The sequence below is a fragment of the Caulobacter endophyticus genome, assembly GCF_029543245.1.
GTDB classification, from domain to species: Bacteria; Pseudomonadota; Alphaproteobacteria; order Caulobacterales; family Caulobacteraceae; genus Caulobacter; species Caulobacter endophyticus_A.
In genome coordinates this window covers 1-55367 of sequence record NZ_JARQWV010000014.1, presented here as the reverse complement: position 1 = coordinate 55367, position 55367 = coordinate 1, and the positions used below count along the sequence as shown (strand labels likewise).

Below are 55367 nucleotides of genomic sequence, written 5' to 3'. Positions count from 1 at the left end.
AGAACGACGGTCGCGATACCCCTGCGTCACCGAATGACCCGGGAGGCCCGCCGTGCTCTACGCCATCCTCTGCTACAACGATCAGGATCTGGTTTCCGGCTGGACCAAGGCCGAGGACGAGGCGGTGATGGCCAACCTCTCTGTTGTCCACAACCGGCTCTATGCCGAGGGCAAGCTGGGGCCGGCCGGGCGCCTGGGCTTCACCGGCTCGGCCAAGACCCTGGTCAAGGGCCAGGAGCCGCCAGTGGTGATGGACGGCCCCTACGCCGAGACCAAGGAAGCCATGCTCGGCTTCTACATCGTCGACTGCGTCTCGATGGACGAGGCGCTCGACGTGGCCCGCGCCCTGGGCGAGGCCAATCCGACCGGCGCCTACGAGATCCGTCCGCTGTCGCTCTACCTGCAAGGCGTGGCCGTGGGCGGCCAGGTCCCGCAAGCGGCGGAGTAGCCCCCATCAGTCGCTTCGCGTCAGTTCCCCCCCGAGGGGGAGGTTGCGCGGAGGACCGGAGGGATAGCGCGAAGCGCCTATCCGTCCCGCTGGGCCTTCTTCCATTCGCGGAACTCGCGCTTTTCGCGGTCCTTCTTGCTTTCGCCCGGGATGATGGCCTTGCCGGTCCCGACGGCGACCTTGCCGGCCGTGCCGACCACGGCTCCGGTCGCGCCGACGACGGCGCCCCCGGCCGCGACGGCCAGGCAGCCCTGGGCGCCGGCGGCGATCGCCAGCAGGAGGGGAACGAGAAGCAGGCGGGAGGCGCGCATGAAGGGAACTCACGGAACGAAGGTTCGTGTGTTGTAACCGATCAAAGGTTTACGATCTCCGCGACCGTAAGACGCTGTCGGCCGGCCGACATTTCTTGTGGCGAAATTGCGTCAGCTTGCCTGCATTAATATTCGTAAACAAAAAAATCAGGAACGAGTTCGAAAGTTCGATGGTTCAGCTGTCGAATGATCGAGACCTGACCGATGCCCCGCCGCGAAGACATGATCAAGCAAGAGGCCCAGGCGCTGTGGCGAGAGCTGCGCGGCGAGCCGGTTCCCGACCTCAGCGGTTCGGAACTGCTGGACATGATCTGCGGCGGCGCGGACATCGCCGACTACGACCGCGTTCAGTCGCCCTTCCTCAGATCATCGATGATCACCCGCCCGGAAGACTGGCGCGAGCGGAGAGGGCGCGGGTAGGGATCCCCCTCAGTCGCTCCGCGACAGCTTCCCCAGAGGAGGAGCATTTCAGGATCCTCCCCCTCTGGGGGAGGTGGCCCAGAGGGCCGGAGGGGGGACGTTTTCAGCTACCGGAGCGTGGGACTGTTATCCTCCACTCCCCCCACCGATCGCTCACGCGATCGCCTCCCCCACGGGGGAGGTTCACAGCTTCGTCCTCAGACCCGCTCGCCGCCGCCGCCCGGCAGGAAGGCGCCGCCGCCTGTCTGGGCGCGATGGCGCAGGAAGGCGTCGGCCAGCACGCAGGCGGTCATGGCTTCCACCACCGGCACGCCGCGAATGCCCACACAGGGGTCGTGGCGGCCCTTGGTGCGCAGGTCGATCTCCTCGCCGGCCTCGTTGAGGGTCTGGCGGGGGATCAGGATCGAGGAGGTGGGCTTGAAGGCCACACGGGCCACGACCGGCTGGCCGGTCGACAGGCCGCCCAGCACGCCGCCGGCGTGGTTGGACAGGAACTCAGGCTCGCCGTTCGGGCCAAGGCGCATCATGTCGGCGTTGTCCTCGCCGGTCAGGGCGGCGCTGTCGAAGCCTTCGCCGATCTCGACGCCCTTGGCGGCGTTGATCGACATCAGGCCCGCGGCCAGTTCCGCGTCGAGCTTGCCGTACAGCGGCGCGCCCCAGCCGGCCGGCACGCCGGTCGCCTCGACCTCGACCACAGCGCCGGTCGAGGAGCCGGCCTTGCGGATCTTCTCCAGGTGCTCTTCCCACACCGGGATGATCGCGGCGTCCGGCGACCAGTAGGGGTTTTCCTCGGTCTGGGCCCAGTCCCAGTTCGCGCGGTCGATCTTGTAGGGCCCGATCTGCACCAGGGCCGCGCGCACGGTGACGCCCGGGATCACCAGCCGCGCCACGGCGCCGGCCGCCACCCGCGCGGCCGTCTCGCGGGCCGAGCTGCGGCCGCCGCCGCGATAGTCGCGCACGCCGTACTTGGCGAAATAGGGATAGTCGGCGTGACCGGGGCGGAAGGCCTGGGCGATCTCGCCATAGTCCTTGGAGCGCTGGTCGGTGTTCTCGATCATCAGACTGATCGGTGTGCCCGTCGTGCGCTGGCCGCCGGTGCGCTCGTCCTCGAACACGCCCGACAGGATGCGCACGGCGTCCGGCTCCTGGCGCTGGGTGACGAACTTGCCGTTGCCCGGACGGCGCTTGTCGAGGAAGCCCTGGATCATCTCGGCCGTCAGCAGGATGCCCGGAGGTACGCCGTCGACGACGCAGCCGAGGGCGGGCCCGTGGCTCTCGCCCCAGGTGGTGACGCGGAACAGGTGACCGAAGGTGTTGTGCGACATGGCGAGGCTTCTAGCCCAAAGGGCGTTTGGGGGCGAGACTTTGCGGGCGGCGAGGCCCAACGGTCTCCAATCGGCAAGAACTTGCCGCCGTGCGTGGTCCTCGTCCTTCGACAGGCTCAGGATGAGGACCAGGGCCGGCGCTGCGGACCAGTAGAAAACCTCACCCTGAGCTTGTCGAAGGACGAGGTTTTCGGATCCGAGATCCTACACCCACTCCGGAATCAGGTCCCGGGCCAGCATCTCGTCATAGGTCGGGCGCTTGCGGATCACGGCGTAGCGGTCGCCATCGACCAGCACCTCGGGGATCAGCGGACGGGTGTTGTACTCGCTGGCCATGGCCGAGCCGTAGGCGCCGGCCGACATGAAGGCCACCAGATCGCCCGGGCCGAACGGCGGCAGGGCGCGGTCGCGGGTGAAGGTGTCGCCGGTCTCGCAGACCGGGCCGACCACGTCGTAGACGCTCTCGCCCGTCTTGGCGTGAACGGGGCGGATGTCGTGGAAGGCGTCGTACATGGCCGGACGCACCAGGTCGTTCATGGCCGCGTCGATGACCAGGAACTTGCGGCCTTCCGGACGCTCGTGGACGTGGATCACTTCGGAAACCATCACGCCGGCGTTGGCGGCGATGACGCGGCCCGGCTCGAAGGCCAGCTTCACCGGCAGGCCCTTGGTCACCTCGGCGACCATGGCGGCGAAGGCGGACGGGGGCGGGGGCTCGGGGTGATTGAAATAGGGCACGCCCAGGCCGCCACCCAGATCCAGGCGCTCGATCGACAGGCCCTCGCCGATCAGTTGCTCGACCAGGCCCCGCATCTTGGTGAAGGCCGCGCGCATGGGCTCGAGGTCGGTGATCTGGCTGCCGATGTGGCAGGCGACGCCGATGGGGTCGAGGGCGGCGTTGTTGCTGGCGTTCGCATACAGGCGGGCGGCCTCGGCGAACGACACGCCGAACTTGTTCTCCGACTTGCCGGTGGCGATCTTGGCGTGACCGCCGGCCGCGACGTCGGGATTGACCCGGAAGGCGATCTTGGCCCGCACGCCCAGTTCGGCGGCGACGGCGGCGATCAGCTCCATCTCCGGCTCGGACTCGACGTTGATCTCGGCGACGCCGGCCTTCAGGGCGAAGGCGATCTCCTCGCGCTTCTTGCCGACGCCCGAGAACACGATGCGCTCGGCCGGGATGCCGGCGGCCAGGGCGCGACGGACCTCGCCTTCGGACACCGTGTCGGCGCCGGCGCCCAGGTCGCCCAGCACCTTCAGCACGGCCACGTTCGAGTTGGCCTTCACCGCGTAGGCCACCAGCGGGTCGACGACCCCGGCCTTGACCAGGGCGTCGCGGAACACGGTGAAGTGCCGCTCCAGGGTGGCGCGGGAATAGACGTAGACGGGCGTGCCGACCTCGGCCGCGATCCTGGCCAGGGGGACGCCTTCGCAGGCCAGGCCCTCGGGGCCGTATTCGAAGTGGTTCACGTTCAGACCTTCCGGGGACCGGCCGCATCGGCGGGTCCGCCCTCGTCCTTCGACAGGCTCAGGATGAGGACTAATGCAATGTGTTCGACACGGGACCCTCACCCTGAGCTTGTCGAAGGGCGAGGGGCCCGCGCTAAGGCTAGTTCGGCGTCGAGGACGGGAAGCCCGCGGCGGACGGGCCGCCGAACGGGTCGGACGGCGCGCTGCGCAGCGGGGCCGCACGGGTGGTGCGGTTGCTCGACGCCGGGTCGATGTTCTCCTGCGTGCCGTTCGGGCGGGCCGGCTGGTTGGCGCGGGCCGAGGCTTCGCGGCGCTTGGAGGCTTCGGCGGCCTTCTTCTCGGGGCCCCACAGCGGCGCGGGGCGCTCCAGCTGAGCCTGCTTGCCGCAGGCGGAGAGGGCGGCGCCGGTCAGGCCCAGGGCGGCGATGGCGATCAGGGTGGCGGGACGGATCATGCCAGGGTTTCCTTCCAACGCGCGATCTGGGCGCGCACCTGGGCGGGGGCGGTCCCGCCATAGCTCATGCGGCTGGCCGCCGAGGCGGCTGGGGTGAGGACGGCGTAGACCCCGTCGGTGATCCGCGGTTCGATGGCCTGGAACTCGGCCAGCGACAGCTCGGCCAGATCCACGCCCTTGGTTTCGGCAGCCTTCACGGCCGAGCCTGTCACGTGGTGAGCGTCACGGAAAGGCATGTTCAGTTCGCGCACCAGCCAGTCGGCCAGATCGGTGGCGGTCGAGAAGCCGGCGCCGGCGGCGGCGGCCATCTTGTCGGTGTTCGGGATCAGGTCGGCGATCATGCCGGCCATGGCCAGAAGGGACAGTTCCAGGGCGTCGAAGGCCTCGAAGGTCGGGACCTTGTCCTCCTGCATGTCCTTCGAATAGGCCAGCGGCAGGCCCTTCATGACCACGGTCAGGGTGGTCAGGCTGCCCAGGATGCGGCCGACCTTGGCGCGGATCAGCTCGGCCGCGTCGGGGTTCTTCTTCTGCGGCATGATCGAGCTGCCGGTCGTGAAGGCGTCGGTCAGCTTGATGAAGCCGAACATCGGCGTCGTCCACAGCACGATCTCTTCGGCTAGGCGCGACAGGTGCGTGGCGGTGATCGAGGCGGCCGACAGGGCTTCCAGGGCGAAGTCGCGCGAGGAGACGCTGTCCAGCGAGTTGGCGGTGGGGCGATCGAAGCCCAGCGAGGCGGCCGTCTGGTGGCGGTCGATCGGGAAGGGCGAACCGGCCAGGGCGGCCGCGCCCAGCGGGCACTCGTTCATGCGGGCGCGGGCGTCGCGGAAGCGGCCGGCGTCGCGGCCGAACATCTCGACATAGGCCATCAGGTGGTGGCCGAAGGTCACCGGCTGGGCCGGCTGCAGGTGGGTGAAGCCCGGCATCAGGGCGTCGGCATAGGTCTCGGCCTGGGCCAGCAGGGCCTTCTGAAGTTCGACCAGCTGGGCGGCCGAGCGGTCGGCGGCGTCGCGCACCCACAGGCGGAAGTCGACGGCCACCTGGTCGTTGCGCGAGCGGGCGGTGTGCAGCCGGCCGGCCGTCGGGCCGATCAGCTCGCGCAGCCGCGCCTCGATGTTCATGTGGATGTCTTCGTATTCGTCGCGGAACGGGAAGGTCCCGGTGGACAGCTCGTCCTCGATCCTGGCCAGGCCTTCGAGGATTTCCTCGCCGTCGCTGCTTGCAATGACGCCCTGGCTGATCAACATCCGCGCGTGGGCGCGGCTGCCCGCCAGGTCTTGCGCCCAAAGGCGCTTGTCGAAGCCGATGGAGACGTTGATCGCCTGCATCAGCTCGGCCGGCTTGGCCGAGAACCTGCCGCCCCACATGGCTTGGCCCTGGCCGTTCGCGGCGGGCGTTTTGGAGGCGTTGTCGGTCATATGAGCGAAGTCCAGTCGGGTGGGCCGCAAAAGCGCGACGGTCTGAAATGGGCGATCGGCGCCGTCATGCTCGTCGGCGTCGTCGCGGTCCTATACGTCATCGCCCAGGCTTCGTTCAAACCCGCAGAGCTCGCCGACCTCAAGGAATTCAAGAAGGGGTCGTTAGCCAAGCTGGACGTGCCGGCCCAGCCGCGCGCCGCGCCGGCCACGGTCTTCACCGACATGGACAACCAGCCCCACACCCTGGCCGACTTCAAGGGCCAGGTCGTGGTCATGAACCTGTGGGCCACCTGGTGCGCGCCCTGCAAGAAGGAGATGCCCACTCTGGCCAAGCTGGCGGCCGCCTACGCGACCCAGCCGGTGAAGGTGCTGCCGATCAGCGTCGACCGCGACAGCGACGTCAACCTGATCCAGGCCGAGATGGCCGCCAACCGGCCGCTCGTCTCGTTCCGCGACAAGTCCTACAAGATGTCGTTCGACCTCCAGCCGCGCGCCGCCGGCTATCCGACCACGGTGATCTACGACAAGCAGGGCCGTGAGCGGGCCCGCATCTCCGGCGAGGCCGACTGGTCCAGCCCCGAGGCCCGCGGCCTGGTCGAAGCCCTGCTGAAAGAGAAATGAGCCCCGACGTCCTCGAGCCTATCGCCGACGTCGCCTGGCCCGCGCGGGAGCGCGAGCGCCTGGGCGGCTGGCGGCTGAACGCCACCGACGGCTTCTCGCTGCGCATCAACGCCTGCTGGCCGCTGGGCGAGCCGGACCGCGACGCCGAGGCGGCCATCGACGCGGTCGAGGCCTTCTATGGCCTGCGCGGGCTGCCGGTGCGCTTCAAGCTGACCGACGGGGCGACGGCGCCGGCCGACCTGGCCGACCGCCTGGCGGGCCGGGGCTATGCGTCGCATGGCGAGACCTTGGTCATGACCGGCCCGGTCGCCGGCCTGGCCGATCCGGAGGTCGAGCTGTCGGCCACGCCCGATCCCGACTTCGAGGCCCTGCTGGTCGCTTCGGCCAAGGGTAACGCCGCCGACGCCAATGAGCGGTTGCAGGCTCTGGGCCGGATCCCGGCGCCGGCCCGGTTCGCCCGCCTGACCGTGGATGGCCGCACGGTCGCCCTCGGCGCCTGCGCCGTCAACGACGGTGCGGTGGGGATCTTCGGCATGCGTACCGATCCGGACTTCCGCCGTCGCGGCCTGGCCCGCCGGGTGCTCGACGCTCTGCTCGCCGAGGCGGACGTTCTGGGCGCGCGCACGGCCTATCTGCAGGTCGAGGCCGCCAACGCCCCGGCCATCGCCCTCTATGCGGCGCGTGGGTTTTCGACGGCCTATCGCTATCGGTACTGGAGCCGGCCCGCCCGCGATTGACGCCGGGGGCGTGATGGCGGCCGCCTAGAAGCCCATTTCAGCCCGCAGCGCATCCGGGGTCATGCCGGCGGCGCGCAGTTCCCGCAGGGTCTGGGCCTTGTCGCGCTTGGCGTAGCGCTTGCCGTCGGGGCCGGTCAGCAGCCGGTGGTGGCGATAGGTCGGCGTCGGCAGGCCCAGCAGCGCCTGAAGCAGCCGCTGGATATGGGCGGCCTCGAACAGGTCGACGCCCCGGATCACGTGGCTGATGCCTTGCAGGGCGTCGTCCAGCACCACGGCCAGGTGATAGGCGACGCCGACGTCCTTGCGGGCCAGGACGATGTCGCCGGCCGTCTCGGGCCGCGCGGCGATCCGGCCGGTCTCGCCGTCGGGGCCCGCGCCCTCTTCGACGAAGGCCAGATCGCCGAAGCCGCCCAGCGCCTGTTCGGCGGCATCGAGCGACAGCCGCCAGGCGAAGGCCTCGCCGCGCGCCAGACGTTCGGCTTCCTCGGCCTGCGGCAGGGGCGCGCCGCGATAGGGGGCGGCCGGCTCGTGCGGGGCGCGGCCGATGTCGAGCTCCTTGCGGGTCTTGAAGCAGCGATAGACGAGACCGCGTTCGCGCAAGGCCTCGATGGCGGCGTGGTAGTCGGCCAGGTGCTCGGACTGGCGGCGGACCGGCTGTTCCCAGGAAAGGCCCAGCCAGGCCAGGTCCTCGAGAATCGCCGAGTCGTATTCGGGGCGGCTGCGGGTGGCGTCGATGTCCTCGATGCGCAGCACGAAACGGCCGCCGGCCTGCCGTGCGGCCTGAAAGGCCGTCAGCGCCGAGAACGCGTGGCCGCGATGCAGGTAGCCGGTCGGGGAGGGGGCGAAGCGGGTGGCGAAAGTCATTCGCGGGGCGAGGTCATCCGCGATCGAACTTGGCGAACATGCCCAGGTGGTCGAACACGGCCTTGAGGAAGGCCTCCTCGCCGCCGAGCAGGGCCTTGAGGCTTTCGAACTGCTTGAAGCCGCTCATTTCCGCCAGGCCGTGACCGGCGCACCAGGCGGCGATCGTGGCCAGTTCGAGGTCGATCTCGGAGACGCCGTCGCCGGCCGCGTGGGCGATGGTGTTGCGCACCTGGCAGTAGGCGCCTTCCTCCTTCATCTGGTCGGGAAGGGCGTCCTTGTCGCGCGAGCAGTCGTACATCACGCGGTAGAGTGCGGGGTTGTCGCGGGCGAAGGTCACGTAGGCCACGCCCAGGCTGGTCATCCGCCGGCGGTCGTCGTCGCTGTCCTGGCGGGCCTTCATCAGGGCCGCGTCGAGCGCCACCCAGCCTTCGTGGGCCACCGCGTCGAGCAGTTGGCCCTTGTCCTTGAAGTGGTGGTAGGGCGCGGCGGGGCTGACGCCGGCCTCGCGCGCCACGGCTCGCAGCGACAGGGCGGCCGGGCCGTCGGTCTCCAGGATCCGGCGGGCGGCCTCGACGAGGGCGCGGCTCAGATCGCCGTGGTGATAGGGGCGGGCTTCGGGCTGGGCGAGAGTCATCGGGGCGCACTCTATCCCTTACGTAGGGAAAATCCATCCAAGCAGCGTCAAGATATCTTGACGTCGCTAAGATCCATGTTATCTAAGCGTTGTTCAGATGGATCGGCCATCAAGAGACCGCCACTGAGCCACGCCGGCCGAGGGGGTCGGCGCGCAACCAACTGCAAGGATGTGTGTCATGACCAACCGTAGCTTCGAAGCCTTCGAAGGCCTCTTCGACCGCGTCGCCATCGGTTACTTCCTGGTCGCCGCCGTCGGCGTCGCCGGCGCCGTGCTGGCCATCGCGCTGTAAGGACGAAGATGTCCGTCGCGGCCGCCCCGGCCTGATCCGGGGGCGGCCGCCGGGGTGGCCTTGTCCATCCCGCTCTTGCGCCAATCTTGATCTGGAGGCCTGGCTCGGCCATAGCCGAGCCGGCGGAACGACCCGCGACATGCCGGGTTTCCGTCCGATGATCTCCCTGTTCCAGTCTTCGCGAGCGCCCCGATGAGCGTGGCCTTCACCAAGGAAGGCGACGCCGAAGCGTTCGCCGCCGACCTTCCCGATCGTCCGATCTCGCAACATCCCAATCTCGTCACGCCGCAGGGCCTGGCGATGATCGAGGACGAGTTCGCCGCCGCCCGCGCCGCCTATGCCGCCGCCCAGGCCGCCGGCGGCGTGGCCGACGACCGCACCGCCATGGCCCGCGCCACCCGCGACCTGCGCTACTGGTCGGCCCGCCGCTCCACGGCCCAGCTGGTCGAGCGCGACGAGGGCCGCACCAGCGTGCAGTTCGGCGACGCCGTGACCTTCGATCGCGAGGACGGCCGTACCCAGACCTTCCGCATCGTGGGCGAGGACGAGGCCGACCCCGCCAAGGGCTCGGTGTCCTATGTCTCGCCCCTGGCCCGCGCACTGATGGGCAAGGGCGTCGGCGACACCGCCACGGTGGCCGGCGGCGAGGTCGAGATCGTCGCCATCGGCTGACCGCGCGGCGGGACCGCAAGTTTCGGGTTGCCGTCGAAGCCCGGCGAGGGCTTCCTCGCCGGCGTGATCTCCGCCTCTGCTCCCACCCCCGACCTGATCGCGGCCGCGCGCGCCCACCTGGCCGCCGCCGATCCGATGTTCGCCCGTCTCGAGGCGGTGACCCCCGTCTTCGAATGGCGCCTGCGCCCGGGCGGTTTTCCGGGTCTGGCCCGCATGATCGTCGAGCAGCAGATCTCGGTGGCCGCCGCTGCCGCCATCTGGGCGCGGGTGCAGGCGGGTCTGCCGGACTTGACGCCGCAGGCGGTCATGGCGCTGGACGATCCGGCGCTTCAGGGGCTTGGCCTGTCGCGGCCCAAGGTGCGCTATCTGCGCGAGATCGCCGGCGCGCACCTGTCGGGCGCCTGCGACTTCGACGCCCTGAAGGCCATGCCGGACGCAGAGGCCGTCGCCGCCCTGGTCGCGATCAAGGGGATAGGACGGTGGACCGCCGAGACCTTCCTGATGTTCTGCGAGGGGCGCATCGACGTCTTCCCCGGCGGCGACATCGCCCTGCAGGAAGCCATGCGCTGGGCCGACGGCCAGGACGCGCGCCCGACCGAGAAGGCGGCCTATGTCCGGGCCGAGGCCTGGAAGCCCTATCGCGGCGTGGCGGCGCACCTTCTTTGGGCCTGCTATGGCGGCGTTCGGCGCGGGGAGATCAGCCTGGGGAATCTCGGCTGAGCGACATGGACTGGTGCGTACCGCCCAGCACCGTCTTTCCCCGCGAAGGCGGGGATCCAAACGGAGTCTGGGTGGATCCCCCGGGCCTCGCCTCATCCTGAAAGTCAGCTTGGGTCCCCGTCTTCGCGGGGATGGTCGGCGGGGAGGTGGGTTTCCGAGCATCGAGGCAGGCGAGGCTGAACTTTCGCAAGCTTCGTCTTGGTTCTGTCGCCGATTGGGATCATCCTTTCTGTGCGTCCGGGAATGAATGGCGATTCCCTGATTTGCGTAGGAAGGAGGCCCGTCTTCAGTCCGACCGCGTACCAGCCCCATAGGGACCTTTTCGGCCCCATGATCGGGAGGTCCTGAATGCAGGTCCTGACCCGTCCCCCGTCCGGCATGCCGGCCCTGGTGCTCAACGCCGACTATCGGCCCTTGAGCTATTATCCGCTGTCCCTCTGGCCCTGGCAGGAGGTGATCAAGGCGGTGTTTCTCGATCGCGTCGACGTTGTTTCGACCTACGACCACGTGGTGCATTCGCCATCCTTCGAGATGAAGCTGCCCAGCGTGGTGTCGCTGAAGCAGTACGTGCCGCAGGAGCGGCCGCCGGCCTTCACCCGCTTCAACCTGTTCCTGCGCGACAGCTTTTCCTGTCAGTACTGCGGTTCGCCCGACGAGCTGACCTTCGACCACGTGATCCCGCGCTCGCAGGGCGGGCGTACGACGTGGGAGAACATCGTCACCGCCTGCGCGCCCTGCAATCTCACCAAGGGCGGGCGCACCCCGCGCGAGGCCGGCATGCATCCCTTCCACACCGCCCGCCGGCCCTCGATGCACGAGCTCCAGGACCGCGGCCGCCGGTTCCCGCCCGGGCACCTGCACGCCAGCTGGCTCGACTATCTCTACTGGGACATCGAGCTGGAGTCGTAGGGGGCTGGCTCAAGATGCTCCCCCTGAAGGGGGAGCTGTCGGCGAAGCCGACTGAGGGGTAAGGGGTTGCTGCCGTTCGGGGCGCGTCGACCTCATCAGACACTTCCCCCTCCGGCCCTTCGGGCCACCTCCCCCTTCAGGGGGAGGATCAGGAATCTAGTCCCTGAAATACCCGCGACGCTTGCCGCGGCCGCGCAGGCGGCGGCGCAGGCGGGGTTCGATGCTGGGCCAGGCCAGCAGCGCCAGCAGGGCCAGGATGACCAAGGTGGGGAACAGCGGCGACATGACCCAAGAACGCGTTCGATGTGTGAAGGCTTCCACCGTTTCGCGATTTTGCGCTGCAAACAAGGACAAAGTTTCGAGCCGGCGATAATCCTTGCAAAGCCTCCCGCTGGTCACGAAAGCGCCTTGTTCGGAAGGCTGGCGGCCTAGTTTCCAGTGAAGCTTGGCGGCGCAGTTTTTAGGCTGATCTTGTGTTGCACCGCAGCGTGGCCTGGGATTCGTCCGTCTTTATGCGGCGCTTATGCCGCCCATACGTCTCCCGAATGGAGCCCTTACGCGGCGCCGTGGTCCCTTCCGCGCGAAACCGGAAGGAGGCCGATATGGCTGACATCGCATTCCTGGCGCTGGGCGGAGGGCTTTTCGTGCTCTTCGGCCTGTTCGCCGTCGCATTGAGGCGCGCATGACCCTGTTCGTGAACGCGCTTTGGGGGGCCGGGGCGATCGTCGTCGCGGCCTACATGGTCACGGCCCTGATGCGGCCGGACCGTTTCTGACGATCCTCGGATAACCTCAAATGAACTGGCAAGGATGGGCGGAGATCGCCCTGACGCTTGGCCTGGCGGTCGGTATCGGCTGGCCGCTGGGCGTGTACATGTCGCGCGTCTGGAACGGCGAGCGCACCTGGCTCGATCCGGTGCTGGCGCCGATCGAGCGGCTCTTCTACGCGGCCGGCGGCATCGATCCGCGCAAGGGCCAGAGCTGGATCGGCTATGCCGGCGCGCTGCTGGCCTTCAACGCCGTGGGCTTCTTTCTCGTCTACGGCGTTCTGCGCCTGCAGGGCGTGCTGCCGCTGAACCCGCAAGGCTTCGCCGGCCTGTCGCCGCACCTGGCGTTCAACACCGCCGTCAGCTTCGTGACCAACACCAACTGGCAGAGCTATGGCGGCGAGACCACCATGTCGACGCTCAGCCAGATGCTGGTGCTGACGGTGCAGAACTTCGTCTCGGCCGCCACCGGCGCCGCGATCGCCGCCGCCCTGGCGCGAGGCTTCATCGCCAACAAGGGCCAGGACGTCGGCAATTTCTGGAGCGACGTCATCCGCACCACGCTGTGGGTGCTGCTGCCGCTGTGCGTGGTCGTGGCCATTGTGCTCGTTGCCCTGGGCGTGCCCCAGACCCTGGCCGCCGGCGTCACGGCTCACACGCTCGAAGGCGGCGAGCAGAAGATCTCCCTCTTCGCGACCGCCAGCCAGCTGGCCGTCAAGCAGCTGGGCATCAACGGCGGCGGGATCTTCAACGTCAATTCGGCCCACCCGTTCGAGAACCCCACGCCGCTGACCAACCTGATCACGGCGGTGTCGATCAACGTGCTGGGCTGGGCGGCGTTCTTCGCCTTCGGGCGCAGCGTGCTGGCCAAGAAGGACGTCCGCGCCCTGGTCGTCGCCGCCGCGGTGCTGCTGAGCGCCGGCGCCGGCGCGATCTACGTCACCGAGACGCAGGCTCCTCCCGCCCAGGTCGCCGCCCATGTCGACGCCTCGGTGAACATGGAGGGCAAGGAGGTCCGCTTCGGCGCCCCCTCGACCGCCGCCTGGGCGGCCATGACCACCGGCGCCTCCAACGGCTCGGTCAACGGCATGCACTCCAGCCTGATGCCGCTGGGCGGCGGGGTGACCATGTTCCTGATGCAGTTGGGCGAGATCCTGCCCGGCGGCATCGGCTCGGGCATCGCCATCATGGTCGTCATGGCCCTGCTGGCGGTGTTCGTCGCCGGCCTGATGGTGGGCCGTACGCCCGAGTACCTGGGCAAGAAGATCGAGGCCCGCGAGATCCAGTTCTCGATGCTGGCCGTGCTGGTGATCCCGCTGTTCATGCTGGGCTTCGCCGCCATCGCCGCCATCCTGCCGGAAGCCCTGAAAGGCCTGATGCACGGCGGCCCGCACGGCCTGTCGGAGATCCTCTACGCCTACGTCTCGACCACGGCCAACAACGGCTCGGCCTTCGGCGGCCTGACCGCCAACGCCCCCTGGTGGAACACCACCCTGGGCCTGGCGATGATGTTCGGGCGCTTTGCACCCATCGTCGCGGTGCTGGCCATCGCCGGGGCCCTGGCGGCCAAGCCCAAGCTCGCCCCCACGGCCGGCGCCATGCCGACCCACGGCGGCCTTTTCGTCGGCCTGCTGATCGGGGTGATCCTGATCCTCGGCGGCCTGCAGTTCTTCCCCGCTCTGGCGCTGGGACCGATCGTCGAGCACTTCCAGGCGCTCGCCTTCGTCGCCCAACGCTGACCGAAAGCGACACTCCCATGACCACCTATGACATCGAGGCGGGCGAGGGCGGACGGCGCAAAGCCGCCAGCCTCGCCGGCGGCCTCTCCACGCCGATCCTGGCCCGCGCGGCCAAGGACGCCTTCCTCAAGCTCGACCCGCGCAAGCTGACCGGCAATCCGGTGATCTTCGCGACCTGGATCGTGGCGCTGCTGTCGACGGTCTCGGCCGTCGCGGCCATCGCCGCCCAGCAGTCGGCCGGCTTCGCCGTGCAGGTCTCGCTGTGGCTCTGGGCCACCGTGCTGTTCGCCAACCTGGCCGAGAGCGTGGCCGAGGGCCGCGGCAAGGCCGCCGCCGACAGCCTGCGGGCCGCCCGCGTCACCACCAAGGCCAAGCTGATCATCGACGAGCAGGCCGGCACCATCATCCCGACCCCGGCCCACAAGCTGGTTCCCGGCGAGCTCGTGCTGGTCGAGGCCGGCGACGTGGTCCCCACCGACGGCGAGATCGTCGAGGGCATGGCCAGCGTCAACGAGGCCGCGATCACCGGCGAAAGCGCGCCGGTGATCCGCGAAAGCGGCGGCGACCGTTCGGCGGTGACCGGCGGCACCACCGTCGTCTCCGACTGGATCAAGGTGCGGGTCACGGCCGCGCCGGGTTCGACCTTCCTCGACCGCATGATCGCGATGGTCGAGGGCGCCGACCGCCGCAAGACGCCCAACGAGATCGCGCTGGCCGTGCTGCTGGCCGGCCTGACCCTGATCTTCCTGATCGCGGTCGTGACGCTGCTGGGCCTGGGCAAGTTCTCGGGCGTCGTGCTCGACCCGCTGGTGCTGGGCGCGCTGTTCATCACGCTCATTCCGACGACCATCGGGGGCCTGCTCTCGGCCGTCGGCATCGCCGGCATGGACCGCCTGCTGAAGGTCAACGTGCTGGCCACTTCGGGCCGCGCGGTGGAAGCCGCCGGCGACGTCGACACCCTGCTGCTCGACAAGACCGGCACCATCACCTTCGGCAACCGCATGGCGACCGAGGTGATCGCCGCCCCGGGCGTGCGCCCCGACGCGGCCCTGCGCGCGGCCGTCATGGCCTCGCTGGCCGACGAGACGCCGGAAGGCCGCTCGATCGTCGAGCTGGGCCGCCAGCAGGGCCTGGCCCTGGAGGCTCCCGAAGGCGCGACCGCCATCCCGTTCAGCGCGACCACGCGCCAGTCGGGCCTGGATGTCGACGGCCGCTCGTGGCGCAAGGGCGCGGTGGACGCGGTCTACCGGAGCCTGGCCATCGATCCCAAGCGCATCCCGGCCGAGGTGATGGCCGCCGTCGACCGTATCGCCCGCTCGGGCGGCACGCCGCTGGCGGTCAGCGAGGACGGCGCCCTGGTCGGCGTCATCCACCTGAAGGACGTAGTCAAGCCCGGTGTGAAGGCCCGCTTCGCCGACCTGCGCCGCATGGGCCTGCGCACGGTGATGATCACCGGCGACAACCCGGTGACCGCCGCGGCCATCGCCTCGGAAGCCGGCGTCGACGACTTCCTGGCCGAGGCCACCCCCGAGGACAAGCTGCGGCTGATCCGGGCCGAGCAGTCCAAGGGGCGGCTGGTGGCCATGTGCGGCGACGGCGCCAACGACGCGCCCGCGCTTGCTCAAGCCGACGTCGGCGTGGCCATGCAGACCGGCGCCCAGGCCGCCCGCGAGGCCGGCAACATGGTCGATCTCGACAGCGACCCGACCAAGGTCATCGAGATCGTCGAAGTGGGTAAGCAGATGCTGATCACCCGCGGCGCGCTGACCACCTTCTCGATCGCCAACGATGTGGCCAAGTACTTCGCCATCATCCCGGCGATGTTCGTGGTCGCCCTGCCGGCGCTGGGCGGGCTGAACATCATGAAGCTAGCCAGCCCGCAAAGCGCGATCCTGTCGGCGGTAATCTTCAACGCCCTGGTGATCGTGGCCCTGATCCCGCTGGCCCTGAAGGGCGTGAAGTACCGCGCCATCGGCGCCGGCAAGCTCCTGTCGCGCAACCTGCTGATCTACGGCGTCGGCGGCCTCGTCGCCCCGTTCGTCGGCATCAAGCTCATCGACATGGTCGTCTCCGCCCTGGGGCTGGCCTGATGAAACCCCCGATCGCCCCGGGCTCGATCGTCAGGGATCTGGTCTTCGGCCTCGTGGCGATCGGGATCGTCTGCCTGGCGGCCAATCTCGGCGGCCAGTGATTTCTCTCTTCCTGAAAGACGAAGAATTCCAATGCGCAAGTTTGCGTTTCTCGTGATCACCGCCTCGACCCTCGCCGCCACCGCCGCCTGGGCGGACGAGGCCCCGATCTGCACCGACCGTCCGACCAAGGCCAACAGCACGTGCTCTGTCCCGAAGGGCGCCTGGCAGGTCGAGGCCGACGGGGTCAACTGGACCCAGGTGAAGGCCGGGGGGATCAAGGCCGAGACGACCGCCGTGGCCGCCACGACCCTGAAGTACGGCCTGACCGACACCAGCGACCTGCAGATCTCGTGGACGCCCTATCTCCAGGCCCGCGTGAAGGGGCCGGGCGTCGACGACAAGACCGACGGCGTCGGCGACGTGTGGATCCGGTACAAGACCCGCGTCCATTCCGGCGACAAGGTCAGTGTCGCCCTGCTGCCCTATGTGAAGATCCCGACGGCGGCCAAGGGCCTGGGCAACGACGAGGTGGAGGGCGGTGTGGCCGTGCCGATCAGCATCGCGCTTGATGGGGCCACCCTGACCTTCGGCCCTCAAGTGGATGTGCTGCTCGACGCCGACGGCGACGGCCGCCACGCGGCGGTGACCAACGTCGTCAACCTTGCCCGCCCGGTCACCGACAAGCTCAGCCTGATCGGCGAGCTGTGGACCAGCACGAACTTCGATCCCGCCGATACGGTGACCCAGGTCTCGGCCGACGTCGCCGCCGCCTATCTCGTCGCGCCGACCCTGCAACTGGACGCCGGCGCCAATTTCGGATTGAACCGCGACACCCCCGACGCGCAACTGTACGTCGGCGTCTCGAAGCGGTTCTAGGAAAGGAGCTGGAAGGTCATGATCTCGCACCTTCGCCCGGCCCTCGTTTCGATGGGCCTCTTCACCATCCTGCTGGGCCTGGCCTATCCGCTGGCCATCACCGGCGTGGCCCAGGCCGCGTTTCCGGCCCAGGCGGGCGGCTCGCTGGTTCGCGACGCCCACGGCAAGGTCGTCGGCTCGGAACTGATCGGCCAGACGTTCACCAAGCCGGCCTACCTGCACGGTCGCCCGTCGGCGGCGGGGAACGGCTATGACGCCTCGGCGTCCAGCGGCTCGAACATGGGTCCTCTGAACGACAAGCTGATCGAGCGCGAGAAGACCGACGCCGACGCGCTGAGGGCGGAGTTTCCCGGCGCGGTCATTCCGGCCGATGCGGTCACGACGTCCGGCTCGGGCCTGGATCCGGACATCTCGCCGGCCTATGCCCGCCTGCAGGCCGGACGCATCGCCGCCGCCCGCAACGCGCCGCGTGGCGAGGTGCTGGCCATGATCGACGCGGCCGTAAAGCCGCCGCTGCTGGGCTTCATCGGCCAGCCGCGGGTCAATGTGCTGGACGTCAATCGGGCGCTCGACGCGCGCTTCCCGATGGTCGGCTAGCCGTTGGCGGGCGACCCCTCTTCATACCCCGAAAGGGGCCGCCCCGACCCCGAGGCGCTTCTGGCGGCCGCCAACAAGGCCCGCCGGGGGCGCCTCAAGGTGTTCCTGGGCATGGCGCCGGGCGTGGGCAAGACCTACGAGATGTTGCGCGCCGCCCGGCGCCGCAAGGCCGAGGGCCAGGACGTGCTGGTCGGCGTGGTCGAGACCCATGGCCGCCGCGAGACCGAGAGCCTGCTGCGCGGCCTCGACGTCTTGCCCCGCCGCCCGGTCGACAGCCGGGGGCGCAGCTATCTGGAATTCGACCTCGACGCGGCGCTGGAGCGGAAGCCCAAGCTGCTGCTGGTCGACGAGTACGCCCATTCCAACGCGCCCGGCTCGCGCCATCCCAAGCGCTGGCAGGATGTCGAGGAGATCCTGGCGGCGGGCATCGACGTCTGGACCACACTGAACGTCCAGCACCTGGAGAGCCTGGTCGACGTCGTCCTGCGCATCACCGGCGCCCGCCAGCGCGAGACCGTGCCCGACAGCGCGCTCGCCCGCGCCGACGACATCGAACTGATCGACATCACCCCCGACGAACTGCGCGAGCGAATGGCGGCGGGCAAGGTCTATGTGCCCGAGACCGCGCGGCTGGCCTCGGAGAACTTCTTCAAGGTCGAAAACCTCACGGCGCTGCGCGAATTGGCCCTGCGCCGCGCGGCCCAGACCGTCGACGACCAGCTGGTCGCGACCATGCGCGAAAAGGGGGTCGAGGGACCGTGGGCGGCGGGCGAGCGGATCCTCGTCCTGGCCGGCGGCGACGGCATGGCGGCGGGCCTGGTGCGCGCTGGCCGGCGGCTGTCGGACATGATGATGGACGCCCCGTGGACCGTGGCCCATGTGGAGCGTCCCGATCGTCCGCCGCCACCCGAGGCCGCCGCCGCCCGCACCCGCGAGGCGCTGAAGCTGGCCGAGCAGCTGGGCGGCTCCACCGTCGTGCTGACCGGAACCGATGTGGTGGCCACGGTGATGGCCTGGGCGCGGCGCAACAACGTCACCCAGATCGTCATCGGCAAATCCAGGGACTCCCGCTGGCGTGAACTGACCGGCCGCTCGCTGGCGGCGGCCCTGCTGCGCGAAGCGCGCGGGCAGGCGATCCACGTGGTCACCGGCGCCGGCGGGGAGGGGGCGGCCGAACCGCCCGCGCCCCGGCCGCGCCGCTTCGACTGGCCGGCCTACCTGACCGGCGGCGGCTTCGTGGCGGCCGCCAGCCTGGTGGCCTGGGCGCTGGACACCGCCTTCGACCGGGTCGAGCTGGGGATGATCTACCTGGCCGCCGTGCTGGCGGCCGGGGTGATGCACGGCCTGCGTCCGGCCCTGGCGGCGGCGACGGCGGCCTTCCTGATCTACAACTACTTCTTCCTGGCCCCGCGCTACAGCCTGGCCATCGGCTCGCCCACCGACGTGCTGACCCTGATCGTGTTCTGGGCCGTGGCCCTGGCCACCGGCGGGCTGGCGGGACGGGTGCGCGACCAAGCCATGGGCTCGCAGCGCCGGGCGGCCAGCGTGACCAGCCTGCTGGCCGCCAGCCGCACCCTGTCGGCCGCCTCGGGCAAGGACGCGGTGGCCCGCGCCCTGGCCGAGCAGGCCGCCGCCGCCTCGGGCGCGCGGGCGGTGGTGTTCCTGCCGGTCGATGGCGAGTTGGTCGCCGTGGCCGGCGCGCCCGAGCTCGTGGATCTGGGGACCGGCCCGATGGCCGCCGCCCGCTGGGCATGGGAGAAGGGCGAGCCGGCCGGCGCCGGCACCGGCACCCTGCCGCAGGCCGCCTGGACCTTCTGGCCGCTGGAGGGCCTGGGCGCCCGCGCCGGGGTGGCCGGGATCGAGGCCGGGGCTCTGGCCAGCGGTTCGGACGAGGAGCGTCTGCTGCTGGCCCTGCTCGACCAGGGCGCCGTCGCCTTGCAGCGCGCCGAGCTGGCCGCCGGCGCGGTCGAGGCCGAAGCCTTGCGCCGCTCCGACCGCTTCCGCAACGCCCTGCTGAACTCCATCAGCCACGACCTGCGCACCCCCCTGACCACGGTGCTGGGCGCGGCCACCACCCTGATCGACTATGGCGACAAGCTGTCGGCCCCGGGCCGCGCCGACCTGGCGCTGGGCATCAAGGAAGAGGCCGAGCGCCTGAACGGCTATGTCGCCAACCTGCTGGACATGACCCGCATCGAGGGCGGTGGCCTGAAGCTGCGCACCGACTGGATCGACGCGCGCGACGTGCTGGCGGCCGCGTGCGAGCGGGTGACCCGCCGCCTCGAGGGCCGGGTGCTGGTGCGCGACTTCCCCGAGACGCTGAGCCTCGTCCAGGCCGACCCCAGCCTGCTGGAGCAGGTGGCGGTCAACATCCTGGAGAACGCCATCGCCTACAGCCCGCCTGGCGCGCGCATCGAGGTCGCCGCCTACGAGGACCGCGCCCACGTGGTGATCAGCATCGAGGACGAGGGGCGGGGCATCCCGCCCGCCGACCTCGTGCGGGTGTTCGAGAAGTTCCGCCGCCTGCAGGACCCCAGCGACCGCTCGCCGAACGCCAGCCAGGGCGTCGGACTGGGCCTGGCCATCGCCAAGGGTTTCGTCGAGGCCATGGGCGGACGGATCGCCGCCGCCAGCCCGATCCACGACGGCAAGGGCACGCGGATGCTGATCAGCCTGCCCAAGGGCGTCGCCACCCCGCACCATCTGCTATGAGCCGGTCATGAGCGCGCTTCGCCCCCGCATCCTGGTCATCGACGACGAGCCGCAGATCCACCGGTTCCTCGGCCCCGCGCTCGACGCGGCCGGCTACGACCCGCTGCGCGCCGACGGCGGCCAGGAGGGCTTGCGCGGCATCGCCTTGTGGTCGCCCGACGCCGTCGTCCTCGACCTTGGTTTGCCCGACATGGACGGCAAGGAGGTGCTGGAAAAGGCCCGCGCCTTCTATGACGGCCCGATCCTGATCCTGTCGGCCCGCGATCGCGAGATCGAGAAGATCGAGGCCCTGGACCGGGGCGCCAACGACTATGTGGAAAAGCCGTTCGGGGTCGGCGAACTGCTGGCCCGGCTGCGCGTGGCCCTACGCCAGAAGGCGGCCACCCAGGCGCCGGTCGGCCCGATCCGGGCCGGGGCGGTTGAGCTGGACCTCGAAAAGCGCCTGGTCACCCGCGATGGGGCGGTGGTGAAGATCTCGCCGCGCGAATACGAGGTGCTGGCCAGGCTCGCCCTGGGGCGCGGCAAGGTGCTGACCCACAAGGAGCTGCTGACTTCGGTCTGGGGCCCCGCGCACATGCACGACACCCAGTACCTGCGTGTGTTCGTCGGCCAGCTGCGCCAGAAGCTGGAGGCCGACCCGGCCCACCCGAAGATCCTGCTGACCGAGCCGGGCGTGGGGTATCGCTTCATCGGGGACTGAGGGGCGATCTCTCAAGCGTCCGCGCGATTTGATCGCTCGAAGTCGGTGCAGGAGCCTACTTCGCGTCACGACCCTTTTTGACCCTCTCTCCATGAGAGAGGGATTTGATGCGCCTAGCCTGTCTGCTTTGGAGAGTTCGCCGCCGCCTCGCGCACCTTGGCCAGCAAGGCCTGGATGTCGATCGGCTTGGCCACGTGGCCGTTCATGCCGGCGGCGCGGAAGGTCTTGAGTTCCGAAGGTGGGGCGTCGGCGGTCATGGCCAGGATCGGCACGGCGCCGGCCGGCGGGGGCAGGGCGCGGATCGCCCGGGTGGCGGCCAGTCCGTCCATGCCGGGCATGCGCACGTCCATCAGAACCAGATCGAAGGTTCCGTCTCGCACGGCCGCCACGCCAGCCGCGCCGTCGGGGACGCCGGTCGTCGTATGGCCGGCGGCGTCGAGCACGGCTTGAGCCAGGATCAGGTTGGCGGGGGTGTCGTCGACGATCAGGATGCGCAGGGCTCCCGTCCGCCGGTTCGGCCTCTTGGGTCGGGCGGCGCCGTCGGTCGCGGGAAGCGGCGTCGGCAGGGCGGGCATCGCAAAACGTCCAGCTTCGCTGTGCGAGACTGGGTCCGGGCGGATCGTGGCGCAAGCATCCTCTGGATGAATCGCCGGTCGTCCGGGGAGGGCTATTCGACGCGGATATGCGTGGCCAGGGCGCGGGCGATGGCCAGGTTGGCCTGGTCGTTCAGGTGCAGGCCGTCGTATTGCAGCGGCGCGCCGATGTCGGCGAGGGCCTCTCCGGCGTCGACGGCCTTGACCCCGGTGCGGGCGGCGACCTGGGCGGCGGCCTCGCGGAACGGATCGAGCCGGGGTTGCGTGTCGCGCGCCGAGGCCGGCGGCGGCAGCAGCACGATGACCTGTCCGCCGTCGTCGAGCCGGCGGCGCACCAGGGCCTCCAGCAGACTGGCATAGACCTTCACATCCAGGGCGCCGGGCTTGCCGCGCACCTTGGCGTCGTTGGCGCCGTACATGATGATCGTCAGGTCGCCGGTCGGCGCGCGGGCCCAGCGGGTCAGGCCGTCCAGCGTCTGGTCGCCGGGCTTGCCGTGATTGACCACAGTGACCCTGTCGCCCAGCAGGCCGCGCAGGGTTTCGGGGTAGGGCGTGGGGCTGCGCGGCGAGGGCGAGCCGTTGATTCCGGGAATCGATTCGCCCCAGCGCTTGAAGCCGTAGGTCAGGCTGTCGCCCTCGCAGACGATGACGGCGCCGCGTTTGAGAACGACCGGCGCCCCCGCCGCGGCCTCCAGTTTGACCACGGTGCGGGCCGCCGCGCTGCCCGTCGGGCGCCATTGGGGCAGGGTGGTCTGGAACCATGCGGCCGACAGGCCAAAGCCCAGCAAGGCCCCGACACCCACCCCCGGCAGGAAGAACCGCGAGCGCTTCAGGTCGCGCAGATAGGCGGCGAGGGAGCTCATGCGACGGGCCTGTTAAGCATGTTCGGTGGGCGGTTCGAATGCGTGTTTGATAAGTCAGGCGGCATTTTCCGCATAGAGCGACGCCGCTACGGTCAAGGTAAGTATAATTATTGCCCGAACCGTGCTCTTTTTGTCATCAAGGTGATTAATTCCCCTTATAGTCAAGTTTGAAGGGTGTTCCGATCCCGGACGGTCGGTCGCGTTTTTCGGCCGCGATGTCGTCGCCAGGCACAAACTTTGGCCACATAAAAATTTCTTTTGAATAGTCATCAGTTGGTGATTGCGCTTCGGCACGGAATGTCGAATTAAAATCACTCGGTGTTTTTGTACCGCCGGCTGGGCGGGGCTCTTATTGAGCAGGGGATGACATGCGCGTAGCGATGATTGGCACGGGCTATGTGGGCCTGGTGTCCGGAGCGTGCTTTGCGGACTTCGGTCACGTGGTGACGTGCATCGACAAGGATCCGCGCAAGATCTCGCGGCTGCTGGCCGGCGAGATCCCGATCTATGAGCCGGGCCTGGACGACCTGGTGGCCCGCAACGTCCGCGAGGGCCGGCTGTCGTTCACCCTGGAAGGCGCCCAGGCGATCAAGGACGCCGACGCGGTGTTCATCGCCGTGGGCACGCCCACCCGCCGCGGCGACGGCCATGCCGACCTGTCCTACGTCTACGCCGCCGCCGAGGAGATCGCCGGCCTGATCGACGGCTTTACTGTCGTCGTCACCAAGTCGACCGTGCCGGTGGGCACCGGCGACGAGGTCGAGGCGATCATCAAGCGGGTCAATCCGGCCGCCCAGTTCGCCGTGGTCTCCAATCCGGAGTTCCTGCGCGAGGGCGCGGCCATCGAGGACTTCAAGCGCCCCGACCGCGTGGTGGTCGGCGCCGAGGACGAGCGGGCCCAGGCGGTGATGCGCGAGCTCTACCGCCCCTTGAGCCTCAACGAGACCCCGATCGTCTTCACCGGCCGCCGCACCAGCGAGCTGATCAAGTACGCCGCCAACGCCTTCCTGGCGATGAAGATCACCTTCATCAACGAGATGGCCGACCTGTGTGAAAAGGTCGGGGCCGACGTGCAGCAGGTGGCCAAGGGCATCGGCCTGGACAAGCGCATCGGGTCGAAGTTCCTCAACGCCGGCCCCGGCTATGGCGGCTCGTGCTTCCCGAAAGACACCATCGCCCGGAATCGAACCGGGGTAAACGGATTTGCAGTCCGGCGCGTAACCACTCCGCCACCGGGCCACCGGGTCGACACGCTTGCGTCGGCGAAGAGGGGGTCTGGCTATCAGAGGTCGGGCGGGCTCGCAATGCCCAACTTCGCTTTATCCAAAGGGATTGCGTCGGGTGTGGTCGACTTGGCGCGATGATCCTTGCGGCGGGTCAGGTGCAGGCCGCCGATCAGGGCGAGGGTGACGACCGCCAGGGCCTGGGCCAGATGCGCCGCGGCGCGCACGTCGTGCTCGCCGACGATCAGGGCGGCCAGCAGCGGCCCGGCCGCGCAGCCCAGCAGGCTGGCGCCGGGGCCGAGCAGGGCGGCCCTCCGGCTGGGGTCGGCCTCGATGGCCAGGGGCGTCAGGAACGGCGAGGCGAACAGCCACGCGAAACCGAACAGGCCCGAGGCGGCCAGGAACAGCGGGACGGTCGGCAGGGCCGCGAAGATCACGAGACAGGCTGCCGCCGCGCAGACCCCGCCGGTCAGCGACACGAACCAAGAGACCCGTCCGGCCAGGGCCGTGGCCGCCGCGCCGCCGGCCACCTGGGCCGCCAGCGAGATCGAGAAGGCCAGGCCCGCCGTGGTCGCCGGGTGTCCCGCCTGGCGCGACAGCGGCTCGGCATAGATCCACAGGGCCAGGATGAAGGCCTGGAAGCAGAACACCGCCAGCAGGGCGACCCAGCCGCGCGGGCTGGGCAGGCCTTTGGGGGCGTCCTCGGTCCGGGGCAGGGCGGCCCAGGCGCGGGGGATCAGGACGCCGGCCAGGGCCATGAAGCCGCCATTGGGGCCGAACTGGCCGATGACGAAGACCGTCAGGCCCGCCACCACGGCCAGCTGGGCCAGGGTCTGGACGGTGAGATAGACCCCCGACCAGCGATCGGGCCGGGGCGAGCGGACGATCATGCCAGTGACGATCCAGATCAGCGCTCCGGCCGGCAGGCCCGCCGCCGCCCGGGTCAGCACCAGCAGCCCGTCATGGGCGAAGGTGGAGGCGAGATTCAGCGCCGCCAGGAAGCAGCCGCAGGCCACCGCCGCCGGCCGCAGCCGCCTAGCCCCGAAAACCGGACCCAGCAGCGCCGCGCCGATCCCCATCGCCGCCAGCTCGGCCATGCCGGCCAGGCCGATCTCGCTCGCGGTCAGCCTTCCGGCCGCTTCCAGCCCGCCCAGCAGCAGCGGCCCGACGCCGGGAAACAACACTCCGACGATGCCGATCCACAGAACGGCCAGCCGCTGCGTCAGGCTGGGCGGCGGGCCGATCCACGACGCGTCCGGGCCGCTCAATAGCGGGCCCGCAGATAGACGCCGTAGGTGCGCGGCGGGCCCATGCTGAAGACGTCGAAGCCCAGGCCCTCGACGGCGGTGATGTCGAGGATGTTGGTCTCGTCGAGCAGGTTCTTGCCCCACACGCCCAGCTCGTAGCGGCCGCCGTCGAGCTTCCAGCCCAGCTGGCCGTTGACGTAGGCCCGGCCCTTGTCGCTGAGCCGTTCGGTGTTGGCGGTGTCGAAGAACACCTTGGAGCGGTAGGTGAAGTCCAGCTGGCCGGCGAAGTCGCCGACCGGCAGCGGGTGCTCGTAGCGGACCACGCCGTTGACGCTGGCCTTGGGGGCCGAGGGCAGGCGGTTGCCCGAATAGTCCTGCCCGACCGAGACGAAGTCCTTGTACTCGGCGTTCAGCAGGGCCGCGCCCAGGGTGAGCGACAGGCCGCGCGCGGGGCGAGCCTCGATCTCGGCCTCGGCGCCGTAGACCCGGGCGGCCGAGGCGTTGGTGAAGTACTGCACCGACAGGGCCCCGCGCTGGATCACGGTGTAAACCTGCAGGTCTTGGTAGTCGTAATAGAAGGCGGCGGCGTTCAGGCGCAGGCGGCGGTCGAGGAACTCGCTCTTGGCCCCGACCTCGAAGGCGTCGACGGTCTCGTCGTCATAGGGGCCCAGGTCTTCCGGCGCGGTGGTCTGGCCGGTGAAGAAGCCGCCGCTCTTGTAGCCGCGATTGTAGGTCGCATAGAGGTTGGCGTCGTCGGTCAGGGCGTAGCGCAGGCCAAGCCTGCCCGACAGCGACTTGAAGGTCTTGTCGCCGTCGTAGGTGAACAGCGTCACCAGGCCGTAGTCGACGTCGCTGACATAGTGGAAGCTCTTGTCGTCGACCGAATAGCGCAGGCCGGCCGTGAAGGTCAGGCGCGAGGTCAGGTCGCGGTCGATCTGGCCGAAGACGGCCCAACTGCGGGTCTTCTGGGTCAGCGGCCAGCCGAACACGCCGATGCTGGCGGCCGGGTCCATGCCGGTGGGGTTGTCGGGCGTGGGGCTGCGCAGGTCGCCCAGCACGTCGTAGCGGCTGTCGTTGGAGAGATCGTCCTTGGCCCAGTAGAGGCCGGTCACCCAGCGGGTGGGACCCGCGCCGTTCGACTGCAGCCGGAACTCCTGGCTCAGCGTCTCCTGCAAGGCGATGTAGCGGGCGCTGATCACCTGCAAGGGGTTGGCGTCGGTGTCCTCCCAGTCGTCGCGGGCGGCGCGCTGGTAGCCGGTGATCGAATACAGCGTCATGTCGCCCAGGTCGTAGGAGACGCTGGCCGTCGCCCCGAACAGCTTGACGATGTCCTTGCCCTCGAACCGGTAGTCGCCCTCGTAGAGGTTGCTGCTGGTGTTGGCGTAGCCCAGCACGTTCGTGCACTGGCCCGAGGTGTAGAAGGCCGGCTTGCAGACGGCGTAGCCGAGGCTGGGATCGAAATCGCCGGCCGCCTCGGGCGTCTGGGCGATCAACGAGCGATGGTAGGTCCAGATCGATCCGCCGCGCGACTGGTTGAGGCTGAGCGAAAGGTCGGCGGTCAGCTTGTCGTCGGGCTGATAGCGCAGCGCCAGGCGCGTGGCCCAGCGGTTGGCGTCGTTGCCCTTGTTCCCCGTCAGGCGATTGGTCGTATAGCCGTCGTTCTTGTCGTAGAGGCCGCTGACCCGGAACGACAGCACGTCACCGGCGATAGGTCCGCTAAAGCCGCCCTGGGCGTTGACGGCGTTGAAGCGGCCGAACTCGATGGCGAAGTCGCCGCTGGGCGTGCTCGACGGCTTCTTGGTGACGACGTTGATCGCCCCGCCGGTGGTGTTGCGACCGTAGAGCGTGCCTTGCGGGCCGCGCAGCACTTCCACCTGCTCCAGGTCGTAGAAGCCGGCCAGCTGGGCCAGCGGCGAGGCCACATAGACCCCGTCGACATAGACGCCGACCGCGCTGGCCGTGCCGGGGTTGAAGTCGTTGACGCCGATGCCGCGGATGAACATGCGCGGGTTGGCGGCGTTGTCGTCGGTCTTGATCTGAAGGCCGGGCGCCAGGCCCGACAGCGCCAGCACGTCGCCGACCCGCTGGTTCTGCAGCTGGGCGCCCGTCATGGCGGTGACAGAGACGGGCACCTCCTGCAGGTTCTCCGCCCGCCGCTGAGCGGTGACGACGATCTCGTCGAGCGCGACGGGCGCGGCTTCACTTGCCGTCTGAGCCCAGGATGAGGTCGCGGACGCCATCAAGGCGACGGCCGCGACCCCGGCGAACACTTGCAGTCTGTACACAGCTACAACCCCCCGCATGTCCGTATGGGGAGGATGCTAGCTATAACTATCGTTTTGGCAAGCGCCGTTCGGCGACTTGCGTTTGCCTATTTCGGGTTTGCCCTGGACAGGGCGGCGGCGACCTCGGCGCGGGCCATCTCTAGGTCGAGGCGGAAGGCGGGCGAGCGGTGCTCGGCGGCGTAGATCACCGCGCCTGCCTGGAGACCCGCCTCGGTGGCGCTGACCGTGTGCGAGCCGCAGATCCAGCGGCTTTCGGCATATTCGCGGCCGCGGGCGTAGAGGGCGTCGGCCCGCGACGGCGCCACCTCGGCCAGGATCATCGCCACGTGCTCGCCGTGGGCCGAGTGGCCGGAGGGATAGTCGGGGTTGCCGGTCAGGTGGGCGGTCTTGGCCTCGCAGGTCGGCGCGCTTTCCTTGCCGACATAGGGGCGGTCCGTGCCCCAGAAGGTCTTGGCGGCGCCCACCACCGAGCGGTCGGCGCCCGAGCGTTCCAGCAGGGCGGTCAGGATCGGCGCCTCCTGCGGCGTCAGGCGAACGCCCAGGGCCGCCGCGTAATGGTCGTAGAAGTGGCCGGTGACGTCCGACGTGGCTAGCGCCCAGCGGGGCGTGTCCTTCAGGGCGCGACTGGCGTCGAAGATGGCCGCGTCGGCCACGGCGCGGGGCGAGCCGGGCTTGGGCGGCGGGGCCAAGACCTTGGTCAGGTCGGGACGCTGGGCCGGGTCGAGATAGCCCTTGGCCGGCGCGCCGGCGGTCATCTCGATGGCGCCGTCGCAGGCTTTGGGCGCGCGCACCGGGTTGCAGGCGGCCGCCTCGCCGCCCGGCAGGCGCACGGTGTAGGTCGTGCCAAAGCGCGGGTCGGCCCACAGATAGTCGGTCGAGACGTACTGCGCGCCGCTGGAGAGGGCGGCGCTGCGCATGGTCACGTCGCCGTCGCGGGCGGCCCAGGTGTCGGCGTCGGCGCGGGTGCGGACGATGAAGCCGGCCTTCACGGCCGCGGTGATGCGGGCCTTGTCGGCGACGGGGTCATTGAGGGTCAGGTAGGCGGCGGCCGGCGAGGCCTCGTCGGTGTTGACGAACATCGCCCGGCCTTCCAGCGACCCGCGCTTGCCGCGATAGATCGCCACCTTCTCGGGGCCCTCGTCGAGGGCGAAGAACACCTTGCCGCGCGAGGCTTCCAGCGTCGGCCAGCCGCCGGCCAGCACCGCCTCGCGCAGGGTCGGCTTCTTGCCCTGGACTAGGTCGGGGGTGATCAGGCGGTCGGGGCCGAAGACGCTCCGGATCTCGGCGTCCAGGGCGTCGAAGGTCTTCTCGTCGAAGGGCGGGGGCGTGGCGCCGCCCGGCAGGCTGGCCTGGCCTTCCTTGGCGTTGAGCATGATCAGGATCGGGGCGTGGTCGCGATGCTGGTCCGACCAGGCGCGGATCTGGGACAGGCACTCGACGAAGGTCACGCACGAACTGCGGAAGTCGACATCGGGCATGTGCAGGGTCTTGAAGCCCGGCCTGGCCAGGGCCTGAATGGTGGCCGGCGGCAGCACGGTCCCGCCGCCCAGGGCCGTGAGAGGCCTGGCGTAGCGGCCGCCCTGCGGGTCGGAAACGACGTCGATCTCCAGCTGGCGGGCGCCGGCGTCGAGCTGTTCGGATAGCGGGCGGTGGGCGTAGTCGAGCCCCAGGACGGGTCGGCCGCGCGCGGCGACCATGGCGGCAAGCTCGGCGTCGGGGATCGCCTGCTTGTAGGAGTTGTGCGTGCCGACGGCCTGAAGGTCGTTCATCCGCAGCGGCGCCTCGCCCCCCGCCGCCATCGCCATAGCCGCCACCAGACCCAGCATCGCACGCTCTCCGAACCGAAAGCCGCCTGTCTAGCGGCGCCGTATGACGGTTCGACGTCAGCGCCGGTTGACCCGGGAGGGTGTATCCATTTATATCCGACCAGTCGGTTATAAATGGAGATGGTGATGGGTCGTAAGCGGATCGTCGATCGTGACGCGGTGCTCGACGCCGCCGAGGCGGTGGTCGCCCGCGACGGGGCCGCGCGCCTGACGCTGGACGCGGTGGCCGAGCAGGCCGGCATCGGTAAGGCCACGGTGCTGTACGACTTCAAGACCAAGGCGGCGCTGATCGACGCCGTGGTCGAGCGGGCCGTGGCGCGCGACAACGCCTTCAACACCGCCATGACCGACAGCCTGGACGGGCAGGGCGACGCGGTGATCCGCGGCCGGATCCTGGCGGCGGCGACGCCCTTGCCGGACGACTTCCGCGCCGTGGCCCTGAACCTTTGCGCCGCCCTGGCCCAGGACGCGGGCCTGCGCGGCCGCATCCAGGAGAACCAGAAGACGGTCATCGCCGCCCTGACCGCCGACGCCGCCAGCCCGCGCGGCGCGCAGCTGGCCTATCTGGCGCTTGAGGGGCTGAAGCTGCTCGAGGCGCTGGACTACCACGCCTGGCCGGTCGAGGAGCGCACCCGGATCCTGCGCGAGATCAACTGGCTGGTGACCGCAAACCCCGACGACGCGGCGCCCCTGCCGTCGCCGAAGACGACCTGAAGACCCCCACCCCAAGGACTTGAGACCATGAGCTTCAACGAACCCGCCGCCGGCGGGCGCGCGCCCGCGCGCCTGTTCCTCACCGGGGGCAGCGGCTATGTCGGCCGCAACCTGATCCGCCGCCTTGTCGCCGACGGCGTGCAGGTAGTGGCGCTGGCCCGCAGCACGGCCGCCGTCGAGACCGTCCGCGACCTGGGCGCCGAACCCTTCGAGGGCGACCTCTTCGATCCGCGCCTGACGCAGGCCATGGCCGGCTGCGACGCCCTGGTCCACGCGGCCGCCGACACCGACCACGGGGCCGGCGTCGAAGCCAGGCTTGCGCGGATCAATGTCGAGGGAACCCGCGCGGTGCTGGTCGCCGCCAGGGCGGCGGGCGTGTCGCGCACGGTGCTGATCAGCACCGAGTCGGTGCTGCTGGACGGCGCGCCTCTGGTCGGGGCGACCGAGGGCCATCCCTATCCCCGCCGTCCGGCCGGGGCCTATTCGAAGAGCAAGGCGCAGGCCGAGCGCCTGGCGCTGGCGATGAGCGAGCCGGGTTTCGAGGTCATGGCCGTGCGACCGCGCTTCGTCTGGGGGCGGGACGACACCACGGCCCTGCCGCAGCTGGCCGACGCCGTGCGCTCGGGCGCCTTCGCCTGGATCGACGGCGGCCGCTACCGTACCTCGACGACCCACGTGGCCAATCTGTGCGAGGGCGTGGTCCTGACGCTGAGGAACGGCGCCGGCGGGCAGGCCTATTTCATCACCGACGGCGAGCCGGTGGAGTTCCGCGCCTTCGCCACGCGCCTGCTGGCCACGCAAGGGCTGACCGCGCCGGACAAGACCGTGCCGCGCGGCCTGCTGAAGACCATCGCCGGCGTCGGCGACGCCCTGGCGGCGATCAGCGGCGGCCGGATCAAGGGGCCGCTGAGCCGTCAAGTCTACGCCACCTCGGCCGTCGAGGTGACGGTGAGCATCGCCAAGGCCCGTGCGGCGCTGGGCTATGCGCCGGTGGTGTCGCGCGAGCAGGGGCTGGCGGAGCTGGCCTTTGCTCCTCCCCCGTAAAACGGGGGAGGTGGCGCGCTGCGGATACGCAGCGTGACGGAGGGGGCGAGTGACGGAGCGCGGCGCCCAGTCTCGCCCCCTCCACCACTTCGTGGTCCCCCTCCCCCGCAGGCGGGGGAGGAACGGGCGCCTCCTACCCGAACAGCGGCACCGGCCCGCGCCCGCCGCCGTTCCAGGTCGCCCAGTTGGGGAAGACGTACGGCATGTCGGCGGGCGAGACGCCGTACCACTGGGCGATGGCGCCGACATATTCCTCGACGGCGATGCTGGGGATCCAGCGGCCGTCGTTATAGGCGTCCTCGGCCCCGCCGTAGGTGGTGTCGGGATAGCGGCCGTGGACCTTGCGCGAGGCCAGGGCCGAGCCCAGCACCAGGTGGTTGGAGCCCCAGGCGTGGTCGGTGCCGGCATTGGCGTTGGGTTTGTAGACCCGGCCGAAGTCCGACATCGTGAAGGCCGTGACGTTGTTGGCCACGCCCAGCGCCTTCATGGCCGCGTAGAAGCCGGCCAGGGCCATGGCGAGGTCGGCGTACAGGCTGTTGTGCGAGGCGGCCTGGCCGTTGTGGGTGTCGTACCCGCCCTGGCTGACGAAGAAGGTCTGCTTGGCGTGGCCCAGGGTGTTGCGGGCCTCGATCATCCGCGCCGCCCGCAGCAGCTGGCGCGAGATCTCGCTGGTCAGGGTCGCGCCCGTGTTCGGGTTCTTGAAGTACTGGTCCACCACAGAAGTCGTCGAGGTGACGATGGTGTTGGCCGTCGCCGCCTGGGCGTAGGCCGACGACATGCCGCGACCGGTGAAGTCGGTCACCGCTCCGAAGGCCGAGGCGTCCGAGAACGCGTTCAGCGCCTGCTGGCGGGCGATCACCGCCGCGTCGGTGCTGGCGGCGTTGTAGCCGGCGCGCGAGATGCCGCCGCTGGAGGGCAGGATCAGCGGCGACTTGCGGCTGCCCAGCAGGGCCAGTTGCGAGCCGGCGATCGAGACCAGCGGCGGGATCTCGGCCGCCTCGGCGCGGTCGAGGATGCGGCCCATGAACCCGTCGAGGTTCTTCTCGCGCATCCGCATGCCCTGCCACTCGTTCTGCTGGTCCTCGTGGGACATCAGGTTCAGCGGGCGCAGGTCGGGGCGGCTCTGATAGATGGTCTTGGTCAGCGGCTGGAACAGCGTGCCGGTGTTGAGCACGACGCTGAGCGCGCCCTCGTCCCAGGCGCTCTTCAGCGGAGCCATGGCCGGGTGCAGGCCGAAGGCCGTGCCGGTCAGGGGCATGAGGGCCTCCTGCTTGACGGCGATCGACGCGCGCTTGGCGGCGTAGTCGGCGTATCGCTCGTCGGTGGGCACGACCATGTTCCAGGCGTCGTTGCCGCCGAACAGGAAGATGCCGACCATGGCCCGATAGCTGGAGGTGTCGGCGATGGCCGCCGAGACCCCGATCTGGGCGAGGGCGGCGGTGGCGGAAGCGCCGGCGAGCAGCCGGCCGAAATCACGGCGGGAAAGGGTCATGGCTCAGCGATCGACCTGGAAGTGAGGGGAAGAGGCGACGATGTAGAGGGCGACCTGCGCCCGCTTGCGCGCCTGGACGGCGGGGTCGGTGTTCTTGACGGCGGCCATGGCCGAGGACAGCGCGCTGCGCTGGGCCGAGGTCATGGTCCCGTTGAGGAAGACCAGATCGATGCGCTCGAGCATCTTGCCCTCGTCGGCGGCCAGGGCCTCCCACTGGGCCCAGGGCAGTTCCACGGGAACCGAGCCGGGGATGGTCGGCTGCGTCTTGAACTCGGTGCGGGTGGCCTCGCCGCCCATGGTCCAGTCCCAGGCCAGGTTGTGACGGGCGACCATGGTCGAGGTGGTCATCAGCTTGCTGGCCGGGCTGAACTCGCCCGAGCCCAGCGGCAGCGGGAAGTCGTACGGATAGAAGTTGAACACCGACGGGGCGCGGAAGGGCATCTGCCCCAGGCCGTTGTCGCGGTAGTAGAAGGCGTAGCCGTCGGACTTCAGGCCCATGCCGCGGGCCAGGCCCGTCAGGAACAGCACCGGCTCCTTGACCTTGCCGGGCGTGGCGGCCGAGCCGCGCGCCTCGCTGTCGGTGAGGATCGCCTTGATCACCGCCTTCATGTCGCCGCGCACGCCCGCGCCGTTGTCGGCGAACACGGCCGCGACCCGGCCCACATAGGCCGGCGAGGGATTGGCCAGGGTCAACTGCTGGATCAGCCGCTTGGAGATGAACGGCGGGGTGTTGGGGTGGTTGAAGACAGTGTCGACCACCGTGTCGACGTTCTGCTGCTGGGTGGCGCCGGCCGGGATCGTCACGTTCAGGAAGGTCTTGGCGCCGGTGTCGAACCGGGCGGCGTTGACGATCATCGGCTTGGTGTAGTCGACCTTGACGTAGTCGGTGATCGGCGCGCCGTCGAGGCGGGCGTAGGTCCAGCCGGTCAGCGCCCGGGCCAGCTCCTTGACCTCGGCGTTGGAATAGGTGGCGATCACCGCGCCGTCGGCGCCGGTCTTGGGCGTGCCGTCCATGTTCAGCATCACCGTGCCGACCGAGAACAGCTGCATCAGCTCGCGGGCGTAGTTCTCGTTGGGGGCCGACTTGTTGCTGTCGACCATGTCGAGGAAGTTGCCCATGAACGGGTTCAGGGTCACCTCGCGCAGGATGTCCTTGTAGTTGCCGAAGGCGTTGCCCAGCAGGATCTGGTTGAAGGTCGCCAGGCCCGCGGTGGTGTGCACCTCGAGGTCGGACGCCACCACGATCTGCGACAGGGCGAAGGCGGTGCGCTGGCGCAGCTGGTCGTCCTTGCCCATGGCGTTCGAATAGAACCGCATGGCCATCGGCAGGGCGCCGAAGTTGTCGCGGTTGCAGTTGCTCAGATCCGTGCCGGTCAGGTTCTGGGCCGAGCAGAAATTGGTCGCCACCGGCTTGCCGGCGATGTCGGCGTAGGTGCTGGCGTTCAGCGCGAACTGCTGGTCGATCCAGGCGCCGGCGTTCTTGGCGACGACGATCTGGTCGATCAGCTCCGGCGTGGGTCCAAAGCTCGCCTGCTTGGCCAGGCGCGAGGCCTCGGCGGCCGAGATCACTACCGGCGGGGGCGGAGCGGTGGGGGTCGTGCCGCCGCCCTGGGGCGCGGGCGATCCACCGCCGCCGCCGTTTCCACCGCCGCCGCAGGCCGAAAGAAGAAGGGCCAGGCCGATCCCGGACCCCGAAGCTAGAAGTTTGATACGCATGGCGCAGAAGTCCCCGATCACGCCCGCGGTGCGGGCGCGCTGAACGCGAAAACAAAGGAAAGGGTGGAGCGGGCCGTCTCTATCGGTCGATGAAGACGATCTCCCGGACGGCGCGGACGCCGCCTTGTCGGTGAAGCTGTACGAAGACGTCGACGACGCGCTCGACATGGTCGACCACGTCCTGGCGTCGCAGGTTGGCGCCGGCCTGCAGGGCCATCAGGGCCAGTTGCTCGACGGCGCCGCGCGGGTCGTCGGCGTGGACGGTGGTCATCGAGCCCGGATGGCCGCTGGAGACGGCGCGCAGGAAGCTGAAGGCCTCGGCCCCGCGCAGCTCGCCCAGGATGATCCGGTCGGGCCGCAGGCGCAGGCTGGCCTGCAAGAGGTCCTCGGTCCCGACCCGGGCCTGCCCCTGCTCGCCGCGCGCGGCCACCAGGCCGACCGCGTTGGGATGGACGAGACGGATCTCGGGCGCGTCCTCGATCAGGACCAGGCGCTGGTCGAGCGGAACTTCCTTCAAGAGGGCGTTGAGGAAGGTGGTCTTGCCGGTCGAGGTGCCGCCGCTGACGACGATGTTCTTGCCCGCCTGCACGGCGCCCGACAGGAAGCCGTGCACGTCGCCGGCGTCGAGCCGGGCGCGCAGCGCCGTGTCCGGGCGGGCTTGCGGCGCCGTCGCCTGGTCGAAGGCGCCGGCGCGGGCGTAGTCGCTCAGCGACAGGTCCGAGACCACGTGTTTGCGGACCGCCATGACGATCCCGCCGCGGGTGGCGGGCGGGGCCACCACCTGCACCCGCGCGCCATCGGGCAGTACGGCCGACAGCAGGGGATGCTCGCGGCTGACGCCCTGGTGGGCCAGCGCCGCCACCTGGCGGGCCAGCCGCCAGAGGTTGGTCTCGTCTAGCTCGGGCACAGCGACGGGCGCGACCGCGCCGCCCAGCCGCTCGACCCACAGCTCGCCGGGCCGGTTGATGTAGAGGTCGGTCACCGCCGGATCGGCCAGCCACGGCGCCAGCGGCGCCAGATAGGCCTCCAGATAGACCCCCATCGGGGCGTGATGGGTCATTTGAGGCCCCGCACGCCGGAGAAGTCGAGGTCGCGGGCCACGAAGATGGTCACCGGCGCGCCCTGCGGCGTCTTGATGGTCGGCGAGGTGTTGGTCCCCTTGGCGGCGTTGGCGAGGTTGGCCGCCTCGGACATCGAGCCGATATAGATCTGCGAATTGGCCCGGCTGTTGCTGACCGCCGCGACGCCGGCGCTGAGCACCGAGGTCAGGATCGAGCCGCCGAAACGGGTGAAGAAGTGACGGTCGACCTTGCCCTCCAGGCCGCCCCGGCCCAGCGGGTCGGCGGCCGGCGAGCCGATCTGCACCGACACGCCGTCGGGCCGGATCACCCGGGTCCAGATCACGAAGACGCGGCTGGCGCCCAGGGCCAGGCCCGACTTGTACTGGCCGATGACGCGGCTGCCGCGCGGGATCAGCACAGTGGAGCCGTCGAAGCTTTTCACGTCGCGGGTGACCATGGCGCGGGCCAGGCCCGGCAGGTCGGAATTGATCGCCGTCTCCATCACCGCCGGGATCACCGCGCCTTGCGGGATCACGGCGTCGAGGTCCTGCATGGCGCTGGCCTTGGCGGGCGCGGCCTCGTCGAGGCCGACGCGGTCGGCGAAGCGCTCGTCGGGATTGAGGGCGGCCACGCGCGTGGCTTCGCCGGCGACGGCCGCGGGGCTGCCGGGGGCGGGCTTGGCGGCGGGCTGGCCCCGGTCGCTGAGGTCGACGACCAGGGTCGGCGCGCGGCGGCGGCCGGAATCGTCCGCGGGGCCGGCGAAGACCGCGGCGGGCGGCGGCGGGGCGTAGGCGGGCGCCGGCGGCGGGGCGGGCTCAGCCGGGGCGCTGTTGTCGACCGTGAACTGCGGCGCGGGCACGGCGTAGAGCGGTCCCTGCATCTGGGCGAGCTTGGCCACGGGCGCAGGCTGGGCGGCGGCGGGCGGGGCGGCCTGCGGACGCTGGCTGGCGTCGGCGCGATGGCTCGACAGCCAGGCGAACACGGCCACGCCGAACACGCCGAAGCCGGTCATGATGGCGAGGTTGGAGACCCCGCCGCCCTTGGCGACCACGGGGCGGGCCTGGGCGTCGGCGGCGGCCAGGTCGTCCTGGACCTGGGGCGACAGGCGCGGGTCGATGTCCTGGCTCATCGGGCCTTCCCCTGAACCTTCCCCGGACCTTGCCAGGCGGCGTTGACGACGGTGGCGCTGGCCTTGTCGCTGCGCAGCACGAAGCGCGGGGCCAGCTGGTCGACGACCAGGTAGCCGTCCTTGACCACGGCGTTGGCCAGGCCCTCGGAACCGTCGGCGCCGATGACGAAGATCGCCGGCAGCTCGGCTTGGCTAGGCCAGGCGAAGTAGGTGGCGCGGCCGTCGTCGAACACCTGGGCCGGGGCCAGGGCGGCCGAACCCTTGATGGTATAGGCGTTGTTGCGCGGCGGCTCTGCGGTCGCCGGCTTGGCGGCCGGGGCGGCGATCTCGACCGGAACCGCCGGATAGCGGAAGCGCACCACATAGGCCGCGTCGGCCGAGCCGGGCGACACCGACAGCTCGAAGACGTAGCGGCGACGGTCGGTGACGACGGTCATGTTGGTGGCCGGGGCGCGGTCCACGGGCTTGAGGAACAGCAGGGTGGCGCGCTTGTTGGGCGTGATCTGCCAGCCCAAGGCGTCGCCGATCGAGACGTTCTCGATCCGCTCGTCGGGGGCGAACTCCAGCATGGTCTGGAAGCCCATCACGCCGCTCAGGCGGTAAACCTGGTCGGGATCATAGGGCAGGGTGCGGATGCGTGGGTCGGCCGCGACGGCCGGCGCAGGGGCGGTCTGTGCCAGGGCCGGCGTAGCTAGCGCACAGGCGAGCGACAGGGCCAGAAGCGGGCGCTTCACGGGCGAAACTCCGGAACAGGTAAGCGGGGTCACTGGTCTCTCCGGGCTCCGGAGGCGGCGAGGCGGGGCGAGGCCGGGCGGCGATAGCTGGCGCCCAGCGGGACAGCGACGGCCGAGGTGGTGGTCGAGCCGGCCGTGGGCGTGGCCTCGGTGCGGTCGGACACCACCACCAGGCGGCGCGGGCCGACGGGCGAGGACGCTGCGGCGGCGCTGGCGGCCTGCTCTTCGCGTCGGGCCAGGCTGACGGCGGCGGCGGCCACGTGGGCGGCGCGCGACGGCGGCTCCAGCGGCGCGGCGGTCGAGACGCCGGACGCAGCGATGGGCGAGACGTCCTGGCCGATCTGGCGCTCGCGCGGCAGGCGCAGGCCGGCGGCGATCACGCACACCGCTATGGCGGCGGCGACCAGCACGGCGGCGAAAACGAGGCTCAGCACCAGCACGATGATCGCCGGACCCATGTCGAGCTCGGCGAACTGCTGGACGTCCTTCATGGCCGCCAGGGCCTTCAGGGACGGGGCCATCATCGCCAGTTCCAGCGACAGGGCCAGGGTGGCGATCATGGGCAGGACGGAGAGGGCGATCATCGCCTTCAGCCAGCCTTCAACCAGGCCGCGCGTGGTCTCGAACAGCAGGAGGCCGGCGACGATCGGCGCCAGGGCCAGAAGCACCGACAGCACCACCTTGCAGGCCAGGACGACGCCGAGGCTGGTCAGCAGCATGACGAGGCCGCCGACATTGGCGGCGAAGGCCGCGAAGCCGGGGCCGCCCTGCAGGGCCGCGTCGCGGGCGCCGGCCCGGGTGGCGAAATGCTGGGCGGCGTCCTGCAGGGCGTCGAACGCAAACTGCAGGCGCACGAAGGGATCGAGCTTGCCGGGGCCGGCGTCCAGCTGGCCCAGCAGCAGCGCGCCGACCTCGGTCGGGGCCTTGAACAGCAGGTCGTAGGCCAGGGTTTCCAGCAGCGCCCAGTTGGTGGCCAGCGCCACGACCAAAGCCAGCTTCACGGCGGCGATGGTGGCGTCGCCGATCCTCAGGGTTCCGCGACCCAGCACCAGCCGATAGCCCATGAAGCCCACATAGAGGGTCATCAGCACGGTCAGCAGGGTGGAGACCGGCGATCCGGGCGCCGACAGGGCCGCATAGCCGGCCTGGGCCAGGCCATGCACCTGGCAGTCGACCGAGCCGATCAGGCCCTGGACCAGGGCCGCATCAGGAGAAGGGCAGGCGCCTGAGCCAAGAAGGGGCGGGGTCATGCGGCCTCCTTCAGCAGCTTGGCCATCCAGGCCTCGGGCGCGTCGCCCAGGCGTTCGCGCAGCGCGTCGAGCTTGCGCACCGTGCTCTCGCGGCCCGACAGCACCGTCAGCAGCTCGGGCGAGCCGGAGAGGTTGAGGCGGGCCACGACGCTGTCGGTCCCGTGCTTGATCAGGAAGCAGCGGGCGGTGTCGGGCAGGCTGCGGACCAGCTCGAACTCGTGCTCGGTCAGGCCGAAGCCGTCGCAGTAGTCCTTCGCCTGGGCCTTGGGATTGGCCATGAAGATCTGGGTGGCGGCCTGCTCGACGATGGCGCTGGCGATGCGGCTTTCCAGAGCGTCCTGGGCCGACTGAGTGGCGAAGCCGACCAGGCCGTTGCGCTTGCGCAGGGTCTTTTCCCAGTCCTTGATCCGGGCGACGAACACCTCGTCGTCCAGCGCCTTCCAGCCCTCGTCGACGACGATCAGGGTCGGGTGGCCGTCCAGGCGCTGCTCCACGCGGTGGAACAGGTACATCATGGCCGGCGTGCGCAGGGTCGGGTCGTCCAGCAGCTGGGTCATGTCGAAGCCCAGCGTGGCGGCCGACAGATCAAGGCCATCCTCGGCGTTGTCGAACAGCCAGGCGTGCTCGCCGGTCCCGTGCCACGGCGCCAGCCGGGCGGAGATGTCGGCGGCGTCGGGGCGGCGCGCGCCCTTGAACAGCTCGGCGAAGAACCGCAGGCGACGCAAACGCGGCGCCTGGTCGTAGTTGGCGTCGACGGCGTCCTTGATGCCGGCCAGGTCGTCGGGCGTCAGGGTCTCGCCGGGCTGGGAAACCAGCCGCGCGATCCAATCGGCGACGAAGCGGCGGTTGGCCGGCGTGTCTTCCAGGGCCAGCGGGTTGAAGCCCGTGGCCTGGCCGGGGCGCAGCACCTCGTAGCGGCCGCCGATGGCGCGCAGGAAGATCTCGGCCCCCCGGTCCTTGTCGAAGAAGACGGTACGCGGCGCGTACTTCTGGGCCTGGGCCAGCAGGAAATTCAGCACCACGGTCTTGCCCGAGCCCGACGGCCCGATGATCGTGAAGTTGCCCAGATCGCCCTTGTGGAAGTTGAAGTGGTACGGGCCGGCCGAGGTGGTCTCCAGCAGCGTCACCGCCGGACCCCAGTGGTTGCCCAGGGCCTTGCCGACCGGGAAGTTGTGGCCGCTGGCGAAGCCCGCGAAATTGGCCGTCGAGATCAGCGCCCGGCGGGCGATGTCCTTGAAGCAGCCCGGGAACTGCGCCCAGAAGGCCGGCTCCAGGTTGACGTCCTCGCGCACGGCGATGGCGCCCATCTCGGTGAACGCGCTCATCACCTCGGCGGTCGACTGGTCGAGGCCATCGAGGCTCTCGCCGCGCACCAGCACCGACAGGTGATGCTCGCCGAAGGCGGCGCGGCCGCTGACCACGTCGTCCTTGGCGCGGATAAGATCGGCCTTGACGCTGATGGCGTCGTCGTCGGCCGCGCGCATGCGGCGCAGGGCCAGGTTCATGCGGTCCAGCGTCGGCTGGCGGTCGACGAAGCCGAAGCTCTGGGTGACCACCATCTCGCACGGCAGGCGCAGCAGGTCATCGAGCATGCCCGGCGTGGTCTGGGCGGGATAGTCCTTGACCGAGACGATCGAGGAAAAGCTGCGCGCCAGGGCGCCGGCGCGCGACAGCTCCAGCGTCTCGTGACCGAAGCTGACGCGGCGATAGGGCAGGTACTCGCCCACGTCGCCTTTCGGCGCCAGCACCGGGCGCATCTCGCCGTTATAGAGGCAGGACAGGAATTCCAGCGGTTCCGAGCAGGTCCCGCCGGCGCCTTCGTATTGGCCGAGCACCCGCGCGCCGTAGGGCGCCAGGGCCGAGACCAGGCTGTCGCGGGCGGCGTCGAGTTCGCGGCGGTCCTGGGCCTTCTGGCCGGCGGTCTGGGCCGGACCCTTGGCCAGGCGCAGGGCCTTGTCGATCAGTCCGCCCTGGCCTTGCAGCGGCCGGCGCACGATCGTCAGGAAGAGGTCGTTGACATAGAGCCTGCGGCCCGCAAGGCGCGCGCTCCACTCGGCGTCGAGGCGCGTGCTGAAGCCGTCGGCGAAATCGCCTTCGGTGCCGACCTTGGCCTCGCGGCGGATGATGTGGTGGTAGACGGCGAAGCGCGAGGAGGCGAGGCCCCGCAGCATCACGTCGCGCACGGCCTTGCGATAGTTCAGGGTTTCGCTGTCGGCCGTCTCGAACGGCAGGCCGGCCAGGTGGATGACCTGCATCAGGAGGCCGTCGCGCGTCTCGATCGTGCGCTCGTCCAGCAGGCGGGCGTAGGGCAGGCGCTTGCCGGCCGAAGCCTCGCGGTTCGCCTTGGGCTTCACGGTTGGTAGCTGTTGCATCGCCAGGCCCGGAAATTGGGAACGCGGGGGCAGCGGCTGACCTTGGTCAGCCACAGGTCGAAGATGCGGGGTTCGCGCAGGCAGGCCGCGTAGCCGATCGCGTGGACTGCCAGCGCCGCCAGCAGCGCCCAGAACGACTTGGTGATCAGGAACAGCTCGGTCGTGACCACGCCGTTGACGACGAAGTAGCTGTAGGTCACGCCGGCGAACATCTGGGGCCGGGTCAGGGCCCCGAACACCACGTCGCGATCGAGGGGAGCGGCCATCGGGCTTTACGCGCCCGCCGCCGTGCGGATGCCGCTGACGATGGTCGTCGCGCCGAACAGGATGAAGCAGCCCAGGATCACGGTCGCGCCATAGCGCCAGTTCATCCGGCCGGTCAGCATCATGAAGCCGACGGCGGCCACGGCCATCACCGCCACGGCGGTGGCGACATTGCCCAGCAGCGTGCCTTGCAGCCACATCACGCCCGACAGCACGGCCGACGAGCCCTGCGGATCGGCCTGCACGGCCTGGGCGTGGGCCTGGCCGGCGGCGGCGAGGAGGGCGCTGGCCAGGGCGGCGGCGCGGACGCTTACAAGTTTACGCATCAGTTGGAGGCTCCAAGGGCGGGAACGGCGAAGGCGGCGCCCGACACGGCCATGCGGCCGAGGATCGAGGTCACGTAGGCCTGGGTTTCGGCGTAGGGCGGCACGCCGCCATGCTTGAGGACGGTGCCGGGGCCGGCGTTGTAGGCGGCCAAGGCCAGCTTCACGTCGCCGCCGAAGCGGGTGAGCATCTGGCGCAGGTACATCGCCCCGCCGCGGACGTTCTGGGCCATGTCGGAAGGATCGACGCCCAGGTCGCGGGCGGTGGCCGGCATCAGCTGCATGACGCCCATGGCGCCCTTGCGTGAGCGGGCGGTAGGCTTGAAGCGGCTTTCGCGCCAGGCGACGGCCTCGACCAGATTGGGATCCAGGGCGTAGGCGGCGGCCGCGGCGGCGATCTCGCGCCGGACCTCCTCGTGGCCGGCTTCCACGACCGGCGCCAGCGGCGGCGCGATCGTCTCGACCGAGCCATCGGTATAGACGGCCGGCCCCTCGAAGCGCGTGACCTCGCCCTCGTCGCCGATCTCCAGGACCTGGGCGGCGGCCGGGCCAGAAACCGCGAGGGTCGCGAACAGGCAGCAGGTCGCTATGGCCGCCAGGCCGATGGCTTGGCGCGCGAAGTCGAACGTCATCGACGCTCCCCCGATCAGCTGTGGTTAAACGATATGCTTAATCGATGTGTATAGGTCGCATCTGACTCGCGTAATGCGTCAGGACAGCGCATCGGTAACCAGTTATCTGTGTCGGAAAGTCTACGTTTGGTGCTGTGCAAGCTTCAGCTTGGTGAAGTAAAGGCGCGATATACTTAAGCTGTGAGGGGGGCGGCTGTCGCCCGTCTGTCACGCGTTTGTCGCCGGGCGGTGGCATGGCCGGGCCATGTCCCTCTCGGTTTCCAGCCTGCGTCTCGAGCCGTCCGGCGAAGAGCGCTTCGAGGCCCTGACCCGTCGGCTTCGAGCCCCGCTGCTCAGCTACTTCACCCGCCGCACCGGCTCGCGCGTCGAGGGCGAGGAACTGGTCCAGGACCTGTTCGTGCGGCTGCTGCGGCGCAGGGGGCTGATGGCGCTGGAGAACGTCGACGGCTACGTGTTCGAGGCGGCCGCCAACCTGCTGCGCGACAAGGCTCGCCGCGACCGCGCGCGGATCGAGGGCGGCGTGGTCGACCTGGACCGGATGGATCCGGCCGATGATTTGCCCGGCGCCGAGCAGGTGGTGGGCGGACGCCAGAACCTGGCTCGCATCCGGGCGGCCCTCAAGTCGCTGCCGCCGCGCGCCCGCACGATCGTGATCCTTCGCCGCTTCGAGGACATGAGCCATGCCGAGATCGCCGCGCGCCTGCGCATCTCGGTCAGCGCGGTGGAAAAGCACCTGGCCCGCTCGATGGCCGTGCTGCGCGACGCCCTGCGGGAGGACGCCTGATGGTCCGTCCGCGCAAGCCCGGCGAGGCGGCCGCCGACTGGTTCGCCAAGGCCGAGGACGATCGGATGGCGGCCGGCGAGCGGCGAGCCTTCGACGCCTGGATGGCCGACGCCGACAACGCCCGAGCCTATCATGACGTGGAAGAAGCCTGGGATGTCCTGGGCGAGGCCGGTGGCGACCGCGAACTGCTGCGCATGCGCTCGGCGGCGCTGAGGGCGGCGTCCGGGCCCAGCCGGCGGGCGGTGTTCGGCATGGCCGGAGCGGCGATCGCGGCGGCGGGCGCCGGCGGGGCGGGCCTGATGATGGCCGGCGCGGCCCAGGCCACGATCCGCACCGGGGTGGGCGAGCGGCTGACAGCCCCGCTGCCCGATGGTTCGCGGGTGACGCTGGCGCCGCTGTCGAAAATCCGCGTCAGGTTCACCTCCAAGGTCCGCGCCGTGCGGCTCGACGAGGGACAGGCCTATTTCGAGGCCCGCCGCGCGAGCGATCGTCCTTTCCGCGTCACCGCCGGCGACCAGATCGCCGAAAGCGCCGGGGGGCGTTTCCAGGTGACGCTCGGCGAGGGCGGGTCGCAGATCCTGCTCGAGGAGGGCGCCTTGCAGGTGGCGACCGCGGAGGGCGCGACCGCCCGCCGGGTCGCGGCGGGCCAGGTGCTGTCTGGACCGGCGGCGACGCCGCGGGTGACGGCCGCCGATGTCGACGGGCTGACGGCCTGGCGCAGCGGCCGGCTGGTGTTCGACGACGAGGCGCTGAGCGACGTGGTCGCCGCCTTCAACCGCTACTCCGCCGACCAACTTGTGCTGGCCCGGCCGGAGCTGGGCGCGATCCGCGTCTCGGGCTCGTTCCGGTACGACGGCGCGCGCGAATTCGCCGGCGCGATGCAGGCGGCCTTCGGTCTGAGCGTGCGGCAAGTGGGGGATGCGACCTGGGAGATCCGATCCGGCGAGCGGGGCTGAGGCGCCTCTCTTATATCTCCCCGGTCCGTACAACAGGGGCGGGAATGACGGGAGGTTGGGGGAGGAGGGGAGAGCGCGCCACCCCACCTCGCCGTCCATGAAATTTCTGCGACGGGATGAGGGTTCGTCCGCGGGGCCAGTTCCTGGAGTCGATCGGTCAGGGGCCGGCGGCTGTTTAGGACGATATCGATGACGAGCTTCTCTTCGCGCGCCCGGTTGCTGCGGCGCGGCCTGCTGGCCTGTTGCGCTGTCGCGGCCTTCGGTGCGGCGTCCCCGGTTCTGGCGCAAGGCGCGGCGCCGGCGGCCTTCACCCTCGCCAGCCAGCCGCTGGAGCTGGCCCTGCCGGCCTTCGCCCGCCAGGCCGACGTTCAGGTGCTGTATGCGCCGGCCCTGGTGCGCGGCAAGCGCGCCGCCGCCGTCGCCGGCGCCCGCACCCCGGCCGAGGCGCTGGACCGGATGCTGGCCGGCACCGGCCTGAAGGCCGTGGCCACCGGCGAGCGCACCTTCACCATCGCCGCCGAGGACAGGCCCGAGGTCAGCCATCTCGATGAGGTGGTGGTCACCGCCCAGAAGCGCTCGGCCGCCATCGAGGACGTGCCGATGGCCGTGGCGGTGGTCGACGGCGCCGACGCCTCGCGCCGGGGGATCACCAACGTCGTGGACCTGGTCGACGAAGTCGCCGGCCTGTCGGTGAACTACGCTTTCGGGGGCACCAACTACGGCCTGATCAGCATCCGCGGCATCGGCGGGGCCGACGACTACAAGCCCAACGGCAATCCTTCCGTGGCCCTGCATGTGGACGGCGTCTACCAGACCTCTAACGCCTATCTGGGCATGCCGCTGTTCGACCTCGACCGCGTCGAGGTGCTGAAAGGCCCGCAAGGCACGCTGTATGGCCGCAACACCACGGCCGGCGTGATCAACGCCATCACCCGTGGTCCCGGCAAGGCGGTGGAGGGCTCGGCCCGGCTGGAATACGGCTCGTACGATTACACCGAGTTCGAGGCTTCGGTCGGCGGTCCGGTGGGCGACAATGTCGGCGTTCGCCTGGCGGTGCTGGCCCAGAACGGCGGCGGCTTCATGGACGGCGCGGGCGCGGGCCTGCTGGCCGGCTATCGCCCGTCGGTGCGCGGCGTGGTGCAGACCCAGGTTCCGCCGCTGGCCGATCCGGGCCGTCGCGAGGGCTTCGGCGACAAGGACCTGTTCGCCGCCCGCGCCACCATAGACTTTTCCCTGGCGCCCGAGACCGACCTGACCGTCAAGCTGTTCGGCAGCCGTGATCGCGGCGACACCCGCCAGTACGACCGCATCGCCCGCAGCCGCGACGCCACCCTGGCCAACGCCGGCGAGAACGAAGACCCGTACGAGTTCTACTCGAGCGGCTATCCGACCCATGAGATCGACATCTACGGCGGCTCGGCCACCCTGGCCCATCGCGTCAAGGAGAACCTGAATTTCACCGCCGTCGGCGGCTGGCAGGGCTCCACGCGCTCGGTGCAGGGCAACGGCGACGGCTCGCCCTATCCGGCCTCGTACTTCGACGCCGACGAGAAGCTGAGCCAGGCCTCGCTGGAACTGCGCCTGGCCGACGACACGGGCGGCAAGGTCGATTGGATCGCCGGCGCCTTCTACGTCACCGACGAGGTCAAGTTCGACACCAACTGGATCAGCTATTCGGCGCTGACCATCTACGACAACCTGCACAAGCAGAAGCGCACCAGCATGGCGCTGTTCGGCCAGGTCGATTACCGGCCGATCGACAAGCTGCAGCTGTCGGCGGGCCTGCGCTACACGCGCGACGACGCCGACTACAAGGGCAGGAACGTCGACCGCAATCCGTGGGGCATCAGCACCTTCACGACCACCTTCGCCACCACCAACCCGTTCTCGTGGGACGAAACCTTCGAGGACGATAACGTCTCGGGCCGGGTGACGGCCAAGTACGAGTTCACGCCCGACCTGAATGTCTTCGTTTCGGCCGGAACCGGCTATCGCGGCGGCGGCTTCGACGGCACCTCGATCTTCACCGTGGCCGAGACCAAGCCCTTCGCCTCGGAGACGGTGGTCGCCTACGAGACCGGCCTGCGCTGGTCGACCTCGCGGCTGCGGGTGTCGCTGGACGCCTTCCGCTACCGTTTCAGCGAGTTGCAGGCGACCACACGCCTGGCCAACGACACCAACGGCCGGGCCAATGTGGGCAAGGCCCGCAGCGACGGCTTCGAGGCGGCGATCAGCGCCCAACTGTTCCGCAGCGAGCGCCAGAGCCTGCAACTGGACGCCAACGCCACCTGGCTGGACACCGAGATCCTGTCGTTCAGCTCCAACCGCGTGGCCGACGTGCTGCAGACGGTCGGCGACCCGCTGCCGGGCGCGCCGGACGTCTCGGCCACCCTGGCGCTGAACCACCAGCTCTTCCTGCAAGGCGGTTTTGCACTGCGCAGCCGCCTGGGCGTCACCCACCACGGCGAGGAGAGCAACCGCCTCAACGCCCTGCCGGGCAACACAGCCAAGGCCTACACCCTGGTCAACGCCCGGGTCGAGCTGGCCACGCCTTCGAACTGGACGGTCTACGCCTACGGCAAGAACATCACCGACGAGGTCTATTTCCCCGAGCTGAACGGCGCGGCCCGGCTGGTCGGCGCACCGGCCACCTGGGGCGTCGGCGCGCGGTTCGACTTCTGATCGCAGCGAAAGAGAGAGGTCCGCCATGTCCCGTCTCACCCGCCGCGGTCTCGTCGCCGCCTCGGCCGCCCTGGCCCTGGCGCGCGCCGACGCCGTGCTGGGCCTGGAGATGGACCGCAGGGCGGGCCTCGACCCCTTCGCGCTGGGCGTCGCCAGCGGCGATCCCGGCCTCGACGGCTTCGTGCTGTGGACGCGGCTCAGCGACCACGGCGCGCCGCTGGACGCTCCGTCCGTACCGGTGACCTACGAGGTGGCCGAGGACGAGGCCTTCGCCCGCATCGTCCGGCGGGGCAGGCGGGCCGCCTCGCCGGGCCTGGCCCACGCCGTGCACGTGGAGATCTCGGGCCTGCGTCCAGGCCGGCCCTACTGGTACAGGTTCCAGGCCCTGGGCGCGGTCAGCCCGGTCGGCCGCACCGTCACCGCGCCGCGCCGGGCGCAGCGGGCCAGGATCGCGGTCGCCTCTTGCCAGCACTTCGAGCTGGGCTGGTTCACGGCCTATCGCGACCTGGTCGCCGCCGAGCCCGACCTCGTCGTCCAGCTGGGCGACTACATCTACGAGAACAGCTACGCGCAGTTTCCCAAGGTCCGGACCTTCGATGGCCCCGAGCCGGTGGACCTGGCCGGCTATCGGCGCCGTCACGCCCTCTACAAGTCCGATCGCGACCTGCGCGAGGCCCATCGGGCGACGCCCTGGGCGGTGACCTGGGACGACCACGAGGTCGAGAACGACTATGCGGACCTGGCCAATCTGAAGGCCCTGGAGCCCTCCGTCTTCGCTCGTCGGCGGGCGGCGGCCTACCAGGCCTATTTCGAGCACATGCCGGTGCGGCCCAGCCTGTGGGCGCGGCCGGACGGTCCCAGGCTGCATCGCCGCCTGGCCTGGGGCGATCTCGTCGGCCTGCCGATCCTCGACGGCCGCCAGCGCCGGTCGATCCAGGCCTGCAACGCCCCGCGCCAGGCCGGCAACCGTCCCCGCCGCGACTGCGCGGAGCTCGAGGCGCCCGGTCGCACCATGCTGGGCGCCGCCCAGGAGGCCTGGCTGGCCGACGGCCTCAAGCGCGAGACCGCCCGCTGGACGCTCTTGGCCCAGCAGACGCCGGTCGCGCCCATCGCGACGCCGGAGGGCGTGATGTCCGACCAGTGGGACGGCTACCCCGTCGCACGCCGGCGGCTGATCGACGGCCTGACCCAGCCGGCCGTGCGCAACGCCGTGATCCTGAGCGGCGACGTCCACGCCTTCATCGTCGCCGATCTGCACGCCCGGCCCGAGCGGCCTGAGACGCCGGTGGTGGCGACCGAACTGGTCACCACCTGCCTGGCCGCCAGCCACGCGCCTCGCGCCCGCTACGGCCAGGCCCAGGCGCGCAACCCGCACCTGAAGTTCGCCGACATCGAGCGTTCGGGCTACCTGCTGCTCGACGTGCGTCCCGACCGGCTGGAGGCCGACCTGCGCGCGGTGTCCGACCAGGGCGACCCGGACGGGAAGACGGCCAGCCTCGCCCGTTTCGCCGTCGAGGACGGCCAGCCCGGCGCGCGGAGGGGCTGAGACCTCGTCGATCGCTGTGCGGGCGCTCGGCGCGGAGCGGATGACGATCTGCTCTCGTGGAGAGAGACTTGCCCACCGCATGGCCTTTCCATGCGACGAGGCGGGGCGAGTTGCGATGGGCGGCTTCAGGTACGGCTTTCATCACGGCGGCGTCAGCGTGCCCGACCTGGATGCTGCGGTGGAGTGGTACGGCCGCGTGCTGGGCTTCGCCCTCGAACGCCGTTTCGAGATCCCCACCATTCCGGCGCAGGTGGCGATGATCGCCAACGGCGATCTGCGGATCGAGCTGTTCGAGGTTCCCGGGGCCGCGCCGCTGCCGGACGAGCGCCGCGTGCCCGACCGCGACGTCCACACCCACGGCGTCAAGCACGTGGCCTTCGTCGCGCCGGACGTGCCCGCCCTGGTCGAAGAGTTGAAGGCGAGGGGCGCCGACCTCGTCTGGTTGAAGGTGATGCCGCATGGCACGGCCTGCTTCATCCGCGACCTTGCGGGCAACCTGATCGAGTTCGTGCAGGGGCCGGTCCCGGCCGGCGAGGCGGGCAGCCTTTAGGACGCGTCAGGCGCCGCCTGGATTCTCGCACCGATGCTTCCCGCCCGCCGGGAGGTCGGCGGGAAGCACGGCGCGGGACGTCCTAGCGCCACAGCGGCCGGCGCGGCGGAATGTAGACCTCTTCGGTGTAGCCGGGGCGCAGCCAGTATGGAGACCGGGTTTCCCGCATCGTCACGCCGAACACCTCGGCGGCCGTGTGGGTGTTCGCCTCGTGATTGATAGACAGGATCGCGGCGAAGGACCGCCGGGCCTCGGCGGCATATCCATCGGCCTCGGCGCGGGACATTTCGGTCACGGAGTCGACATTGACCAGCAGGTCGAACTTGAGGCGGCCGATCGCGGTCGGCGGCAGGATCGCGACGGCGCCTTCGACCCGCGCCTCGCCCGCCAGCGTGATCCTGTTCTCGCCCAGGGCCGCGGCCAGGAACAGCGCCTGCGCAACCCCTGTCAGGGGCAGGTCGATGATGGTGTAGTCGCGGATGCCCAGAGCCTGGGAATAGAAGGCGGACCGCCCCAGGCCGCCGCCCACCTCGACGACCCTGCGTCCGAAGCGATTGGAGAGCGCCTTGGTGCGAACGGCTTGATAGATCGCGTGAATGGCGCGGTAGGTCACGATGCCCGAGGGCGTCGGCAGCCCGTGCTCGCTGGGGAAGGGATTCGGGAAATGGACTTCGCCGACCCGTTCGCGGACGGCGTCGAGGCACGCCGGCGCGGTGGGAGGGCGAAGCGACGTCGCCCAGTGGCCCGCCCCGAATTCCTCATTGTAGAGCCTGCAGCCGAGGGCGTCGGTCAGTTGGCTGAGCAGGGTGTTTATCTGAGCGATCCGGCCGCTCCGCACCGCCGGGTTTTGCAGGTGCTCGATGTCGTCCTTGAAGAGGTTGTCGAAGCCGTAGAACAGGAAGTGCTTGCCCGGATCCGTCAGCAGGGCCCGCAGCTCCTCGTCGCGGTCGTCGTGAACGAGCGCCTCATGGACGGCGGCGGACCTTTGCGAAATGGCGGACCAAAGCTCTGATTGGCTCGGCGTCGCCGTGGCGATGGCCGATCGGTATGCGGTCTTGATGCGCCCGAGCAGGCGATCCGAAAGGCTGTAAGGCTCGGTCGAGAACGCGCCTTCAGCCTCGATGTCGCTAATTCCGTACTGGTTCATAGGCCCCCCAAGAAACACTGGAAGAAACCTACGTCACCGTCGCTATTCTGGGTAGAGGCGCTGGCCCGTTTCGCCATTCGCGTCGTGCGCGCGATCGCAGGGCTGCGCAAGCCGCTGCAAATCTGGGAAGTCTCGCCGCATTTTTTGGAGTGTGGTGGGGACCCAGACTTCCATCTGGGTCCCCGTGGTGCCGCCGGGCAGGATTGAACTGCCGACCTCAGCCTTACCAAGGATGCGCTCTACCACTGAGCTACGGCGGCGGCGAGGAGGGGCGTATAGCCAACGATTTCCGGGATTGCAAAGCCCAAATCGTATAGACCAAGCGTCGCACGCAATTCACCTGTGGACACATGAGCCGGTCACCGACGTCAAACCCAAGCCAGGACAAGGAAAAAGCCGATCGCGAGGCGCGCCTGGCCCAGGCCCTGCGAACCAACCTTCGCCGTCGCAAGGCGCCCGCCAGCGCTTCGGCCAAGCCGGAATCGTCCTCGCAAGGCGACGAATAGGGGAATCGGCGCGGCCTCTTGCATGCCCCCTTGCAAGCGTTAGAACCGCGCCCTCACATGTGACCCGCGCGAAGGACGTCTTTTCGCGCGTTCGAGGGATTTTCATTGGATCGCATCGCCATCACCGGCGGCGCGCAGCTGAACGGGGTCATCCCCGTGAGCGGCGCCAAGAACTCGGCCATCAAGCTGATGGCCGCCAGCCTGCTCACCGACGAGCCGCTGCGCCTGACCAACATGCCGCGCCTGGCCGACACGCGATTCCTCGGCAAGCTGCTGACGCGCCTGGGCGTCAGCGTCACCGAAAGCGACGGCCCGGACGGCCAGCAGACCATCCTGCACGCGCCGGAAATCACCAGCGGCTTTGCGCCCTATGACCTGGTGCGCCAGATGCGCGCCTCGTTCAACGTACTGGGCCCGCTGGTCGCCCGCTCGGGCCAGGCCAAGGTTTCCCTGCCTGGCGGCTGCACCATCGGCGCGCGTCCTGTCGACCTGCATCTGCAGGCCCTGGAAGCCCTGGGCGCCAAGATCGACCTGCACGAAGGCTATGTCTACGCCCAGGCCCCGCGCGGCCTGAAGGGCGCCGAGATCAGCTTCCCGATCGTCTCGGTGGGCGCCACCGAGCACGCCATGCTGGCCGCCGTGCTGGCCGACGGCGTGACGGTGATCAAGAACGCCGCCTGCGAGCCGGAACTGGTGGACCTGCAGGAATGCCTGAACGCCATGGGCGCCAAGGTCGAGGGCGCGGGCACCCCCACCGTCACGATCACCGGCGTCGCCCGCCTGAACGGCGCGACCCACTCGGTGATCCCCGACCGCATCGAGATGGGCACCTACGCCGTCGCCGCCGCCATGGCCGGCGGTGAAGTGCGCCTGACCAAGGCTCGCCCGGAGCTGATCGAAAGCCTGTCGGTAAAGCTCGAGGAAGCCGGCGCCACGGTCGTGCGCACCGAGGACGGCGTCATCGTCAAGCGCAACGGCTCGCGCCTGAACGCCGTCGACCTCGAAACCGCGCCGTTCCCGGGTTTCGCTACCGACCTCCAGGCCCAGTTCATGGCCCTGATGACAACGGCGAACGGCGAGAGCCGCATCCGCGAGACGATCTTCGAGAACCGCTTCATGCACGCCCCCGAGCTGATGCGCCTGGGCGCCGACATCTCGGTGCACGGCGGCGAAGCCCGCGTGCGCGGCGTCGCCCAGCTGGAAGGCGCCGAGGTGATGGCCACCGACCTTCGGGCGTCGGTCAGCCTGGTGATCGCGGGCCTGGTGGCGCGCGGCGAGACCGTCGTGTCGCGCATCTATCACCTGGATCGCGGCTTCGAACGCCTGGAAGAGAAGCTGGGCGCCTGCGGGGCCCAGGTGCGTCGCATCAAGGGCGACGGCGAGCCGGAGCTCTAAGCCATGACCGCCGCTCCCCTTCGCCTGCTGGCCCAGGAACCGGCCGATCTCGAGGTGGTCTCGGCCGCCTTGCAGGACGCCGTGGCCAAGATCGGCGACATCCGCTGGGACGCCGGGGCCCGCACCCTGACGCTCGCCTGCAACCGCTTCCGCTGGGAAGCGGGCGCCAAGCGGGGCAAGGGCGGCGAGCGCGTGCGCTCGGCCCTGCAACTGGGCGACGTCACCGGCGTCCAGGCCCGCAACCTGCGCCGCGACGCCAAGCAGGCGGTGGTCGAGCTGCTGTCGATCGGCTTCGAGCCGGGGCAGGAGGCGCCGGGCGGCACGGTGCTCTTGACCTTCGCCGGCGGCGGCGACCTGAAGGTGGCCGTCGACTGCATCGAGGTGGTGCTGGCCGACGTGTCGGACCCCTGGGCCACTCCGCGCCAGCCGGGTCACGAGGGGTAGTTCCCTCGGTTCGTCATCCCGGCCGCGGCGAAGCGGAGAGCCGGGACCCAGGAGCAACCGCATTGCGTTGGCCCCTGGGTCCCGGGTCTGCGGCCCGCTTCGCGGTCCTCCGCCCGGGATGACGAGGCCGGTTGGTCGTTAACCAACCAACCTTCTGATTTCCAAATATTTCAAATCACATCGAGCCTGCTACAACTCGCCGAAGTTGAATCGAGCTCGAGTGCGTGATGACCAGGATCGGGTCGCAGGGCTACGCCGCCGCCTATGCCTATGCGGGCGCGACGAACAGCCAGACGGGAACCGTCGCCCAGCAGCAGGCCAAGGCCGCCGAGGCCGCCAGGACGGGTGCGTCCAGCGTCAGCGTCACCCTCTCGGCCGAGGCCCAGGCGGCGCTGGCGGGCAAGGCCGACAACCGCGACCTGGGCGCCGTGGTCTCCGACGCTCGCAAGAGCCTCGACGCCCTGCTCGCGGCCGCCAAGGCGACCAGCGCCCTCAAGGACGGCAAGGCGACGATCGACGTCTCGGGCCTGGACCGCCGGGCCCTCTACGCCATCGCCTCGAACCAGGGCGGAAGCTTCCCGATCGAGGAGCAGGTGGTCGCCAGCCTGCAATTGCAGTCGGGGCAGAACGCCGCCCTGGCCGGTCCCGCGGCCGACGCCCGGGTCACCGGCGACTATGCCGGCCTCTACAAGGCGGCCCTGACCCGTCACGAGGGCGCAGGGGCTGAGGAAAAGGCCACGCTGAAGTGGCAGAACGAAAAGGCCGCCCTGGTCGAGGGCCTGCGCCAGTCCACGGCCAAGCCGGGGACCGCGCCGACTGGCATCGCCGACGATCCGGTCGCCGCCTACGTCAAGCAGAACGGCGGCGTCGTTTCCAACCCCCGCTCGCGCGACATCGACGACGTGGTCGCCGACGTCCGCGTGGCGCTGGACCGCCAGTACAACCTGGCGACCGGGGAGGGGATGGCGGTCGGTCCCGACGCCGGCAAGATCGACTTTACCCGCTTCGACGACCGTTCGCTGTCGGCCATCGCGCTGAACAAGGGCGGCCAGTTCTCCGAGCATGAGGCCAAGGAGGCCGCCGGCGAGATCCGCAGCCGCAACCGCGAAGGCGTGTCGTCCTACTGGAAGGCGGCCCAGCAGTCGGGCGACGGCTCGGCCTTCGGACGGACGCTGGTCTCGCAGTACGTCTCGATGAGCGCCGAAGAGCGCGAGGCGGTCGGCTGGACCCCGGCGCTGTACGAGAAGATGGTCGCGACGCAGAACCTGTCGGCGAAACTTTCGTCGATGTTCGGCCCCGACGGGTCGATCAAGACCGGGATGAGCCTGCTCGACTATCTGTAGCCGTCCGTATCTGGAATAAGGGGGCAAAGTTCCGCTTCCACGGATTGCCCATGTCCCTGATCTTGCACACCCCGCGCGCCGTCCTGATGGCCGCGCTGCTCGGCGCCGCCGCCGTTCCCGCCATGGCCCAGGCGCAGGCGGGGTCCGCGCCGGCCAAGCCGATGGTCGCCCCGCTGTCGACCGCCTCGGACGCCACGGACATCCACTCCTACGCCAAGCCGAAGATCGCCCGCGTCACCCATGTCGATCTCGACCTGACCGCCGACTTCACGGGCAAGAAGATGGTCGGCACGGCCGCCCTCGACCTGCTGCTGGCGCCGGGCGCCAAGGACGTGGTGCTCGACACCAAGGGCCTGGTCGTCAAGTCGATCACCAACGCCAAGGGCCAGCCGCTGAAGTGGACCCTGGGCGCGGCAGACCCGCACATCGGCGCGCCGCTGACCGTGGCCCTGAACGGCGCCAAGCGCATCGTCATCGCCTATGAAAGCGCCCCCGACGGCGCGGCCCTGCAATGGCTGTCGCCCTCGCAGACGGCGGGCAAGCAAAAGCCCTATCTGTTCAGCCAGGGCCAGGCGATCCTCAACCGCACCTGGATTCCCACCCAGGACAGCCCCGGTATCCGCCAGACCTGGACCGCCCGCATCGTCGCGCCCGAAGGCCTGAAGGCGGTGATGAGCGCCGAGCAACTGACCCCGGACGGCGAGCCCGTGGCCGGCGGCGGCCGCGCCTATCGCTTCAGGATGGACAAGCCCGTCGCGCCCTACCTGATCGCCATCGCCATCGGCGACCTGGCCTTCCAGCCGCTGGGCAAGCGCACGGGCATCTACACCGAGCCCTCGACCCTGAAGGCCGCGGCCTGGGAGTTCGCCGACGTCGAGAAGATGGTCGAGGCCGCCGAGAAGCTCTACGGCCCCTACCGGTGGGGTCGCTACGACCTGCTGGTGCTGCCGCCGTCGTTCCCGTTCGGCGGCATGGAGAACCCGCGCCTGACCTTCGCCACCCCGACGGTGATCGCCGGCGACCGCTCGCTGGTCAGCCTGGTGGCGCACGAGTTGGCGCACTCGTGGTCGGGCAATCTGGTGACCAACGCCACCTGGGCCGACTTCTGGCTCAACGAGGGCTTCACGGTCTATTTCGAGAACCGGATCATGGAGGCCCTGTACGGCAAGGACACGGCCGCCATGCTGGCCGACCTGGGCTGGACCGACCTGCACGAGGCCATCGAGGAGGCCGGCGGTCCCACCGGTCCCGATACCCGCCTGCACATCGACCTGACCGGCCGCGACCCCGACGACGGCATGACCGACATCCCCTACGAGAAGGGCGCGGCCTTCCTGCGCACCATCGAAAAGGAGGTCGGCCGCGAGCGCTGGGACGCCTATCTGCGCGGCTATTTCGACCGCCACGCCTTCCAGCCGCAGACCGCCGAGGGCTTCATCGCCGACCTGCGTACGCACCTGTTCAAGGGCGACAAGGCGCTGGAGCAGAAGATCGACGTCCAGCGCTGGATCTACCAGCCGGGCCTGCCGGAAAACGCCGTCCACATCCAGTCCAAGGCCTTCGAGGCCGTCGACGCCCAGGCCAAGGCCTTCGCCGCCGGCGGGGCTGCGCCGCTCGACGCCTGGAAGGCCTGGAGCACGTCCGAGCGCGTGCGCTTCGTCGGCGGCCTGCCGCGGCAACTGTCGGCCGAGCGCCTGGCCGCCGTCGACACGGCCTTCGGCTTGTCGGCCCAGGGCAACAGCGAGATCCGCTTCGCCTGGCTGCAGCTAGCCGTCGCCAACCGCTACGAGCCGGCCGTGGCCTCGCTGGAGCAGTTCCTGACCGGCCAGGGCCGCCGCAAGTTCGTCGCCCCGCTGTTCGCCTCGCTGTGGGGCCAGGGCGACTGGGGCCAGTCGATCGCCAGGCGCATCTATGCGCAGAGCCGGCCGCTCTATCACGCCGTGACCCGCGAGACCGTGGACAAGACGGTGAAGTAGGGGCTGCGGCTCCCTCACGCTCATCCCCTTCCTCGCCTTCCTGGGCCTTGTGCCCAGGATCCATGGTTCAGCCTGCTCAGACCTTTCGAGCGCGACCAAGATCTGAGCAGCCGCCGGCATGGGCCCTCGCCACAAGGGCGAGGGAGGCGGGTTTGGTGGGGGACAAAAGAAAAAGGGCGGGACCGTGAGGTCCCGCCCTTTCTGTTGCGATCGTGAGGCGCGTCAGGCCTTGGCGGCCTCGGCCTCCGGCATGTCCTCCAACTCGCCCTCCCACTTGGCGACGACGGCGGCGGCGACGGAGTTGCCGACGACGTTGGTGGCCGAGCGGCCCATGTCGAGCAGGTGGTCGACGCCCAGGACCAGGGCGATCCAGGCTTCCGGCAGGCCGAAATAGGTCAGGGTGGCCATGATCACCACGAGCGAGGCGCGCGGCACGCCGGCGATGCCCTTGGAGGT

The 55367-nt window shown here is 70.0% G+C and carries 49 protein-coding genes, 1 tRNA gene and 3 pseudogenes; 26 read left to right on the top strand and 27 right to left on the bottom strand.

The window, feature by feature from the left end; translation table 11 throughout:
• The first annotated feature begins 52 nt into the window (after positions 1-52).
• On the top strand, positions 53-448 hold the full coding sequence (locus tag P7A99_RS14555) for a YciI family protein (RefSeq protein ID WP_277794538.1): 396 nt from the start codon (positions 53-55) through the stop codon (positions 446-448).
• A 77-nt stretch (positions 449-525) separates the two neighbouring features.
• On the opposite strand, the gene P7A99_RS14550 is transcribed toward P7A99_RS14555, so the two are convergent.
• Positions 526-759 carry a hypothetical protein gene (locus tag P7A99_RS14550; RefSeq protein WP_277794537.1) on the bottom strand — a complete coding sequence of 78 codons (234 nt, stop codon included), beginning with the start codon at positions 757-759 and terminating at the stop codon, positions 526-528.
• 204 nt (positions 760-963) lie between these two features.
• On the opposite strand from P7A99_RS14550, the gene P7A99_RS14545 reads away from it, so the two are divergent.
• Entirely contained in the window at positions 964-1179 is a 216-nt protein-coding gene (locus P7A99_RS14545) for a hypothetical protein (RefSeq protein WP_277794536.1), read from the top strand.
• Positions 1180-1376: 197 nt separating this feature from the next.
• Here the strand turns inward: P7A99_RS14545 and aroC are convergent, their stop codons facing one another.
• The 4 genes from aroC to argH form a co-directional block, all read right to left on the bottom strand.
• A complete protein-coding gene (gene aroC, locus P7A99_RS14540) occupies positions 1377-2504 on the bottom strand; it encodes a chorismate synthase (RefSeq protein ID WP_277794535.1) in 1128 nt (375 codons plus the stop codon).
• Between the two features lie 204 nt (positions 2505-2708).
• The gene (lysA, locus tag P7A99_RS14535) at positions 2709-3974 is read right to left on the bottom strand and encodes a diaminopimelate decarboxylase (protein ID WP_277794534.1); all 1266 of its coding nucleotides are present in this window, start codon (positions 3972-3974) and stop codon (positions 2709-2711) included.
• A gap of 139 nt (positions 3975-4113) precedes the next feature.
• Positions 4114-4428 carry a hypothetical protein gene (locus P7A99_RS14530; protein WP_277794533.1) on the bottom strand — a complete coding sequence of 105 codons (315 nt, stop codon included), beginning with the start codon at positions 4426-4428 and terminating at the stop codon, positions 4114-4116.
• A complete protein-coding gene (argH, locus tag P7A99_RS14525; protein ID WP_277794532.1) occupies positions 4425-5843 on the bottom strand; it encodes an argininosuccinate lyase in 1419 nt (472 codons plus the stop codon). The genes P7A99_RS14530 and argH overlap by 4 nt, the downstream gene beginning before the upstream one ends.
• Between argH and P7A99_RS14520 the strand changes: the two genes are divergently transcribed.
• Positions 5844-6464, top strand: a complete 621-nt coding sequence (locus P7A99_RS14520) for a TlpA family protein disulfide reductase (RefSeq protein WP_277794531.1) — start codon at positions 5844-5846, stop codon at positions 6462-6464. It begins immediately after the preceding gene.
• Positions 6461-7201, top strand: a complete 741-nt coding sequence (locus tag P7A99_RS14515) for a GNAT family N-acetyltransferase (RefSeq protein ID WP_277794530.1) — start codon at positions 6461-6463, stop codon at positions 7199-7201. Before P7A99_RS14520 ends, P7A99_RS14515 begins: the two co-directional genes overlap by 4 nt.
• Positions 7202-7225: 24 nt before the next feature.
• On the opposite strand, the gene gluQRS is transcribed toward P7A99_RS14515, so the two are convergent.
• Both gluQRS and P7A99_RS14505 read right to left on the bottom strand, forming a co-directional pair.
• A complete protein-coding gene (gene gluQRS, locus P7A99_RS14510) occupies positions 7226-8065 on the bottom strand; it encodes a tRNA glutamyl-Q(34) synthetase GluQRS (RefSeq protein ID WP_277794529.1) in 840 nt (279 codons plus the stop codon).
• Positions 8066-8078: 13 nt separating this feature from the next.
• Entirely contained in the window at positions 8079-8699 is a 621-nt protein-coding gene (locus P7A99_RS14505; protein WP_277794528.1) for a TetR/AcrR family transcriptional regulator, read from the bottom strand.
• 484 nt (positions 8700-9183) lie between these two features.
• On the opposite strand from P7A99_RS14505, the gene greA reads away from it, so the two are divergent.
• The 3 genes from greA to P7A99_RS14485 all read left to right on the top strand — a co-directional run bounded on the left by greA (position 9184) and on the right by P7A99_RS14485 (position 11292).
• Positions 9184-9663, top strand: a complete 480-nt coding sequence (gene greA, locus P7A99_RS14495; RefSeq protein ID WP_277794527.1) for a transcription elongation factor GreA — start codon at positions 9184-9186, stop codon at positions 9661-9663.
• A 135-nt stretch (positions 9664-9798) separates the two neighbouring features.
• Positions 9799-10383 carry a DNA-3-methyladenine glycosylase family protein gene (locus P7A99_RS14490; RefSeq protein WP_277794618.1) on the top strand — a complete coding sequence of 195 codons (585 nt, stop codon included), beginning with the start codon at positions 9799-9801 and terminating at the stop codon, positions 10381-10383.
• 348 nt (positions 10384-10731) lie between these two features.
• A complete protein-coding gene (locus tag P7A99_RS14485; protein WP_058346504.1) occupies positions 10732-11292 on the top strand; it encodes an HNH endonuclease in 561 nt (186 codons plus the stop codon).
• 156 nt (positions 11293-11448) lie between these two features.
• Here P7A99_RS14485 and P7A99_RS14480 read toward each other — a convergent pair whose 3' ends face one another.
• Positions 11449-11577, bottom strand: a complete 129-nt coding sequence (locus P7A99_RS14480) for a hypothetical protein (RefSeq protein WP_277794526.1) — start codon at positions 11575-11577, stop codon at positions 11449-11451.
• Between the two features lie 510 nt (positions 11578-12087).
• On the opposite strand from P7A99_RS14480, the gene kdpA reads away from it, so the two are divergent.
• The 6 genes from kdpA to P7A99_RS14450 all read left to right on the top strand — a co-directional run bounded on the left by kdpA (position 12088) and on the right by P7A99_RS14450 (position 20814).
• On the top strand, positions 12088-13797 hold the full coding sequence (kdpA, locus tag P7A99_RS14475; RefSeq protein ID WP_277794525.1) for a potassium-transporting ATPase subunit KdpA: 1710 nt from the start codon (positions 12088-12090) through the stop codon (positions 13795-13797).
• A 17-nt stretch (positions 13798-13814) separates the two neighbouring features.
• Positions 13815-15887, top strand: a complete 2073-nt coding sequence (kdpB, locus tag P7A99_RS14470) for a potassium-transporting ATPase subunit KdpB (protein ID WP_277794524.1) — start codon at positions 13815-13817, stop codon at positions 15885-15887.
• A 132-nt stretch (positions 15888-16019) separates the two neighbouring features.
• On the top strand, positions 16020-16805 hold the full coding sequence (locus P7A99_RS14465) for a transporter (protein WP_277794523.1): 786 nt from the start codon (positions 16020-16022) through the stop codon (positions 16803-16805).
• Between the two features lie 18 nt (positions 16806-16823).
• On the top strand, positions 16824-17402 hold the full coding sequence (gene kdpC, locus P7A99_RS14460) for a potassium-transporting ATPase subunit KdpC (RefSeq protein ID WP_277794522.1): 579 nt from the start codon (positions 16824-16826) through the stop codon (positions 17400-17402).
• A gap of 111 nt (positions 17403-17513) precedes the next feature.
• Positions 17514-20114 carry a DUF4118 domain-containing protein gene (locus P7A99_RS14455; RefSeq protein WP_431307678.1) on the top strand — a complete coding sequence of 867 codons (2601 nt, stop codon included), beginning with the start codon at positions 17514-17516 and terminating at the stop codon, positions 20112-20114.
• A gap of 7 nt (positions 20115-20121) precedes the next feature.
• Positions 20122-20814 carry a response regulator gene (locus P7A99_RS14450; RefSeq protein WP_277794520.1) on the top strand — a complete coding sequence of 231 codons (693 nt, stop codon included), beginning with the start codon at positions 20122-20124 and terminating at the stop codon, positions 20812-20814.
• Positions 20815-20927: 113 nt separating this feature from the next.
• Here the strand turns inward: P7A99_RS14450 and P7A99_RS14445 are convergent, their stop codons facing one another.
• Complete coding sequence (locus P7A99_RS14445; protein WP_277794519.1) at positions 20928-21389, bottom strand: response regulator; 462 nt, start codon at positions 21387-21389, stop codon at positions 20928-20930.
• A gap of 92 nt (positions 21390-21481) precedes the next feature.
• A complete protein-coding gene (locus P7A99_RS14440) occupies positions 21482-22270 on the bottom strand; it encodes an SGNH/GDSL hydrolase family protein (protein ID WP_277794518.1) in 789 nt (262 codons plus the stop codon).
• Positions 22271-22638: 368 nt separating this feature from the next.
• Between P7A99_RS14440 and P7A99_RS14435 the strand changes: the two are divergent.
• Positions 22639-23460, top strand: a pseudogene (locus P7A99_RS14435) (UDP-glucose dehydrogenase family protein); the annotation flags it as partial.
• A gap of 92 nt (positions 23461-23552) precedes the next feature.
• On the opposite strand, the gene P7A99_RS14430 reads toward P7A99_RS14435, so the two are convergent.
• The 4 genes and pseudogenes from P7A99_RS14430 to P7A99_RS14415 form a co-directional block, all read right to left on the bottom strand.
• Positions 23553-24761, bottom strand: a complete 1209-nt coding sequence (locus P7A99_RS14430) for an MFS transporter (protein WP_277794517.1) — start codon at positions 24759-24761, stop codon at positions 23553-23555.
• Positions 24758-27025 (bottom strand): TonB-dependent receptor, encoded by a 2268-nt coding sequence (locus P7A99_RS14425; protein ID WP_277794516.1) that lies wholly within the window; start codon positions 27023-27025, stop codon positions 24758-24760. The genes P7A99_RS14430 and P7A99_RS14425 overlap by 4 nt, the downstream gene beginning before the upstream one ends.
• Positions 27026-27111: 86 nt before the next feature.
• Positions 27112-27780, bottom strand: coding sequence for an acid phosphatase (locus P7A99_RS14420; RefSeq protein ID WP_277794617.1), 669 nt, complete (start codon positions 27778-27780; stop codon positions 27112-27114).
• 9 nt (positions 27781-27789) lie between these two features.
• A pseudogene (locus P7A99_RS14415) lies at positions 27790-28851 on the bottom strand (phosphatidylinositol-specific phospholipase C1-like protein); the annotation flags it as partial.
• A gap of 126 nt (positions 28852-28977) precedes the next feature.
• On the opposite strand from P7A99_RS14415, the gene P7A99_RS14410 reads away from it, so the two are divergent.
• The gene (locus P7A99_RS14410; protein ID WP_277794515.1) at positions 28978-29565 is read left to right on the top strand and encodes a TetR/AcrR family transcriptional regulator; all 588 of its coding nucleotides are present in this window, start codon (positions 28978-28980) and stop codon (positions 29563-29565) included.
• A gap of 27 nt (positions 29566-29592) precedes the next feature.
• Positions 29593-30609, top strand: a complete 1017-nt coding sequence (locus tag P7A99_RS14405) for an NAD-dependent epimerase/dehydratase family protein (protein ID WP_277794514.1) — start codon at positions 29593-29595, stop codon at positions 30607-30609.
• Between the two features lie 133 nt (positions 30610-30742).
• Here the strand turns inward: P7A99_RS14405 and P7A99_RS14395 are convergent, their stop codons facing one another.
• The 10 genes from P7A99_RS14395 to P7A99_RS14350 form a co-directional block, all read right to left on the bottom strand.
• A complete protein-coding gene (locus tag P7A99_RS14395; protein ID WP_277794513.1) occupies positions 30743-32101 on the bottom strand; it encodes a DUF1501 domain-containing protein in 1359 nt (452 codons plus the stop codon).
• 3 nt (positions 32102-32104) lie between these two features.
• A complete protein-coding gene (locus tag P7A99_RS14390; RefSeq protein WP_277794512.1) occupies positions 32105-33817 on the bottom strand; it encodes a DUF1800 domain-containing protein in 1713 nt (570 codons plus the stop codon).
• Between the two features lie 79 nt (positions 33818-33896).
• Positions 33897-34877 carry a P-type DNA transfer ATPase VirB11 gene (gene virB11, locus P7A99_RS14385; RefSeq protein ID WP_277794511.1) on the bottom strand — a complete coding sequence of 327 codons (981 nt, stop codon included), beginning with the start codon at positions 34875-34877 and terminating at the stop codon, positions 33897-33899.
• A complete protein-coding gene (locus P7A99_RS14380; protein ID WP_277794510.1) occupies positions 34874-36007 on the bottom strand; it encodes a TrbI/VirB10 family protein in 1134 nt (377 codons plus the stop codon). The genes virB11 and P7A99_RS14380 overlap by 4 nt, the downstream gene beginning before the upstream one ends.
• Positions 36004-36741 (bottom strand): TrbG/VirB9 family P-type conjugative transfer protein, encoded by a 738-nt coding sequence (locus P7A99_RS14375; RefSeq protein WP_277794509.1) that lies wholly within the window; start codon positions 36739-36741, stop codon positions 36004-36006. The genes P7A99_RS14380 and P7A99_RS14375 overlap by 4 nt, the downstream gene beginning before the upstream one ends.
• Positions 36742-36770: 29 nt before the next feature.
• Positions 36771-37991 (bottom strand): type IV secretion system protein, encoded by a 1221-nt coding sequence (locus P7A99_RS14370; protein ID WP_277794508.1) that lies wholly within the window; start codon positions 37989-37991, stop codon positions 36771-36773.
• Complete coding sequence (locus tag P7A99_RS14365) at positions 37988-40363, bottom strand: VirB4 family type IV secretion/conjugal transfer ATPase (protein ID WP_277794507.1); 2376 nt, start codon at positions 40361-40363, stop codon at positions 37988-37990. Before P7A99_RS14365 ends, P7A99_RS14370 begins: the two co-directional genes overlap by 4 nt.
• Positions 40342-40629, bottom strand: coding sequence for a type IV secretion system protein VirB3 (locus tag P7A99_RS14360; RefSeq protein ID WP_277794506.1), 288 nt, complete (start codon positions 40627-40629; stop codon positions 40342-40344). Before P7A99_RS14360 ends, P7A99_RS14365 begins: the two co-directional genes overlap by 22 nt.
• A gap of 6 nt (positions 40630-40635) precedes the next feature.
• The gene (locus P7A99_RS14355; RefSeq protein WP_277794505.1) at positions 40636-40953 is read right to left on the bottom strand and encodes a TrbC/VirB2 family protein; all 318 of its coding nucleotides are present in this window, start codon (positions 40951-40953) and stop codon (positions 40636-40638) included.
• The gene (locus P7A99_RS14350) at positions 40953-41582 is read right to left on the bottom strand and encodes a lytic transglycosylase domain-containing protein (protein WP_277794504.1); all 630 of its coding nucleotides are present in this window, start codon (positions 41580-41582) and stop codon (positions 40953-40955) included. Before P7A99_RS14350 ends, P7A99_RS14355 begins: the two co-directional genes overlap by 1 nt.
• Before the next feature lie 244 nt (positions 41583-41826).
• Here P7A99_RS14350 and P7A99_RS14345 point away from each other — a divergent pair, with 244 nt between their 5' ends.
• From P7A99_RS14345 to P7A99_RS14325, 5 genes are all read left to right on the top strand, one after another.
• A complete protein-coding gene (locus tag P7A99_RS14345) occupies positions 41827-42366 on the top strand; it encodes an RNA polymerase sigma factor (RefSeq protein ID WP_277794503.1) in 540 nt (179 codons plus the stop codon).
• Positions 42366-43322, top strand: a complete 957-nt coding sequence (locus P7A99_RS14340) for a FecR family protein (RefSeq protein WP_277794502.1) — start codon at positions 42366-42368, stop codon at positions 43320-43322. The genes P7A99_RS14345 and P7A99_RS14340 overlap by 1 nt, the downstream gene beginning before the upstream one ends.
• 189 nt (positions 43323-43511) lie before the next feature.
• Positions 43512-46004 (top strand): TonB-dependent receptor domain-containing protein, encoded by a 2493-nt coding sequence (locus tag P7A99_RS14335; protein WP_277794501.1) that lies wholly within the window; start codon positions 43512-43514, stop codon positions 46002-46004.
• A gap of 25 nt (positions 46005-46029) precedes the next feature.
• Positions 46030-47550 carry an alkaline phosphatase D family protein gene (locus P7A99_RS14330; RefSeq protein ID WP_277794500.1) on the top strand — a complete coding sequence of 507 codons (1521 nt, stop codon included), beginning with the start codon at positions 46030-46032 and terminating at the stop codon, positions 47548-47550.
• 115 nt (positions 47551-47665) lie between these two features.
• Positions 47666-48100: a VOC family protein gene (locus P7A99_RS14325; RefSeq protein ID WP_277794499.1), complete on the top strand. Its 435-nt coding sequence runs from the start codon at positions 47666-47668 to the stop codon at positions 48098-48100.
• An 82-nt stretch (positions 48101-48182) separates the two neighbouring features.
• Here the strand turns inward: P7A99_RS14325 and P7A99_RS14320 are convergent, their stop codons facing one another.
• Both P7A99_RS14320 and P7A99_RS14315 read right to left on the bottom strand, forming a co-directional pair.
• Positions 48183-49247 carry a hypothetical protein gene (locus tag P7A99_RS14320; RefSeq protein ID WP_277794498.1) on the bottom strand — a complete coding sequence of 355 codons (1065 nt, stop codon included), beginning with the start codon at positions 49245-49247 and terminating at the stop codon, positions 48183-48185.
• 185 nt (positions 49248-49432) lie between these two features.
• Positions 49433-49507 (bottom strand) — tRNA-Thr (locus P7A99_RS14315).
• Positions 49508-49858: 351 nt separating this feature from the next.
• Between P7A99_RS14315 and murA the strand changes: the two genes are divergently transcribed.
• From murA to P7A99_RS14290, 5 genes and pseudogenes are all read left to right on the top strand, one after another.
• On the top strand, positions 49859-51148 hold the full coding sequence (gene murA / locus P7A99_RS14310; protein WP_277794497.1) for a UDP-N-acetylglucosamine 1-carboxyvinyltransferase: 1290 nt from the start codon (positions 49859-49861) through the stop codon (positions 51146-51148).
• 3 nt (positions 51149-51151) lie between these two features.
• A complete protein-coding gene (locus P7A99_RS14305; protein ID WP_277794496.1) occupies positions 51152-51592 on the top strand; it encodes a DUF2948 family protein in 441 nt (146 codons plus the stop codon).
• A gap of 5 nt (positions 51593-51597) precedes the next feature.
• Positions 51598-51714 (top strand): annotated as a pseudogene (locus tag P7A99_RS14300) (hypothetical protein); the annotation flags it as partial.
• A 105-nt stretch (positions 51715-51819) separates the two neighbouring features.
• Positions 51820-52935: a hypothetical protein gene (locus P7A99_RS14295; protein WP_277794495.1), complete on the top strand. Its 1116-nt coding sequence runs from the start codon at positions 51820-51822 to the stop codon at positions 52933-52935.
• 50 nt (positions 52936-52985) lie between these two features.
• Positions 52986-54911 (top strand): M1 family metallopeptidase, encoded by a 1926-nt coding sequence (locus P7A99_RS14290; RefSeq protein ID WP_277794494.1) that lies wholly within the window; start codon positions 52986-52988, stop codon positions 54909-54911.
• 222 nt (positions 54912-55133) lie between these two features.
• Here the strand turns inward: P7A99_RS14290 and P7A99_RS14285 are convergent.
• On the bottom strand, positions 55134-55367 hold a 234-nt coding region (locus P7A99_RS14285), incomplete at its 5' end, for a cation:dicarboxylate symporter family transporter (RefSeq protein WP_277794493.1).

Bases quoted from the DNA above. Each gene is read 5' to 3' on its own strand.
- P7A99_RS14550 (WP_277794537.1), bottom strand. From the start codon at position 759: ATGCGCGCCTCCCGCCTGCTTCTCGTTCCCCTCCTGCTGGCGATCGCC.
- P7A99_RS14545 (WP_277794536.1), top strand. From the start codon at position 964: ATGCCCCGCCGCGAAGACATGATCAAGCAAGAGGCCCAGGCGCTGTGG.
- aroC (WP_277794535.1), bottom strand. From the start codon at position 2,504: ATGTCGCACAACACCTTCGGTCACCTGTTCCGCGTCACCACCTGGGGC.
- P7A99_RS14530 (WP_277794533.1), bottom strand. From the start codon at position 4,428: ATGATCCGTCCCGCCACCCTGATCGCCATCGCCGCCCTGGGCCTGACC.
- argH (WP_277794532.1), bottom strand. From the start codon at position 5,843: ATGACCGACAACGCCTCCAAAACGCCCGCCGCGAACGGCCAGGGCCAA.
- P7A99_RS14520 (WP_277794531.1), top strand. From the start codon at position 5,844: ATGAGCGAAGTCCAGTCGGGTGGGCCGCAAAAGCGCGACGGTCTGAAA.
- P7A99_RS14515 (WP_277794530.1), top strand. From the start codon at position 6,461: ATGAGCCCCGACGTCCTCGAGCCTATCGCCGACGTCGCCTGGCCCGCG.
- gluQRS (WP_277794529.1), bottom strand. From the start codon at position 8,065: ATGACTTTCGCCACCCGCTTCGCCCCCTCCCCGACCGGCTACCTGCAT.
- P7A99_RS14505 (WP_277794528.1), bottom strand. From the start codon at position 8,699: ATGACTCTCGCCCAGCCCGAAGCCCGCCCCTATCACCACGGCGATCTG.
- greA (WP_277794527.1), top strand. From the start codon at position 9,184: ATGAGCGTGGCCTTCACCAAGGAAGGCGACGCCGAAGCGTTCGCCGCC.
- P7A99_RS14490 (WP_277794618.1), top strand. From the start codon at position 9,799: ATGTTCGCCCGTCTCGAGGCGGTGACCCCCGTCTTCGAATGGCGCCTG.
- P7A99_RS14485 (WP_058346504.1), top strand. From the start codon at position 10,732: ATGCAGGTCCTGACCCGTCCCCCGTCCGGCATGCCGGCCCTGGTGCTC.
- P7A99_RS14480 (WP_277794526.1), bottom strand. From the start codon at position 11,577: ATGTCGCCGCTGTTCCCCACCTTGGTCATCCTGGCCCTGCTGGCGCTG.
- kdpA (WP_277794525.1), top strand. From the start codon at position 12,088: ATGAACTGGCAAGGATGGGCGGAGATCGCCCTGACGCTTGGCCTGGCG.
- kdpB (WP_277794524.1), top strand. From the start codon at position 13,815: ATGACCACCTATGACATCGAGGCGGGCGAGGGCGGACGGCGCAAAGCC.
- P7A99_RS14465 (WP_277794523.1), top strand. From the start codon at position 16,020: ATGCGCAAGTTTGCGTTTCTCGTGATCACCGCCTCGACCCTCGCCGCC.
- kdpC (WP_277794522.1), top strand. From the start codon at position 16,824: ATGATCTCGCACCTTCGCCCGGCCCTCGTTTCGATGGGCCTCTTCACC.
- P7A99_RS14455 (WP_431307678.1), top strand. From the start codon at position 17,514: ATGGCGCCGGGCGTGGGCAAGACCTACGAGATGTTGCGCGCCGCCCGG.
- P7A99_RS14450 (WP_277794520.1), top strand. From the start codon at position 20,122: ATGAGCGCGCTTCGCCCCCGCATCCTGGTCATCGACGACGAGCCGCAG.
- P7A99_RS14445 (WP_277794519.1), bottom strand. From the start codon at position 21,389: ATGCCCGCCCTGCCGACGCCGCTTCCCGCGACCGACGGCGCCGCCCGA.
- P7A99_RS14440 (WP_277794518.1), bottom strand. From the start codon at position 22,270: ATGAGCTCCCTCGCCGCCTATCTGCGCGACCTGAAGCGCTCGCGGTTC.
- P7A99_RS14420 (WP_277794617.1), bottom strand. From the start codon at position 27,780: ATGACCGCCGGCGCGCCGGCCAAGGGCTATCTCGACCCGGCCCAGCGT.
- P7A99_RS14410 (WP_277794515.1), top strand. From the start codon at position 28,978: ATGGGTCGTAAGCGGATCGTCGATCGTGACGCGGTGCTCGACGCCGCC.
- P7A99_RS14405 (WP_277794514.1), top strand. From the start codon at position 29,593: ATGAGCTTCAACGAACCCGCCGCCGGCGGGCGCGCGCCCGCGCGCCTG.
- P7A99_RS14395 (WP_277794513.1), bottom strand. From the start codon at position 32,101: ATGACCCTTTCCCGCCGTGATTTCGGCCGGCTGCTCGCCGGCGCTTCC.
- P7A99_RS14390 (WP_277794512.1), bottom strand. From the start codon at position 33,817: ATGCGTATCAAACTTCTAGCTTCGGGGTCCGGGATCGGCCTGGCCCTT.
- virB11 (WP_277794511.1), bottom strand. From the start codon at position 34,877: ATGACCCATCACGCCCCGATGGGGGTCTATCTGGAGGCCTATCTGGCG.
- P7A99_RS14380 (WP_277794510.1), bottom strand. From the start codon at position 36,007: ATGAGCCAGGACATCGACCCGCGCCTGTCGCCCCAGGTCCAGGACGAC.
- P7A99_RS14370 (WP_277794508.1), bottom strand. From the start codon at position 37,991: ATGACCCCGCCCCTTCTTGGCTCAGGCGCCTGCCCTTCTCCTGATGCG.
- P7A99_RS14365 (WP_277794507.1), bottom strand. From the start codon at position 40,363: ATGCAACAGCTACCAACCGTGAAGCCCAAGGCGAACCGCGAGGCTTCG.
- P7A99_RS14360 (WP_277794506.1), bottom strand. From the start codon at position 40,629: ATGGCCGCTCCCCTCGATCGCGACGTGGTGTTCGGGGCCCTGACCCGG.
- P7A99_RS14355 (WP_277794505.1), bottom strand. From the start codon at position 40,953: ATGCGTAAACTTGTAAGCGTCCGCGCCGCCGCCCTGGCCAGCGCCCTC.
- P7A99_RS14350 (WP_277794504.1), bottom strand. From the start codon at position 41,582: ATGACGTTCGACTTCGCGCGCCAAGCCATCGGCCTGGCGGCCATAGCG.
- P7A99_RS14345 (WP_277794503.1), top strand. From the start codon at position 41,827: ATGTCCCTCTCGGTTTCCAGCCTGCGTCTCGAGCCGTCCGGCGAAGAG.
- P7A99_RS14340 (WP_277794502.1), top strand. From the start codon at position 42,366: ATGGTCCGTCCGCGCAAGCCCGGCGAGGCGGCCGCCGACTGGTTCGCC.
- P7A99_RS14335 (WP_277794501.1), top strand. From the start codon at position 43,512: ATGACGAGCTTCTCTTCGCGCGCCCGGTTGCTGCGGCGCGGCCTGCTG.
- P7A99_RS14330 (WP_277794500.1), top strand. From the start codon at position 46,030: ATGTCCCGTCTCACCCGCCGCGGTCTCGTCGCCGCCTCGGCCGCCCTG.
- P7A99_RS14325 (WP_277794499.1), top strand. From the start codon at position 47,666: ATGGGCGGCTTCAGGTACGGCTTTCATCACGGCGGCGTCAGCGTGCCC.
- P7A99_RS14320 (WP_277794498.1), bottom strand. From the start codon at position 49,247: ATGAACCAGTACGGAATTAGCGACATCGAGGCTGAAGGCGCGTTCTCG.
- P7A99_RS14305 (WP_277794496.1), top strand. From the start codon at position 51,152: ATGACCGCCGCTCCCCTTCGCCTGCTGGCCCAGGAACCGGCCGATCTC.
- P7A99_RS14295 (WP_277794495.1), top strand. From the start codon at position 51,820: ATGACCAGGATCGGGTCGCAGGGCTACGCCGCCGCCTATGCCTATGCG.
- P7A99_RS14290 (WP_277794494.1), top strand. From the start codon at position 52,986: ATGTCCCTGATCTTGCACACCCCGCGCGCCGTCCTGATGGCCGCGCTG.